Raw genomic sequence first — 47247 nt, forward strand, 5'->3', positions numbered from 1 at the left:
GCTGCCGCAGTCTGTCCTCTGCGTTTTGAACCTCCTCCGACAGCTCTCTTTGCCGCTGTTTTTTCTCCGTAAGTTCCAGTGGCTTGCGACCCTCGGTCTCCTGTAACAGCTGTTCTTTCTGCCCTTTGTAGACTGCTTCCTGCTCCTGTGTCTGCGATAACTCTTCCTGTGTCTTTTTTACGGAAGATTCTAACTGCTGCTTTAACTGCCTGTTCTTTTCTAAGATTGCCATGGCTTCTTCTTTTCCTGAATAGACCAGATTCTTAGAAGTAAGCTCTAGCTCTTTTGCCGCCTCCGCTAAGAGTACCCGGATCTCCGTCTCTTCCTGCTGCCTTTTCGTATCGTAGGCACTTTTTGCTTCCATATATTGTCTCTCGCTCTGCTCCCGGTGTTCTTCTGCCTCTGTCCGTTTCTTCCTTGCCTTTTTCACTTCTTCTTCGGATGGTGCATCCTCAGCCATTTTTGCCAGAGACGGATGATGTGTGGAGCCGCAGACCGGACATGGCATCCCTTCTTCTAAGTCCTTTGCTAAAATCCCTGCCTGCTCATGGAAAAATGCCTCATAAACACGCTCATACTCTGCTACGGCTTCTTTTGCCTTCGTAACCCAGATGTTCCACTCCTTTTGTGACGTTTCCATACGCTGCTTTAAGGTCCCAAGAACTCCCTGATCCTTTTCTAAATCCGCTAAACGTTTCTTTCCGCTTTTCTCTTTTTCCTTTGCCTGTTCTGCCTGTTCATAGAGCGGTAGGGAATGTTCAATGTCAGCGATCTCTTTTTGGATGCTCTCTCCTTTTTTTTCAAGTTCCTGCTTTGCAGCTTCATGTGCCTGTTTTGCAGTTTCTACTTTGTGTTGTAAATCTTTCAGTTGTTCCGTCACCATGTTTAAGTGTTCAAACTGACGGTTCACCTGCTCCTGCACGCTGATATCTTTTGTCAGTTGTTCTACGGCTTTTGCTTTTTCATCTTTTATTTTCTGTACGTCCGTGGTTTCTTTTTTACAGGCTACGATATTTTCCTGTAACAGGCTTTGTACCTCTTCGCATGGAAAGAAGTCATGTTGTAAGAGTTCCTGCATTTTGAGCTTTCCGGCTTCATCCAACCGGACACCGGAGGCTTCCTGCCGCAGTGCCTGCTCCTGTTTTTCTAACTCATCCTTTAAGACAGAAGCCTGCTGCCGGAAGTAGTCCTGGATCTTCGCACAGTAACCGGTCTGAAAGATCTTAGAAAAGATTGCCTTTCGATCATCGGATTTTGTATACAACAGCTTTAGAAAATCGCCCTGTGCCAGCATAGCGGTCTGGGTGAACTGGTTGACATCCAGCCCCACTAAATTCACGATTTCGCGGTCTGTCCCCTGCTTTTTCTCTGGGAACACCTGTCCGTCCGGCAGGATCAGCTCAACATTCTTTGGAATATTCCGCAGTGTGGTGTTACCGTTTTTCAATTCCTTTTGTATCTTATGCTTCGGATTTCTTCTCACCTGATAGATCTTTCCGTGGCTTAAAAACGTCAGTTTCACATAGGTTTCTGTCTTTGCATCTGCAAACTGACTGCGCATCATACTGCCGCTTCGTTCCCCGCCGCTGGTCTCATCATAGAGTGCATAGGCAATCCCATCAAAAATCGTCGTCTTTCCTGCTCCGGTATCTCCGGTGATCAGAAAGAGTCCGCTTCCCGCTTTTGTAAAATCCACCTCTACCAATCCGGCATACGAGCCAAAGGCAGACATCTCTAACTTTAACGGTTTCATTCTGCTCCCCCCTCTATGATCTCATTCCAGGCATCCTGTGCCGCCTCCTGCTCCGCTTCATTCATGCTTCTGCCCTGCACTGTTTCAAAAAATGAGGCAAACGATTCAAACAGGCTTTCGGTCTCCTCTTCTTCCTCATAAAGATCTAAAATCCTGCGTGTTCTTTCATTATCAATACGGATCTCTAAAATATGGTCAAACACCAGCTCTAACTGTTCCTTTGGCATATACGGTTCTTCTTCATCCGTTAAGGTAATGCTGACAAAATCTTTCGCATGCTCTCTCTGCTCTAATACCTCCTGCAGTGTTCCCCGCAGCACACAAAGTTCCCGCAGCGGCTTTAACTGCTTTTTTCGTACAACCGGCTCCTGTCCTTTTTCTCCTAATTCCACAATCTGAAAAGATTTCTCATGGGATGCTTCACTTACGGAATATTTAAGTGGTGTTCCTGAATAGTAACACTGTCCTTTTCCAATCCTCTGTGCCCTGTGGATATGACCAAGTGCCACATAGTCAAAATCCTCTAACAGTCTCGTATCGATCTCATCAATCCCGCCCGCCATGCGGATCTCCGAATCACAGGTGAGTGGCTCGCTGCCACCGGATAAATAGAACTGATGTGACAATAGAACGTTTCGTTTTGTTGTATCTATTTCTTCCTCTTCTAATAATTTTTTCACTGCATCTTCATAGCTGTCTATTTTTTCTTCTTCGTATTTTTTTCGCAGATGCGACGGTTTGGTAAATGGCAGCAGATAAAAGCATACTTCCCCGGCAGGATCCGTCATCGTCACTTTTCGGATCTTTTCGTCTGTTTCCCGCGGTGGCAGACCGGCAATGAATACACCCTCTTTTTCTAAGAGTTCCCGTGCAAATTCTAACCGCTCCCCACTGTCATGGTTTCCCGCAATGATAAGGATCAGTGCCTTTGGCAGTGTCTCCTTTAACTCTGTTAAAAACCAGTCAAACAGACTGACCGCCTCTGCAGACGGAATCGTTTTATCATAAATATCGCCACATAACAGAACGGCATCCGGCTGTTCCTCCTTTGCCGCTTCCAAAATCTGGTGAAAGACGTATTTTTGATCTTCTAAAAGTGAATAATAAAATAAATGTTTTCCAATATGCAGATCACTTAAATGAAAAAATTTCATAGCTCCTCCTTTTCTATCTGTACGAGTCCGCTTCGCTATGTTATACTAACATCATAAACAAAACATTTGTTCTTGTCCAGTGGATTTTTTATCCGACATTTTTATTTGACGGAACAGACCTATTTTATTAGGAAGAGATTCAGAACAAATTCAGAATGAGTTTTAGGACAAAATTTAGAACAAATTTTAGAAAGAGTTTTAGAAAGAAATCTGCAAAAAGGAGATTTGGAACTTGGAACCGGTTATTTTTCATATTGACGTAAATTCCGCTTTTTTAAGCTGGACTGCCATTGAACAACTGAAAAATGGAAGCACGGTCGATCTGCGCACAATCCCGTCCATTATCGGCGGAGACCGTGAGAGCCGCCATGGGATCGTACTGGCAAAATCTACTTCTGCGAAAACGTTCGGTATCAAAACCGGCGAACCGGTCGCACATGCTCTTCGAAAATGCGAATCCCTGGTTATCGCACGTCCGGATCATGCGATGTACCGTCAGTATTCCAAGCAGCTTATGACGCTTCTGCGTACGTTTACACCGGACATTGAACAGCTTTCCATTGATGAATGTTTTTTGGACTTTACACCGATCGCCTATCAATACAAATCTCCGATTGCCGGAGCCACCCTTATTTCTAAGACTGTCAAAGAGCAACTTGGCTTTACCGTTAACATCGGGATCGCACCGAATAAGCTGCTCGCTAAGATGGCAAGTGATTTTGAAAAACCAGACCGCATCCACACGCTCTGGAAAGAAGAGATCCCGAAAAAACTCTGGCCGCTTCCTATCGAGGATCTTTATATGGTAGGAAGATCCAGCTCTGCCAGACTGCGTTCTCTTGGGATCACAACGATCGGAGAACTCGCACATACCGACAAAGATTTTTTAATACGGGAATTCAAAAGCCATGGGCTGCTCATGTGGGAATATGCCAACGGGATTGCTCCCGCAGAAGTACACAGCACTGTTGAAAAATTAAAAGGTGTCGGCAATTCCACGACTTTGGCACAGGACGTTTCGAATGCCGACGATGCCAAAAAAGTGCTGCTTGCCTTAGCGGAACAGGTCTCTTCGAGGCTCCGAAAGTCCAATCAGCTTGCACAGTCCGTAACCGTGGAGATCAAATACAGCACGTTTCAACGTACCTCGCACCAGAAGGTGCTGCTCTTTCCCACGAATTCGACCCAGCCGATCTATGAGCTCTCCTGCCGTCTCTTTGATGAGCTTTGGAACCACACTCCGATACGGCTGCTCGGTATCCGCACCGGAAAACTCTTAGATGAGGATGCACCGGTCCAGATGACTCTGTTTGACTCCGGTTATTTAGAAGCAAAATCCGAAAAGCAGCAGAAATTAGATGCTGCCTTGGATCAGATCAAATCCCGCTATGGAGAAAATGCTGTCATACGCGGCAGTTTTTTCCCTGAAAAAGAAGAACCCTGACTATTGTATTTTCCCCGAAATTGGCTTAAAATGGAACTGTTTGAGTTAAAATCACAAAAAGAGGAGGATTGTATGTTAGGAATTATTGGAGCAATGGACGAAGAAGTTGCAAAGTTCAAAGAGCATATGACAGATGTGGAAGTCCACAGCAAGGCTTCCATGGATTTTTATAAAGGATTTTTAAATGGAAAGGAAGCTGTTGTTGTACGTTCCGGTATCGGTAAAGTCAATGCCGGTATCTGTACACAGATCCTTGTCGATGATTACGAAGTCGATGCTGTCATCAACACCGGAATCGCCGGCTCTTTAAATAAGGATATCGATATCGGGGATATTGTGTTGTCCACAGATACGTTAGAGCATGATATGGATGCCGTTTCTTTCGGTTATCCGCTGGGTCAGATCCCAAGAATGGACACGCTTTCTTTTACGGCAGATGAGCATCTTCGAAAAGTTGCCAAAGAATCCTGTGACAAGGTTCTTTCCGGTGTAAAGGTATTTGAGGGTCGTGTGGTAAGCGGTGACCAGTTTGTTTCCAGCCATGAGAAAAAGGACTGGCTGGTAGAGACCTTCGGCGGTTACTGTACCGAAATGGAAGGTGCTGCGATCGCACATGCCGCTTATCTGAACAACATCCCGTTTTTGATCATCCGTGCCATTTCCGATAAAGCAGATGACAGTGCTTCTATGGACTATCCTGCATTTGAAAAAATGGCAATCGCGAACTCTGTAACTTTGATCTTAGAAATGGCAGGTAATTTATAATGGAAAAAATCGCAAGTTTTACTGTAGATCATTTAAGACTTCTTCCGGGTGTCTATGTGTCCAGAAAAGACCATGCCGGAAGCGAAGTGCTTACCACTTTTGATATCCGCATGACACGCCCGAATTTTGAACCGGTCATGAATACTGCGGAAATACACGCTATCGAGCATCTGGGTGCAACTTTTTTACGCAATCATAAGGATTTTGCCTCAAAAACCATTTATTTTGGACCGATGGGCTGCCGCACCGGATTCTATCTGATCCTTGCCGGCGATTACGAATCTGAGGACATCGTTACACTTTTAACAGAAATGTTTACGTTTATCCGTGATTACGAGGGTACGATCCCGGGAGCTGCCGCTAAGGACTGTGGCAATTATTTAGACTTAAATCTGCCTATGGCAAAATATGTTGCAAAAAAATACTTAGAGGAAGTGTTAGAGCATATTTCGGATGACAGACTCCACTATCCGGCATAGCCGATGCACTTTTTGGCAATTTCTGTCAAACTACAGTTGAGAACAACATCCCGTCATAGTATAATGTAGCTTGATTGTTATATATTTATCAAAAATTTGGAGGAACTATGTTAGAATTAAAAAATATCAGTTATGAAGTCGATGACGACAATGACAATAAAGAGATTCTAAAAAATGTCAATCTGACGATTGATGAACATTTTGTGGCGATCACCGGTCCGAACGGTGGCGGTAAATCCACACTTGCCCGCATCATTGCCGGCATTCATACACCGACCAGCGGTCAGATCCTGTTTAACGGAGAAGACATTACAGATCTCAGCATTACTGAGCGTGCCAAACGCGGTATCAGCTTTGCTTTCCAGCAGCCGGTCCATTTCAAGGGACTGACGGTAAAAGATCTGGTAAATATTGCAGCAGGCAAACCGATGTCTGTCAGCGATATCTGTGATATTCTCTCTGAGGTTGGCCTTTGTGCCAGAGAATACATTGACCGTGAAGTGAACTCCAGCCTTTCCGGCGGTGAGTTAAAGCGAATCGAGATCGCTACTATTTTAGCAAGAGGAACCCAGCTTTCTATTTTTGACGAGCCGGAAGCAGGTATTGATCTTTGGAGCTTTAACAGCCTGATCAAGGTATTTGAAAAAATGAGAGATGAGATCAACGGCTCTATCCTGATCATCTCCCACCAGGAGCGTATTTTAAACATTGCAGATAAGATCATCGTCATTGCAAACGGCAGCGTGGATTCCATCGGTTCGAAAGAAGAGATCATGCCACGCCTGATGAACCAGCCAAGCACTTGCAAGACATTAACAGATAAAGCATAAAAAGGAGGTCTTAGCATGGATGCCATTCAGAAGAATTTATTAGAGCAGGTTGCGGGACTGCATGAGATCCCGGAGGGAGCTTATAACATCCGTTCGGACGGACAGCTTGCCGGACGCAACACTACTGCGAATATTGATATTATTTCCAAACAGGACAAGTCCGGTATCGATATTTATATCAAACCGGGAACTACAAATGAAAGTGTACACATTCCGGTTATTTTAAGCCAGAGCGGTTTACAGGAGTTAGTCTATAATGATTTCCACGTCGGAGAGAACTGCGATGTTACCATTATTGCAGGCTGCGGTATCCACAACTGTGGAACTGATACTTCAAAGCATGACGGTGTACACACCTTCTATGTTGGAAAAAATTCCAAAGTCCGCTATATCGAAAGACACTATGGGGAAGGCGATGGACGCGGTGAGAACATTATGAATCCTCAGACCGTTGTCCACTTAGAAGAGAACGCCTATATGGAAATGGAGACTACCCAGATCAAGGGAATCGATTCCACCAACCGTATCACCAGAGGCGACTTAAAAGACGGAGCGACTTTAGAGGTCCGCGAAAAGATCATGACACACGGAAAACAGTATGCAAAGACTGATTTCCATGTAGAACTCAACGGAAAGGATTCCAGCACCAATATCGTATCCCGTTCCGTTGCCAAGGGCGAATCCCATCAGGTCTTTTTAGCAAAGATCAGCGGTAACAATAAATGTGCCGGCCACAGCGAATGTGATGCCATCATTATGGAAAATGCCCATGTTGATGCTACGCCGGAGCTTTCCGCTAATAACATTGATGCCAGCCTGATCCACGAAGCTGCGATCGGTAAAATTGCAGGTGACCAGTTGATCAAACTGATGACACTTGGTCTGACCGAAGCAGAAGCCGAAGAACAGATCATCAACGGATTTTTAAAATAATATTTGAAAATAGAAAAATGCACGCGCAGATTTACGCGTGCATTTTTATTGCCTATTTCACAGGACTTCTACCTGCTTCTTATCTCTTCTGTGGCTCTCCACAATATTTACACTATGAGCCATATATTACCCAACCACGTCCGGTCCACTTCATACCACACGTTGTACACCATCCTTGTATTCCATCCTTAATCTTGTCGTAGTATACAGGGGTATGATTGTAGTGCCATGCACCACACTCTCCACATTTACCCTTACTCCATTTGTGAGTATCCGTGTTTTTACATTTTTTGAATATATTTTTTTTATTTTTACATTTGTGGTATTTATCATTAACTTCTTTAAATGAACAGTATTTGTATCCACTTATCGTACAACTGGTATGTAAAGTCTCGAACTCAAAGTTCACTGTCTTTACTTCCTCTTGTTTTTCTTCTTCCTTTTCTTCTTTCTTTTCCTCTACAGGCGGATCTACGAATCTGATGATGATGATACTCGGCTCCTCATCTTTTATTTTTTCAATCTTCTGTGTTGGCTCATCCTCCTCGATCATTTTGATCTGTGTGGAATCATCCTGTGACTTCTTTTCATCTTCCTCTTCATCTTTTGCCATTTCTTTTGTTGCAAAGATGATCTGGATCGGTTCCATTGGATCCTCGGACGCAGATTTATCTTCTGTTTTAGCGGTATCTTCTGTCTTGGACTTATCTTCCGCCTTGGACTCATTCTCTGCTTTGGATTTATCCTCTGTCTTTGAATCTTTCTCTGCTTTGGATTCGTCCTCTGTCTTTGAGTCTTTCTGTTCCTCCTCTACCTGCTGTAATGAAAACTCCACTGTGTCCTCGCTTCCCTCTACTCTCTTTGCTACAAGCTGGTTCAAAACAGAATCATCTTTCTTTTTCGGAACATCTGTCTTTCCCACCTCATAATTCATATGATCGCTGGAAATGGCCAGTTTGCTTCCATTGTCTGTTTCACAGATGATAGAGTTGCCATTTTTCTTAATATTTTTTATGGATGCATTCACAATGTCTTCTGAAACGTATATTAAGACTTCTCCGTTTTCATACGGCTTCATACGGATTCCAAGCTGATTGATACCATCCGCTGCATCCATCTGTATCGTACCTGCATTTTCATCTTTCCCAAACTGCAAAGTAAGATTATTCAGTTCTTTATGCTCTGACAGCATCGAAAACTCGCGTAACTGCTTTTCATCCTTTTCATTTACATATAACAGATTTCTTTTTCCATCCTCTGATTCACCGGAAAAAATTTTCAGATTGTCCGGGATCGAAGAGATTTCTTTTCCATCCATATCCTCGAACTTGGTATTTTGTTCATCCCCTATCAGTGATACTAAATTTGCCAGTCTCTTTGTTTGTTTAGCACAGCGTTTACATATATCTACCACTTGTGCTGTCTTTTTATCATAGATTGCACCCGCTATATACTCATGTCCAAGTGCCGCTATGGTTTCCTGTTTTTGGATTACTTCATTACAATCAGAACAGTGTGTTCCTTCTGTCAGACCGCTCTGCTCACAGGTTGCCTTTACCGCCTTGTCGGTTACGATCGTATGACCTTTCGCCGGGATTACTTTCTGCTCTGTGATCACTTCCTTGCATACGGAACAATGTTTTCCCTCTGTCAGACCGCTCTGTGTACAGGTTGCCTCCACTGCCGGATCCGTTACGATCTTGTGACCTTTTGCCGGAATCTCTTTTTGCCGGGTAATAACTTTCTTACATACGGAGCAATGCTTTCCTTCTGTCAGACCACTTTCCGTACAAGTCGCCTCTACTGCCGGATCCGTTACGATCGTATGTCCCAGTGGTGCTATCCTTACCCTTCTTTGCGTGACCGTATTGCAGACGGTGCAGAAAATTCTGTCTGTCCATCCGTATTCTGTACAGGTTGCCGGTGTCCCTTTTTTCTTTTGAAGCACATGGCGTTTTTTCCGTACTTTCTTCTGCTCCACAAGAACCTGATTGCAGACGGAACAGTGTTTTCCTTCTGTCAGTCCTTCTTTACTGCAGGTTGCCTCTACCGCCTTGTCCGTTACGGCATGGTGTTTTTTCGGTGCTAACTTTTTCTGCTTCTGAATCACTTCATTACAGACAGAGCAATGTTTTCCTTCTGTCAGACCGCTCTGTGTACAGGTCGGTGTCACTCCTTTGTCCGTTACGATCGTATGACCTTTTGCCGGTGTGGTCTCTGTTTTCACTTCGTTGCAATTCTGACAGGTATACTGCACCTCGCCGGTAGTCACACATCCTGCTTCCCTGATCTGTTTCTTATCTCCCCACTCATGACCTGTCGCCGGAATGATTTCTGTTGTATACTGTGTATTACAGTACAGACAGTAGATCAGCCACTCTCCGTCCTCTGTACAGGTTGCCATTTTCACTAATTCTTTCTTATCCTCATTCGGAACATGTTTGCCGTCTTTTGCCTCCTTGCATCCTGTCTCATCCGCAAAAACCGTCCCCGGTATGGATGTCAGACACACAACTGTTGCGGTTGCAACACACAACATCCTTTTCCATATTTCTTTTTTCATCCTAGCCCTCCTATTCTTTTTCCTATGCTATGCCTTCTTTCCTTCTTTCGTAGTCATCACTGCTTCAAATCCCCGATGCGCCTGCACGATGGTATCTTCTATCAGTTTTTGTGCGATAGATTGCAGATCCACCTCTAATACCGCATCGATCACTGCATCCTGCTTCTCCTTGGGCACCTGATAGAGTGTAAAACAGCACTGCAGATGCCGTCTGATCTTATCCTCTATCTTAAAGTACAGATGACAGTGCTTCGCCATAAATCCACGGGTGATTCCCCCGGAAGCAATATCCATTTCATAAAAATCCTTTTTTTCTGCTTCGGGAAGATAATCGGCAAAGATCACGCTCAGCCTTTCTGCCGTATTGTTATATATATATTCACAGGTTGTCGGCAGTGAGTACGCCATCACATATAATTCCCGTAACGGTTCCGACAACTCTGTAATATACATCTGCAACGCAGTCTCTATTCCATACAGCATCAGCGGATCTTTCTGCTCCCCTAAAAGCTGTTCTGCATTCTCAAACTGTCTATTGAACATCTGCTGTACCAATGTCAATAACAATGCCTCTTTATTCTCAAATGCAGCAAAAAACGATGATGGTGCCATTCCCGCTGCCCTTGCGATCGCCGCTGTCGTTGTCTTTTCATAGCCATTTTCTAAAAACAACTGGACGGCTGCTAAGAGCATTTTGTTTCTTCTCGCCACTCCTTTAGGCTGTAAACCTTTTGGCATTTTTCACGCTCCTTTGACTGTAGTTTAGTATTCATTATTGACTATAGTCAATTTTAACATGCAAATATCAAAAATGCAATGACATTTCGGTATTTTCTATAGAGATTCGGGAGCAAAAGACGGTTTCCGGTTTTTGGATCGGCAACGTGCACAAAGCCAGGTTGCCAGCCACTATGTTGTGAGCTGTCTTTTAACACCCTGACCTTGTCGCGAAAAAAGTCAGGTACAGATTCCCTAGAAACGGACTGTACCTGACTTTTTTGATTTCTCTATATATTTTGTACAAAAATTTTATATTATCTTACATCTGGTGTCTTACCACTGCATATTCATCATCCAGACGATAATACGGACAGTTGTCAAAACTTCCGGTCAGAAACTTTACCATATCATCCTCATCTAAATTCATATCACAGCAGTAGCACTCCATCTCATCGTCATAGACATAATTGACGCAGCTTTCACAATTACTTGCCATTGTATCTTCCCCTCCAATCCTTCGGACTATCCGGTTACCATTCTGCTCTCTTTCATTAACGATGTTTCCATACACGCGGTGCAAATAAGATCAACAGTGGGAAAATCTCCAGTCTTCCGATCAGCATATCAAAGATCATAACCAGCTTTGACAACACGGAAAATCCTCCATAACCGCCCATCGGTCCTACTACTTCCAGTCCCGGCCCGATATTATTTAATGTTGCTGCAATCGCGGTAAAATTCGTAACCATATCATGCTTATCCAGACTAAGCAGGAAAAGGGATGCCGCAAAAATAAACATGTATACGATCAGATACATATGTGTGGTGCGGATCGTTTCATCAGATACCGCCTTATCATCCATTTTTACAACCTTGACGCTTCGCGGATGGATCAGATGGCTGACTTCCCGGATCGAGGATTTGATATAAATGATCAAACGGCTGACCTTAATTCCGCCTCCGGTACTGCCCGCGCAGGCACCTACAAACATCAGCATGACTAAAATATTCTTTGAAAATGTCGGCCACAGATTGAAATCCGCAGTCGCATATCCGGTAGTTGTCATAACCGATGCCACTTGAAATGTTGCCAGATTCAGGTTATGCAACAGTTCACTTGCATTATGTGTTAAATCCAAAGTAATCAAAATAGATGCAATTCCAAAAATGGCAAAATACCAACGGACTTCTTCTATTTTAAAAGCATCACTGCTCTTTTTCATCAAAATCAGATAGAAGAAACTGAAATTGACACCAAACAGCACCATGAATATCGTAATGATCACCTGCTGCAGTGCCGTATAGCTTGCCGCACTGTCTACAACCAGACCAAAGCCTCCGGTTCCTGCCGTTCCAAGAGACATACACACGGCATCAAATGTCGGCAGCCCACTGATCAGCAAAGCAATGATCTCTAACATAGTCATTGTCAGGTAGATGAGATACAGTATTCCTGCTGTTTTTCGCATACGCGGCACCAGTTTGGATACGATCGGTCCCGGACTTTCTGCTCGCAGGATATGCATATTCTCTCCATCTGCTAACGGCAGGATCGCCATCATAAACACCAGTACACCCATACCGCCAATCCAATGGCTGAAACTTCGCCAGAAGAGTGCCGTATGAGAAAATGCTTCTACATTTTCCGCAATGCTTGCTCCGGTGGTTGTAAATCCGGATACGATCTCAAACAAGGCATCTACGAAATTTGGAATCTCACCACTGAGCCAGAGTGGGATTGCTCCGACCACACTGAGAACGATCCAGCTCAATGCCACACTGACAAATCCTTCTTTTGCAAAAAAACCGCCTTTTTCCGGCTTTTTCCATGTCATGATCCTTCCAAGGACAAAGCCTGCAATTGCTGTATACAAAAAATATTTTCCGGTTTCTTCGCTATAGATCAGGCTGACAAACCACGGTAACAGCATGAATGCTGACACAAATACCAAGACACAGCCCAAAATATATATCACAGTTTTTTTATTCATTTTCCTAACCTTCTAATATATCATCAATATCGTCCAGACCCAGATTTGTCGTTACGATGATGACACTGTCTCCACTCTGCAGCATATCATTTCCGCTTGGTGTGATCAGTTTCCCCTTTCTCTGTATTGAGCAGATCAGCAGATTTTTCTTAATCTTCAATTCACAGATTGGTTTGTTAGTGACTTTTGCTGTCTTGCTGACAATGAACTCTAATGCTTCTACCCGTCCATCGATCATACGATAAAGTGTCTGTACATTACTTCCCATGGTGTTTTGCATTGCACGCACATAACGGATAATGGACACACCGGTAATGACCTTTGGCACGATCAGGCTGTCAATCCCCAGATCATCGACGACTTCGGGGAATTCAATCTTATCTATCTTTGTCATGGTCTTTGCATGTGACACTTTTTTCGCATAAAGAGAAAGCATGATATTTTCCTCATCGATATCGGTCATTGCCGCAAATGCATCTGTCTCACGGATTTCTTCTTCTAATAAAAGCTCTTTATCAATTGCTTCCCCCTGAATGATCATAGCATGTGGCAATGCTTCACTCAGTTCTTCACAACGCTTTTTATTTTCTTCAATGATCTTTACTTCCACTCCGGTATCCTGAAGGATTTTTGCAAGATAGAAAGAAATCATTCCTCCTCCTGCTACCATGACGGATTTGATTGGGTTCGCCGGTACACCGATCTTTTTAAAAAACGGAGTTGCCTCGCGGATCGGAAGGCTGACGGAAATTGCATCACCAGCCATCAGTACAAAATTACCATCCGGAATCCGGATCTCTTTTCCACGTTTTACAATACAAACCAGGATCTGTCTGCTGATCTTAACGGCAAATTCTGCAACACTCATTCCGTTTAATACGGATTTTTCCGGAATGACTACACGAAGCAGGGTCATTCCACCACGGAATTTCTCTACTGCAAGGGCAGACGGATACTGTATCAGACGTGCCATCTCGTTTGCAGCCTCCCATTCCGGGTTAATGGACATAGACAGTCCAAGTTCTTCTCTTATATATCCAATTTCATCGTAATATTCCGGATTTCTCACTCTTGCGATCGTCTGGCAGTTACCTGCCTTTTTCGCGATCAGGCAGCTTAACAAATTGACTTCATCCTGGTTTGCAACGGAGATCAGAAGGTCTGCTTTTTCAATGCCTGCTTCTTTTTGGGTCCGGTAACTGGTACCATTTCCCAATACGCAATAGATGTCCATTTCCGAAGAAAGGTCTTTTATTTTTTCCTCATCCGAGTCAATGACCGTAATCTCGTGTCCCTCGGCATTCAAATGCTGGGCAAGCGTATATCCTACTTTTCCGCTTCCCACAATAATGATATTCACTCTCTTATCCTCCAACGATCCAAAACTCATTCCCGCTCGGAATATTATACTCCAAAGACTTTCTTTTGTCGATGTATATCGCGCTAAGAGATAGTATAATTTTCGCTATATGTCAAATAATATTCCCCTTTTTCCTGCATTTATAGATGTAAGATTCTGAAAAATCCATCAAAATATTATTATGTTCAGAAATCCGTTCTTTCTCTCAAAAGTAACCATAAAAACATTTCATATTTTAAAATCTCCCCATATCGAGGACTTTTTGCTATAATAGAATAAGCAGTTCCGATTTCATCTGGAACGGCAAAAGAAAAAAGACAGAATATTTCAAAGAAAGAAGGATCCTTTATGAGAAAAAAATTATTTGCCATACTACTCGTTGGCATTTTCGTACTGTCACTCTACGCCTGTGGAAGCAACAGTAAAACAGACCTGAGCGGCACCTGGAAAACAAAAGAAGAGGACGGAAGCTGGATGGAAGCTGAGATCAAAGATGATGTCATCACGATCAACTGGATCTCTGACGAAGGCGAATCCACCTCGGTATTCTGGGTTGGTTCCTACGATGCTCCAAAAGATTCCGGTAACGAATACTCCTGGGAATCCAAGCGTGACAAAGACAAGACGGATAAAGAACCGCTGGCTTCCTCAGATGATACTAAGAAGTTCACTTATAAAGATGGAAAACTCACTTATCAGATGACAGGTTTCGGGGTTACTACGACAATGTCTATGACGAGAGAGAAATAGGATACAGAATAAAGAAAACCCCTTGCAAAAACCACATTTGCAAGGGGTTAACCATAAATAAAAAGAGCGCGAGACGGGACTCGAACCCGCGGCCCCGACCTTGGCAAGGTCGTGCTCCACCAACTGAGCCACTCGCGCATACAAAATTACTTGCTGTTCTGTCAACAGCTAAGCGGGTGATGGGAATCGAACCCACGTATCCAGCTTGGAAGGCTGGTGTTCTACCATTGAACTACACCCGCACAATGCCCAGTTCCGGAATCGAACCAGAGACACGAGGATTTTCAGTCCTCTGCTCTACCAACTGAGCTAACTGGGCATTTCGCTTTCTTACGTCAACAAATAGAATTTTACATGAAAGATGCATAATTGTCAAGACATTTTCTACAATTTTTTATGATAATTTTGCCTGATATTTTGCTTATGATGTTATCCCTCTGTTTTACGGTGCTTTATTCAGGGATTCTCATTTGTTCAAATCCACATTCTTCACCTTACAACTCTGTATTTGCTTTACATCTTTTGCATTCGCTTCCACAAAATACTGATAATAATGCATATCGGTTGTCATGCTCACATTCTTTCCAGGAGATTTTACCTGTACTTCTAATTGCAAATAAATCTTTCCCTTTGCGTTCTGCTTTAATTTTACTTTCCCGGGTTTGACTTTTTTAGAACTGCTGCTCTGTGAATCCTCGATAATACAAAGTGTCTTGGATTTAAAATAAGACTTTTTGTACCGGTTCAGTTTTTTATTAAATGCAGATTTCTCGAACTTTGCTTTTGCCTGCTTGCCATTTGCTTTTACATATGCTTTCTGTGTTTTCTTTTGGAATTGTTTTAATTCATCATAACTTTTGATAATTCGGTATGTTTTCTTTTCGTTCAGATATTTTTCTGTTGAAGATGTGTATGATTTTTTAACTGTAATGGTTTTCGGTGTAAAATCCTGCTTTTTCCCCGCTGCGTCCACCCCCATGACCGCTATTCCAAAAAATAGGAGCATACTCATAAAAACACAACCAACTCTTTTCTTCATGTTCCTTCTCCTCTGTTCTTATGTTGATTTCATAATTAACCTGATATGCATGACCGTTAGCATAAATATTTACATGAATCTCAGACTCTGCACCAATTATCCAGTAGTTTACACATAATACTATGTTTACAAGAGACTCAACCCATTTACACGATCAACGAACATCAAATGTTAATTCTGTGCTACTTTAGCACATGATATCATATTAACAGTTAACCGCACAACCATTCAGGCACCAGGTGTCGTTTTCTGGCACGAATTATCGTTAAAGCCGCAAAAATCTATTCAGGTACAAATATCCTTCAGGACATACCATACATAAGCATTTTCATCGCTTATACAAAGCAACAGACGTGTGAACTCGTAGGGATTCGGTGATATATATCAGATGTAGATGCCCTTATACAAAAGCAACAGGCGTGAAAACCCGGAGAGGGCATACGCCTGTTACCACTAACTACACTATGAATATTTTATTTTCGCAGCGATCCTAGAGCATGCCCTCTTTGATCACATCGTGGTCCCTTAAGATTTTTTCTACGACCGTTCCTTTTACGACGCGAAGCAATGGTTTCTTTAACACATTGAGTGGTCCCGGCAGGGAAATCTCTAATGGGGATTTTCCATCCATCAGTTTTACACTGCTGTCTAAAAGTTCGCGGATGTCATAGACACTGCCCCATACCTCCGGCACACCACGGTCTACACCGAGAAGTCCATAGACTGCTTCCATTGCGGTTCTGACCGAATACTCTGTTGTAAATACCGTATCTCTCGGTGTCTCGGTAAACTGTCCTAAAAATGCGAAGTTGACACATCCATCCGGGATGACATCCGGGCGGTCGCCCTTGGTCCTTGGCATAAAGAATGCTGTAATGTATGGCATCATGGTCGGTACGGAAACGGCACTGTTTTCTGCAAGATCATCGATCTGGTCTGTCGGAACTCCGATATGATACAGCCACTCCTGTGTAATCTCTTTACCGGTACAGTCTTTCATCGGTTTCTTAATATAATCTCCCGGAACATCCGTAAAGAGTCCGTATACCCAGACGCATACTTTGTCTTTGTCCTGATCTTTGAACTGTCCCTGACGATTGATCGTCCAGCTTAACAGCCAGCTGGAATCCTGACAGCTTACAATACCACCGGTGACTACTTTTCCGCTTCTCGGATCACGTTTGCAGATGTTCGTAATATAAGGAATGATTTTATCATCCAATGTGGTGATCGTTGCAGACTCCCAGTTTGTCTTTGCTACATCTGAGCAGAATTTTTCCGGATGACCGAATGCCGGGTCCTGTTTTGCGATATTCTTCCAGAGGTTCCAGCAGCCGCTTGTTCTGACTTCTGCATCTCCGTTCGGTGCATGGTTCTGATCACCGTAGATCGTACCCTCTGTACAGCTTCCGTTGGTTACAAAGACTAAATCGTTTTCTGTCAGCATAATGCCGTTTTCTACGCCTTTGACTTTACACTCAATAGTTTTTGCAATTTTCTTATTGCCTTCAAATTCAAAAATAACATTGGTTACTTCCGTATTGAACTGGAAGTCTACGCCCGCATCCTCAAGATATTTCTGCATCGGAAGGATCAGGGAATCATATTGGTTGTACTTTGTAAATTTTAATGCACTGAAATCCGGAAGTCCTGCAATATGATGGATAAATCTCTGGAAGTAGAGCTTCATCTCTAAGGCACTGTGCCAGTTTTCAAACGCAAACATGGTTCTCCAATAGAGCCAGAACGTGGAGTTAAATACTTCTTCGTCAAATACATCTTCGATCGTTTTATCATACAGATCTTCATCCTTGGTCATGAACAGCTTCATGATCTCCATGCAGCCCTTCTGGCTTAAGTTAAATTTACCGTCTGTGTGCGCATCTTCGCCGCGGTTTACGGTTGCACGGCACAGCGAGTAATTCGGGTCTTCTTTATTCAACCAGTAATATTCATCTAACACGGATATGCCCGGTGTCTCAATGGAAGGAATACTGCGGAACAAATCCCACAGACATTCAAAATGATTTTCCATCTCACGTCCGCCACGCATCACATAACCTCTGGTCGGGTCAAAAATACCATCACAGGCACCGCCTGCAATATCCATTGCTTCTAAAATATGGATATGGGAACCCGGCATCTGTCCGTCTCTTACCAAGAAACATGCCGTTGCCAATGCTGCTAATCCGCTTCCTACGATGTAGGCATTCTTCTCATCTACACCCTCCGGCTTTTTCGGACGGGCAAATGCCTCGTAGTTACCATTGGTATAATAAATTCCCTTGCTGTTCTTTTCATGTTTTCCAAGTTCTGTATTACGATACTCTTCTTTTCCGGAATTACTTTTATTTTTCTTTGTCGTTTTAGTCTCCGGCTTCTTATGATTTTTTGCTGCTACGGCTGCAACACCTGCACCTGCTGCAAGTGCTGCCACACCAATTCTAATACCTGTTTTTTTACTCATAAAAAATTCCACCTTTCTTCTGTCGGCTTCTGATTTTTCTTTTCAACTTCATCCTATTCCTCTCCGCCTTTTTTTCCAACTTACAAAAAAGGCAGAATGATAAATTTTTTATCATTCTACCCTTTTTGATAAGATTCATCCTTTTTTATTCTGCTCAAAATTCTGAATTGAATTCGTGATATTGCCATGTAACATCACACTCATTCTTTCCACAATCTCATGATAGTCTTCTTTCATCCCCTGCTTGATCCAGTCCAGCATCAGACCGACAAAGCCGTATTTGTGAAAATCTGCAATAAAACTTTTATTTTCCTCCGATAAACCTGTTCCCTTGCTCTTTTCCTCTACTACGCCGATGATCAGTTCATAAGTCAGCTTGTACAGATAATTCTCTATTTTTTCTTTGCTGACAGAATGGTATACATTGGTAATAAACGGTTTATTTTTCAATACCACTTCAAAAATCTGCTCTAAGCCTTCCTGCCAGGTATCATAGGTGCGCTTGTCCTGTAAAGCACGTTTTCCATCCTCTACACACGCCCACTCCGCCAGATCGTAGATGTCCTGAAAATGATAATAAAAAGTCATCCGGCTGATCCCGCAATCCGTTGTCAGGTCATTGATCGTAATTTTGTCCAAAGGTTTGCTTAACAGCAATTTTTTCAGTGATTCCTCTAATGCCCGCTTGGTTGTATTTGACATAGCTCCTGTCCCTTCCCATGGCGTAACTTACCGCTTAGTACTATTCCTCTTCTTCCTCTTCCGGCAAATCCCAACCCGGATTCTCTTTGTCTGCGATCTGGGCGATCACGTCTGCTAACTCCACATCACTTCTCAACGTCTGTACTGCGGACAGATTGACCGGTATAACACCACTCATGTCATAATGCATCTGCTGGGAATCGGCACTTCCAAGATAGGTTGCTAATGCGATCGTCATTTCAAAATTCTCACAGTCCGGATTGACTCCGATACATTTTGCTTCTGTCACACACTTCATCTGCTTTGTCATTCCATCTATAGTAAAAACAGGAAGTGCTGCCACTCCGAGATTTTCTCCTAAGGCTTCTTTCATCTTGTCATAAGCTGACGCATCCTGTACTGCTGCCTGTACGGTTCCGTCTTTCAGTCCTGTGATCCCCGCATTTCCATCGGTATCGTTTAATACCTGCGGATTGGAACGGAATGTTGCAAGCCATGCATCTACTGTTTCCTTTGCTAATGGCTCGGATTCCTTCTGCTCGCCATTTTCTGACTGTGTGTTATCCTGTGTGGATTCTTCCGGCTGCGCTGCATCCGTTTGTGTGTTGTCCTGTGCTGCGTCATCTGTCTGAGTATTATCTTTTGTGCCGTCTTCTGTACCGTCTGTTCCGTTTTCATCCTGCTCCGGCACCTCTACGACATCCTGTGCCTGATAAAACGCGTTTCGATAGTTCTCATCGTCTAATGGATATGCCAGCACTCCTTTTGCAAGAATCGTATCTAAATTCTGCACATCCTCTTGGGATAATGTTCTCTTATCATAATATAAAACATATGGGTTTGCCTCTACCGGGATTCCATATACTTTCTGCGCATATTTCGACAGATCACCAATGCTCGTTGCATTCGAGGAAAGTACATAATCTTCGGTCTCTCCCCAAAGTCTTGTCAAAAGACGGCTCTCGACAAGTTCTGCGGTCTGTGCACTGTTAAAAATAAAAATATCCGGTGCTTTCTCGCGGTTTTCTTCCATCTTCTTTGCCGCTTTTTCTTCTGTATAGGCTGCATACTTAAATTCTAATTCTGCATCCTGATGTTTTGCCGCAAACATATCACATCTAGTCTTTAACCAGCTTCCCTTTTCATCTGACAGATCTGCTTTGCTTCCCCAAATCGTAAACTGATATACCGGTTTTGCTTCTTCGGTCTCTGTCTCTTCTCCGTTTTTATTTTTGGATGATTCTTTATTCCCTGATTTCCCACAGGCAGCCACTGCTACCGTCATCATAACGAGGACAAGGAACATTGCGAATAATCTTTTTTTCATGATCGATACCTCATTCTATGATTTCTTTTTTACCGAACTATCATACACCTTTTTCGCCTTTTTTGCTACTCCTATTTCCCTATCTTAAGAAAAAGACAAAAATTTCGCGCTTTTCTTTCCATTTGCATCATTTTAGTGCTATAATGAAATAAAGTATACTGTTACAGCACATTTGTTTTATTTTTTTCAAAGGAGGAGGACAATGACTACCATCAAAGACATTGCAGACCGCCTTGGCATCTCACTCAGCACGGTCTCCAAGGGTTTAAATGGTGCGAACGATATCAGCGAGGAGCTTCGCCAGCTTGTCTTAGATACAGCGGTTGAAATGGGTTATCAGACAAAGAAAATGAAAAAGGAGGAGTTCAAAAAACTCTGCCTTTTTATTAAAAATATGGATTACGAATCTCCGGAGGATTTCGGCTATGACATTATTCTGGGTTTTAAACAATCCGCTTTCCGGGACAATTGGAACGTCGATGTGATTCCGGTTACCCCTGATTTTCAGCTTTCTGAGAAATATGACACCTATATGCTTAAAAACGGATACAGCGGTGCATTTTTTGTCGGCTTTTCACTCCACGACACCTGGCTAGACCAGTTGCGGGATACGAAGATTCCTGCCGTCTTATTCGATAATTATATTCCGAACAATCCTCATGTTTCCTATATCGGAACGGATAATGATGAGGGTATTGATGCTGCGATCGAGCATCTCTATCAGCTTGGTCACAGAAAGATCGCCTTTTTGAACGGTCCGTCTTATTCAATGATCTCTAAGAGCCGTCATCAGGCGTTTATCGACAGTATGGAAAAACATGATCTGATCGTACATCCTGAACTGGCTGTCTATGGTGATTTCTCTTCGGAAACTGCCAGCGAGCATGTTCCGAATTTCTTAGCCAGTGGTGTCAGTGCGATCCTTTGCAGCAGCGATGTCATTGCAAGCGGAGTCTTCTCGGAATGTCAGTGCCGCGGATGCCGCATCCCAACCGATGTCAGCGTTATCGGTTTTGACGATCTGCCGATCTCTTCTACCTTACATCCGCTTCTGACTACGATCCGTCAGGACAGACTGGAGTTAGGAAGAACCGGTTATTTTTCTTTAAATTCCATGCTGCACGGTGTAGCACTCAGCAGGACACTTCTGCATCCTGAATTAGTAGTGCGTGCTTCTACGGCAAAACGGACAAAATAAAACACTTCACAAAGCACAATAAAGGCGGCCTGAGCAAATTCTCAAGCCGCCTTTTTTCTCTTATTTTTTCATATCAGCTTCCTGCTGCAATTCCTATTTCTTTGTTGTTACTTTCACACTCTTGCTCCAGTCGGAATAATATTTCTGTTTTCCAACTGTTTTATAGGTACGGATTCTTACATAGTATTTCTTCTTTGCTTTTAACTTGGAAATCGTCTTCTTTGTCGTACTGTTCTTGTTCACAGTCACGGTCTTATTTCCACTCTTGAACTTGCTGTCTGTGGAATACTGGATCTGATAACCTTTTGTCTGTGTGGACTGTTTTTTCCATTTTGCTTCAAATCCTTTTTTCTTAGCACTCACTTTAGAAAGTTTTGTGCTCTTCGGATTGATCGTATAGCTTAAGGTCTTACTTCCTGAATACTTGCTTCCCTTGAAAGTAATCTTCACTTCATAGGTTCCGACATTTTTTCTGCCACTTGGCAATTTTACCTTATAATCCGTGTTTACCTTCAGCTCTTTTCCTTTGCTGTCCTTAACGGTCACGGACGGTGTCTGCTTCTTGCCATTATAGGTATATTTTGTCTTTGATAATTTTATCTTTGATACCTTGGCAATCTTCACCGTTTTGGTCGTTGTCCCACACCGTGTACATGTGCTTGTAATCTTTCCATCCTTGCTTGCAGTTGCTTTCTGTGTCTTTGTTGTGGTGCTGTGACCTTTTGCTGCAATACTCTTTCCTGTGGAAAGTTTTTTATTACAGATCTTACAGTAAGTATCTCCCGTATAGCCTGCTGTTGTACAGGTTGCCGCTTTTTGATCGCGTACTTCTGCGCTGTGGCCTTTTGCTGCAATGCTCTTTCCTGTGGAAAGTTTCGTATTACAGATCTTACAGTAAGTATCTCCCGTATAGCCTGCTGTTTCACAGGTTGCCGCTTTCTGGTTTCGCACTTCTGTACTGGTATGTTTGCATGTCTGTCCCGGATCTGACGGATCCGTACTTCCACCGGAAGTAGATTTGGATGCCTCTGCCGTATTACCATAAGCTCCCATATTTGCCCTGTTTCCATTTGGAGACGGCTCATTCGCATAAGCCGCTGATGCTTCTCCTGCATCAATGCATGGACTTGTCACGGTATCTTTTACCCATGTCGTACCATTCCATCTTCCTGCTGCGGATTTCAGATGGAAATCTCCACTTGCTGCATCTGCAAAACATGGATCTTTTGTGATACAGCCTGTGCCATAATCACTTAAGCTGTCATCTTTTGCTGTTCCATACAGGCAGGAGTATGTGATATTTTTTCCTTTATCTTCCTGCGCATTCGTTCCCTGCAACTCCAGAGTGTTTGTATTCCCCGCGATAATACTGTTTTTAATAACCGGTAATACATGACATCCGTATAAGATACCTGTATTACATCCTACAATCGTCAGATGATCCAACTGCATCTGCTTTCCTGCATTTTCTATAGCACTCTCACTCTCATCAAGACTTGAGACATATGCCGTAATACCCACTCCCTTTGTAAAGTTATAAATCCGGCAGTTTGACACTTCTACTAATGTCGCTACATCCGGATAATAATTTGTCCAGAGATAAATACCACAATCGCTGCTTTCTCCGTCTCTCACTCTTCCTGCAATAGACACATTCTGAAGCTCTATCCGGCTCGCTATGGATCCATCCGATGATCCACCCCTGATATTGATATTAAGTCCCTTTTCAACGTCTTTCATCTGGCAATCTTTCATATACAGAGTTGCCGGTAGTTCCTTTATCGGCTTAGTATTTATTTCAACTAATTTCGGACTGATGGTAATCTTTTTTTCAAATGTACAATTTTCAAAGATAGTTTCCGCACTTGCATCTTCATAGTTTCCATCTGTCCATGCTCCATTCAGATAGATATAATTTGCATAATAGCCATTCTCTCCAATAAAATGGATCGGCCGTGCTTTCGTTCCCTTTGCAATGAGTTTTCCTGTAGACTCTACCGTCAGATCTTTCATATAACAGGTTACGCCCGGTGCAATGGTCACTGTTCGTGCATTATCAACAGTCGGACCCTGCAAACGGTATGCCAGTCCTTCAATTTTTCCAAGATAACCGGTCTGTCCGGTAATCGTTTCCGGCTGCTCCGGTGTCGATCTTACTACTTCCGCATATTTTCCTATGTCTGCACCGTAGTTACAAGTATTTGCCGCATAGGCCTTTGTTTGATCCGCATTAACATTTGCACCAATTCTGATCTTCAATGGTGCATACTGGTTTGCATTTTCTCCGGTTGCATCCGTATTCCCAATAAAGTGATTACCTTCCACTTCATAAGTTGCACATCCGCCTCTTAACCAACATGCCGGTCCTTTTAACTCATTGCCAGTTGTATTATGAAATGTATTATTTCTGACAACCGCGTTCGCAGACCATTCAATATAACTCATTCCCTCAGAAATCGTATTATTGTAATATCCGTCTGACTCAAAATTGTTGCCTTCAACCAGGCAGGATAAATTCTCCGGATAGACATACTCCGTTCCTGTAGATTCTAAAGCTCGCCCCATTCCACGAAATGTTGAATTGGTTACCTTAACCTCCACTTTCCTGTCCATGGCATGGAAATAGATTGCCGAACTTCCATCCACTAATGAAGTCCCTGCTGCCGTTTTTGCCGCAACCACCTCACTGCTGTCAAAGGTACACTGATTTACTGTAAGATTAAAATTCCTATCCGTCTCATCAGATGTACTGTCTACGGATAACATTCCTTCCACATCACTTGCTAAATATTCTCCACCGTTGATAAACTGACAATATTCAAAGGTTGCACCTTCACAGGTCCGCTCTGTATCTTCCTCTATCTGTGTATCAAATATAATCCCTGCCCAATTCTCATCATTTGTATCATTTTTAAAAATGATCGGTTCTTCTGCCGTTCCCTTTGCAGTAAGAGAACCATACAGAATCCTAAGACCTGATGCAGATTTTACATCTGTTTGGTCAATCTTACCATGAGAAGTATTCCCCTGTCCGAAACAGATCGTCGTTCCCGGATCGATCGTTAGATCTCCGATAATTACAGGGTTAATCAGGGTAGAATCCGTTATAATATAATAGATATTATCCTTTGTCCAGTGCTGTGAACCCTCAATCCTTCCATAAACCAGTACTGTATTTTTTTCATCCGCAGACTCTGCTTTAACCTCCGTAGTCTCTACTTCCGGTGCTTCTGCTCCCGTTGCTTTAACCTCCGTAGTCTCTGCTTTCGGTTCATCTGTCTCTGCTGTCTTTTCCTGTGCTTCCTGCGGTGTGTCCGCATATGCCAGAACCGGGCACATGGTGAATACCAGTGCAAACGCCAGACCTGCTGAAAGTATCTTTTTCATAAAGCCTTTCATATGCTCCCTCCTTTTCTTTGTTTCATATGATTATTCATAATATAGCTTTTGCCCTTCTATTTGTGCGTATTATAATATGAAGCTGTTAGATTTGCGAGAGAATTTCCGTTTTAGTCATTGACTGTTTTGGTAATTCAGGGAATTGCTATACAAGAAAAAGAATGCACAAAAAAAAGCACGCATAAAATGCATACTTTCTTATTGCTTTCAATTATCATGCCGGCGATCGGAATCGAACCGATACTGTGTTTCCACAACAGGATTTTAAGTCCTGCGCGTCTGCCAGTTCCGCCACGCCGGCAAAATGGATGGAGGTGGATTCGAACCACCGAAGCAATATGCAGCAGATTTACAGTCTGTCCCCTTTGGCCACTCGGGAATCCATCCATTTCATTGTCATTTCAAAATCTGCCCTGACAATGAGATATTATATCATATGAATTTTTCCGATGCAAGATATAATTTTTATTTTTTCAAATTTTTTTGTCCTTTAATCCGGGAGGGCTCCGCCGGAGGTCTCTTTCAGACGCAGTACCACTGCCGAAAATTCCGTCAGGGTGATGTTCAGTTTTCCGCCCTTTACCTCATAGGTCACCGGATTGGTGGAATATCCCCCCTCATGGGAATACATGATCTGCTCTAACTCACATTCTTTTGGCAGTCCCACCGGCCATACGACCATCTCTACGGTACGGCTGACCGCATCGTTGTTAAGTACCACTAAAAAATGTTCCCTGCGATTATAACGCGCATAACATAAGAAGTTGTACTCGCCCCATACGAACTGTATCGAACCGGTCTTAAATGCTTCATGCTCTTTGTGGATTCTGATCATTTCCCGATGGAAATTCAAAAGATCCATATCCTCATTTCCCCACGGATAAGTTCTGCGGTTATCCGGGTCTGTAAATCCTACCTGTCCTACTTCGTCTCCATAGTAAAGAGTCGGCGCGCCGGGCCATGTCATCTGAAAGACTACGGCTTCTTTCATCACGCCTTTGTTGATGCCTCTGCCTGCCGCATCCGTTCCTAATTGTTCTGCTCTTCCTACTTTTTTATTAGTACGCGTTAAAAAGCGGGAATGGTCATGGTTAGACAGCTCATTCATGGCACACTGCAAAGAAGATGTCATAAAACGGGTCATATGATGACGCATTGCTCCTTCAAAATCTCCCGGATTTCCGAAACACTCACCACGATATTCATCGCTGTGCTTTTCCATTCCGGTCAAAAACCAGGTAATCGGCTCCATAAATGCATCGTAATTCATGATCGTGTCCCACTCATCTCCTAAAAGCCACGATTTCGGATCACCATAGTGCTCTGCTAAGATCACCGCATTTGGGTTTGCCTCTTTGACTGCTTTTCTGAATTCTTTCCAGAAACGATGGTTGACCTCCGGGCTGTGTCCTAAGTCTGCTGCCACGTCCAGTCTCCAGCCGTCTACATTATATGGATGAGATACCCATTTTCTTCCGATATCCAGCACATAGTTCCACAATTCCTGTGAACCCTCATAATTCAGCTTCGGAAGTGTCTCGAAGCCCCACCAGCCCTCATAACTTCCGTTATCCGGCCATGCTTCCTGATTCTGGAATGCAAAAAAATCACGATACGGGCTTTCCCTGCTGACATAAGCTCCCGGTGCATATCCGCCCTGTTGCTCGTATAATTTCTCACGGTCTAACCATTTGTGGAAGGAACCGCAGTGATTAAAGACTCCGTCTAAAATAATCTTCATGCCATGTGCATGCACTTCTTCTACAAATTTTGCAAAATATGCATTGCTCGCCTCTAAGTTACGCTTATCGGTCACTCGCGTAATATAACGTGCCGCCTGTGTATTGTCTTTGCAGCCTTCCGGTAAAACTGCTCCTTCATCGACCACAATGTTACTCACATGCGGGTCGATATAATCATAGTCCTGACAGTCGTATTTATGATTAGACGGTGATACGAATAACGGATTAAAATAGAGTACTTCGATTCCAAGCTCCTGCAAATAGTCGAGCTTTTGTCTGACTCCCTCTAAATCTCCGCCATAAAATTCACGGACGCTGATCCCCTGCGGACAGTGTGCCCAGTTCTCTACATGCTTTGTAGGACCATCCACATAGTAATACTCGCCGTCTAACACATCTCCTGCCGGATTTCCATTATAGAAGCGGTCTACTAAGATCTGATACATGACCGCTCCCTTTGCCCATTCCGGAGTGGAAAATCCCGGCACGATGCAAAAATAATATTCTTCTCTCGGTTTATCGTTCACACCGTATCTGTCATAGTAACATTCCAAAATTCCGGTTACGACTTTGAAATAATAGAAAAACGGTTCGCTTCCAAGCTGGATCTCTACGGAATAATAGTCAAAATCCCACTTGGTCTCTGTCCTTTTCATCCGTTGCTTTTTCTCCCTGGAACAGAGCCAGACCATATCCACGTTGTCACGCTTTGTTCTGAAACGAATCGTTACTTTGTCATTTTCCCTTGGTTCGGCAGGACTGCGGTAATCCTTAGTTCCATCTGAAAACAATGCCTTTTTACTGAGCACCGGACGCATCTGCATCATATACCGCTCGATCCTGCTCAGATCATAAATGGACTTCTGATTCATACTTCAACCTCTTTACATATTTATGTGTCAATTATAACATATTCCTTTCTCCCGAAAAAGGGATATAAAACAAAAAAGACAGTCGTTAAACTGTCTTTTGGGAGAAGGTATTTTTACTATGGGGTGTAGCAAAAACTATATAATGTATTGGGGGGTTTTTACGGTTATTATTGTAGCATCTGTCTACAGATAAGTGTGCACAAAATTGATAATTTTTTCACGAACTTTCTGTACAGATTATACAGACCCTTTTTACATACCCTTCTTTTTTAGAATTCATTTTTCACAATTTTCGTGTATTTTCGCTGTTTTTCTTTGTAATCTGCCTTTTACAGTCCGGAACGGTTTTCAAACAGTGCTTCGAACTCTTCTCTGGTGATCTTCTCTTTTTCTAAAAGAAGCTCTACGCAGGCATCTAACACATCTTTGTGTGCACTGATGATCTTCTTTGCCTCTTCATGGCATTCGTCAATAATTCGTTTTATTTCGGCATCGATCTTGGATGCAACATCCTCGCCGTAACCACGGGTATGTGCAAGATCGCGTCCGATGAATACTTCATCGTCCTCGTTTGCATAGTTGATCAGTCCTATATCCTCGGACATACCGAACTTCGTTACCATTGCTCTTGCTAATGCCGTTGCCTGCTTGATATCCTGGGATGCACCTGTTGTAATGTCATCAAAGATCAGTTCCTCAGCCACACGTCCGCCTAAGTCTACTGTGATCTCCTGTAACATTCTGCCCCTGGTATTAAACATTTCGTCTTTTTCCGGTAATGGCATGGTATATCCTGCCGCTCCTGCTCCGGTCGGTATGATCGATACGGAATATACCGGTCCGACATCCGGAAGTACATGGAATAAAATTGCATGCCCAGATTCGTGATAAGCCGTGATCTTTTTCTCTTTATCACTGATAATACGGCTCTTCTTCTCCGCCCCGATCCCGACTTTTACGAAGGAACGGCGGATATCTGCCTGTACGATATAGGCACGGTCTTCTCTTGCCGCTACGATCGCCGCTTCGTTTAACAGGTTCTCTAAATCTGCACCTGTGAATCCTGCAGTTGTCTGTGCGATCTGCTGTAAGTCTACATCATCGCCTAACGGTTTATTTTTTGCATGAACTTTTAAGATCTCTTCACGGCCACCGATATCCGGTCTTCCCACATGCACTTTTCTGTCAAAACGTCCCGGACGCATGATTGCCGGATCTAAAATATCCACACGGTTCGTTGCTGCCATGACAATGATGCCTTCATTGACACCGAAACCGTCCATCTCTACTAAGAGCTGGTTCAACGTCTGCTCACGTTCATCGTGACCGCCACCCATTCCGGTTCCTCTGCGCCTTGCCACTGCATCAATCTCATCGATGAATACGATACACGGTGCATTTTTCTTGGCTTCTTCAAATAAATCCCTGACACGGGAAGCTCCGACTCCGACAAACATCTCTACGAAGTCTGAACCGGAAATGCTGAAAAACGGCACTCCTGCTTCTCCTGCGATGGCTTTTGCAAGTAAGGTCTTACCTGTTCCCGGAGGGCCTACTAATAAGACTCCTTTCGGGATTCTTGCACCTAACTTCGTATATTTTCTCGGGGAACGCAGGAAATCTACGATTTCCTCTAACTCTTCTTTTTCCTCACGCAGTCCCGCTACATTGTCAAAGGTAACCTTCTTATTCTCATCGGTGCTCATCTTTGCCCTGCTTTTTCCAAAATTCATCATTTTGGAGTTGCCGCCTGCTCCGGCATTCTGATTATTCATCAACATAAACAGGATGAACATTGCCGCAAATACTACTAGCAGCGGTAACAGGGATGTCAGCCAGTTCTCCGACGGCACATTCCGCATGACATAAGAATCAAAATCATATTTCTCCATCAACTGCTGTGCATCGTTTACATCGGAAACATTCAGTTTGACACTCTGTTCATTTTTTAATGTGATCCGCAATACTCCGGTCGGGATCTCGCGGTTCTGCTGTATCGTAACTGCTACCACTTCATCTTTGTCCAATGCTTTTTCAAATTCCGCATAGGTGTATGCGCCTGCCGTATCCTGGCTGTTACCCAACAGATACCAGACCAGGATCACGATCAGAACCAGCCCGATATAAAATCCGATTCCTCTATAATTTTTCTTCAATTAGAAACCTCCTTTTACTCATTAAATTCCAGCACTCCAATATAAGGCAGATTTCTATATCTCTGTGCATAATCCAGTCCAAAACCAACTACGAATTCGTCCGGAATCTCAAATCCGACATAATCCACACTGACATCTACCACCCGGCGATCCGGTTTATCCAAAAGCGTGCATAATCTCAAACTTTTCGGATTTCGTGCCTTTAAATTTTTCAATAGATAACTCAGGGTTCTTCCTGAATCAATAATGTCTTCCACAACTAATACATTTTTGCCCTCTAACGGGTCATCTAAATCTTTGATGATCTTCACTACTCCGCTTGACTTTGTATCATCTCCGTAGCTTGTTACGGACATAAAATCCAGCATGACCGACCCCTTGATATTTTTTGCCAGTTCACAGGAAAAAAATACAGAGCCTTTCAGGATACAGATCAGCGTAATTGTCTCATCTCCGATATCGGCACTGATCTTTTCTGCCATTTCCTTAATTCTTTTGTTGACTTCCTCTTCTGGAATCAACACCCGAACTGATTCAGTCATTTTCTTTTCCTCCATTAAATCGTACTTCTAATATTCTTTTTGTCTCCTGACTTATCTTATAATAGGTACTGATACGGTACCCGACAATCCAGAGTATGTGGGCTCCCTCTGCTAAAAGCGGAATTCTGCCCCGCTCCTTTGCCTCCACTTTTTCATTGACAAAGTATTTTTTCAGCTTCTGGGTCTTCCCCTCTTCATTACAGCAAATATAATCCCCCTCTTTTCGGGTTCTTGCTGACAAATCACTCTTTATCTTATCATAGTCGAACCATTTCGTATACGTTTTTTGCGGAATTTCTTGTGAAAAAGCTGTGTCCTCTAACAATCGCATCGTAAATGGTCCACAGGAGATTCCCTCTGTTCCTGCCTGTTCGATCTCACTTTTGGGGCACAGTACTTCTCCTATGCTATCCTGCACTGCTTCTGTTTCCCGGCACAGTCTGATCCCTTCATAGATACGGTATGCCTGCACTCCATAAGGCAGGGATATCCTTCTTCCGCACTGACTGGAAAAAAGCTGTTCGAGCAGCTCAAGATGCACGGTTGTGATGTCCTGCATCGCACCCGCTGCCTGTTCTAATGCCAGCTTTAGCACTTCTTTTTTTATCAGGGGATCTTGTGTTTCAAACGGTTCCTTTCTTATAAGAATGTCATCTCCATGAATGCTCACACAGGTTTCTGCCGCCTTTTTTGTTTGCCTTCCTATATAGGACTCCGCTTCTTTCATAATGTCTGCGGTCTTTTGGATATGGGCTTCTGCCTGCGGATTCATTTCGATCAGTCTTGGCATGATCTGCGCCCGGATGCAGTTTCTGGTGTAATGCTCATCACGGTTTGTTGCATCCACACAATAAGGCTGTTTTTTTTCTTCTAAATAAGACAGGATTTCTTCCCGTCCGGTATGCAGAAGCGGACGGATGACATTCCCTCGTACCGGAAGGATGCCCCGCATTCCCGACAATCCGCTTCCACGGATCAGATGAAACAGCACTGTCTCCGCATCATCTCCGCGGTTATGGGCAACTGCGATCTTTGCCCCGCCCCAGCTTTCGGCTTCTTTTTCAAAAATTTCATAGCGCATAAGCCGTGCCGTTTCTTCTAACGTCCGTCCACACTGTTTTGCCTCTTTTGGCACATCAATATAATGGCTTTTACATTCAACGCCAAGCCTGCCACACATTTTTTCTACAAATTCACAGTCTGCAAGGCTCTCCTGTCCGCGGATCCCATGCTCCACATGGACAACCCGCAGTTCAAACGTCATTTCTTTTTGCAGTTCTAACAGAAGGAGCAGCAGGCATACGGAATCGGCTCCTCCCGACACTCCCGCTATGACCCGGCTGCCCTCTTCTATCATATGATGTTCTTTTGTAAACTTCTTTGCTTCTTCTAACATTATTTCTCCCAGATGCCTGCCGTTAACACGGTCATGTCATCCATTACTTTTCCTCCTGTATAGAGCATTACCCGCTCTAAAATTCCCTTTGCAAGTCTGCCGGGATTGTTCGTATCTAAAGATTCTATGATCTCTCCCATCGTCTCTTCCGGCTCATCCACATGGAGATATTCTAGCACACCATCGGATACCATGACAAGAAAATCCCCGTCTTCCAGCTGTTTTTTTACTCCATCTATTTCCATTTTATAGGACACTCCGACCGGCAGGCTGGTGGATAACAGGCACTCTACTCCTTCTTTTCTCCTGATAAATGTTGCCGCCGCTCCCACTTTATAAAATTCTGCCTCTCCTTCATAGAGGTCTACTGCCGCCATATCGATCGTTGAAAAAATATCCTCCTCTCCGCGGATGACCATCGCCGAATTCATCATGCGGATCGCCGTTTCTTTGGAAAAACCTGCTTCTAAAAATTTTTCCATCAGCTCTATGACCGTCTCACTCTCTTTACACGCATCGATACCGGAACCCATACCGTCCGACAGACATAAAATATCCTGCCCGTTTTCTAATTCTAAGAATGAAAAATTATCACCGGAAACCACCGCCTCATCTTTCGTCAGACGTGCGACTCCGTGGATCGTATGATATTTGGTATCTTCCTCAAAGACAATTTTACACGGCTCGATACCGATCAGATTTCTGCTGTCTTTGTGCTGTATCATCGTCTTTCCCATTCCACGGCTGACTGCTTCCCTATATTCCTTGACCGGCTGACAGCCCGCTTTTGTCCGTACCGTTGTAACCAGTTGCAGTCTCCCATTTTGTTTTTGATACAGATGGATATTACTGATAAGAAAGCCCCGGTCTTTTGCTAAAAAACGCACCTGCGACAGCATATTTTTTTCCTGCAGGGTCAGATCTTCATAATCCTTTGCACAATCTTCCATGATAAATGCCATGGCGTCTAACTGCTGGGCTATCATTTCCCGGTTGCTCAACAACCTGTTGTACCATGCCGCATTGACTTTCATCCGTTCAAATATCCGGACCGCTTCTCTCGTGATATCGTCTGCATATGGGCAGCAGTCCCGAAGCCTGTCCTCATATTCTTTTTCTGCTCTTCCGAATTTTTCTATCGACTCCATCAGACTACCAAACAGACCGTAGATCGGACTGTCTTTTTCCCAACAGACCTGGCACATGTCACAGGACACACAGATTTTTCCGGTAATCTCGTTTTGTACCTGTCCGATTTCCTCCTCCGATGCTTTTTCCTGCCCGGCACTCATTTTCACAAATGCCTCAGACAGTCCGTTGAACGATTCTGCATAATTTAATAGACGTTGCTCTTTCCGATCTTCTTCTTTTGCGATCTCCATGATCTCTTTGCCATGCAGCAGCATATGTAGCACACGGCACCCTAAACTGACGACTGCAAATATAAAAATTCCTTCTAATATAGAAGTGGTGATGTATCCTCTTCCTTTTACGGACAGCAGATTACCGCCAAGCGATATCAGCGTTGTCACCGCTCCCGCCGTCACTGCTGCATATCTGGCTCTGCAATTTTTATCTACCCATTCGATCAGATGGATGATCAGGATAATTCCCGCCATTGCCACTCCGTATTTGGTAAGCTGTGTCACCGGCAGGAAACATGCCATTCCCACAAAACACGCCCCGAGCGTCAGCCAACGGCTTTCCATACTGATATAGAGTGCCGTAAAATATGCCGGTATCAACGGATAGCAGTCTGCGATCTCCACCTTGCAAAACAATATTCCCAATACATATAGAATAATCTCTTTTGTCCTGATTCTTTTCATAAAAAAACCTCCAATCCTGTTTTTTCCCTTTGCGGGCGACTGAAGGCTATTATAGTGATATTCTTTTGCGATGTTTGTCAAAGTGCGGAATCGTTCTAAAAAACTTTTCTCCAAAATTTTACTTCGTTTCCCGTATTTATGGGTTTTTAGGGAGTTGATGTTTTTGAAGGGGGTGATGTTTATATTTGCGTGAAGTACAAGTCAGCGTCTCTGCTGTTTCCGGTATCGGCAATCAGAAGTTCCGCTCACTCTGCTCTGGGTTATGGCTCCGTACGAAACCGGTGCTGATTCGTCATCCTGACTCAGGCAGCACCTTTCCCGGACGTCCTGTCCGGGAATTTCTGATACTGGGACAGAGTGTGGGAACTTCTATATTGCCGCTACAGTCACAGCAGGATTCCCTGACTTGTACTTGTGGCTTATTATAAACTAGAAACTAATACAATCATCTATTCCTGTTCACATTCTATTTGATTTTCAGTATTACTATACTCAATTGTCTTTATATCTTTAACTCTAAATCTATACTCCGTGTTTTCTTGGTTTTTAGCTGTAATCCAACTCTTGTTTTGTGATATGTTCTCAACCTTAATATTCTCCAAAACACTATTATCATAAAAAACAAACTTTACTTTATCATATAAGAACTCTCCTTCCCCTTTTAAAAATATTATGCATATAAAATCGTACACCACCCCACCAAGTGTTGTAACTATCGGTACATATCTCGCAATATTTGAAATAAACTGAGGTACAGCTTCTCCAATATGTCTTGTAATTGTGTAACCCCAGAGCAAACCAGAAAGTATAATTGGTATTTGACGTAACAATCTAACGTTCCTCGTTCTTTTACATTCTTCCATATCCTTCTTTATAAATATCTCTTTATCATCTTCATCTATATCTATTTTTCTCATTTTGATATATAGAAACACGAAAAGTCCAATATATATTACTACACCAATATATTCCCCTACACGCAAAGGAGTCCCTATGAATGAGCTGATAAAGCCTTCAATTAACATATTCAGAAAAAGAATCAAAGCTCCTATAACAATAATTCTTACAAAATATTCTATATATCTCTCTCCCGGAGATTTTTCCCGTTTTAGTCTCCACTGTTTTGTTCCAGTAATATTATTAAAAATATAGGTACATAAGAGACTTATTACCCAAGTTACTATCGGTACTACGATATAATAAACATCTTCTCTTTTTAGCATCTATAATATCTCCTATAAAACTGTATTTATCCCTATCGTAAAAACCTTCCCTTTCTTTTTTCCTTCTTCTGATCCCTTTCCGCATACAAATCCGAAAGTTTAGTTAAAAATTCTTCTCTTTCCTGATCCTCATATCCACGAAATACAATCTCTTCTACATCTACATGGTTAAAGCCATATAGAAATTCATCTCCAAGATAGCCTTCCGGATAAAGAACCCCTAAATAGTCGCATTCCTTTTTGCGTATTCCTGCCATTGTCTGCATTACACCGACAATCATTAAGTATTTCTCTCCATCTACTAAACGTACAACTGAACCTGTTGGTAATAATTCTTTAATATTTTCCATTTTTGTTTCCTCCATATTATTATGTAATTATTCATCATATCTTTATATTTCTTTCTAATGTGTTAATGCTGCAATTGCATTTCCCACGGAGTCTATGATATTTTCGCCTGTATCAAGTATCATATCCGATGCCCATTCAGTGGCTGTTTCGCCGGTTAGTGCTTTCACTCCTGTATTAAAACCTGCCACAACGGCACCACTGATAGCAATCACGACTACACCCGGAGCCGCTGCTGTACCCAAGGTAGCAGTTACTGCTGCACCTACAACAATCTCCGAACCATGACCCATCACTGCACCAATCGCTGTCTCTGTTATAGTTTCAGCTGCTACTCTCTCATCCGACATTGTACCATTAGAACGAGCCTGTTCTTCTTTATTGCTATACCAATTGGCAACTCCATCAATACAAACACCTCCCCAAAAAGCTCCCATTGCAGCTTTACTGTTTATTCCTTTTGCATCCCCTACTATTCCTTCCCATTGTGCATGAAATGGTGACGTTTGATTTGTCAGATTATTCTTAAAGCGTGTTGTCCATTTTTTTGCAGTGGATGCACGCCCAAGCGGTCGCAACCCTGTAATATTCTTAAACCACCATTCTTTTGCCTGCTTTTCTCCTACAATATTTCCGATTTTTTTATAATTCTTATATGTCTGTGCAGCACTAGAACAAAACTGACGAACATCTACGCCCATGTGAATAAAATCCATCCATGTTTTTCCTTCTCTTATATCACTAATAAAGTCATAGATAGTTCCCATATATCCTGCACCCGAAAGAAGCTCTGCCCATCCATATTCAGACCAAAAAGATTCCAGATATTTATATTTATCACTTGATTGTACATCTAATCTTTTCCCATTTTTTGTATGCTCAATTTGATAAGCAACCCTTTTAGCCTCTAATGCAAAATAACAATTATATGCGTAGGTCATCCCCTTTTGCAATTGTTTCAATGCTTCTATATGTTTTCCTAATGCTCTTGAAATCTGCTCTATAGCAACACTAACCTCGGTTTCATACAATAACTCGGCATCACATCCTTCAACAATTCTTTGATATTTGGACTTTAGTACACACATTTGGGAAATCGCTGTAGAAAAACCAGCATTAATATAGTTCATCCCTTCAAAATCAACATAAATCCATGACATATCTTCTCCCCTTTCACAATATATCAGTACCGTCAACTCATCTTTAGCCGTACACCATGATTCCTGCTACTCATTTTTTTGGTGAATTTTTTGTGCATGAGCACGCATTGTGGATGTTAAGTCAGCCATCTGGACTACAGTCTTATTCATAATGTCATACAATTCATGCATTTTCCCCACAAAAGCATTTGCCGCTATCCCCTGCCAGATGTTGCGACACTCTTCTTCAATTTGAGTCAGTGATTTTATTTGATTTGAAAGTTGAACTTCACATTCTGATATGGCATTCGCCTGAGAAATAACCCTTGAATAATCGAATTGCGTTTCCATTCCTCATACCTCCCCTCTTATGTAGATCAATTAATATATTAAAATATTAATTTCTATTTAGGTATAGCAGTTATTCCAAAATATGTCAATTATTTTTTCTTTGATTCTGACTACTAAAACCTGTCACCTTATATGACAACTTTATTTTCATGTTGCTAATTAAAAAAGAATCCTGCTTACAGGATTCTCCGCCTGCGGCGGGTCGCATCTGCGACACAATTCCTTTCCGCCGCAGTGCGATTCTGCCCGAAGGGTTTTTGCTATATAGGAAATTGAAAAATTTCCTATATACAAAAAAGAAGCCGACTCCCTGCCGACTTCTACTTTTTCTTAAATATCACTTCGTTATCATATACCAGACCCAGTCTGCTCTTTGCCATATCTTCAATGAACTTCTGTGTCTTGGTGTATTCCTCGTAATCTTTTATCTCCTGCGAACGATTTTTTTCATCTTCTAACTGTGTTTTTAAAGAGGACTCTTTTGCCATATAAGTCTCTTTCTTATTGTACAAACCTACGATCTGCACTGACATCACGATCAAAAGTGTTGCCACAATAATGGAAATCCATATCTTTCCATTTCCGTTCTGCTTTCTTTTTTTTCTCCGTCTGCCCGCCATACTATCTTCTCCCAACTTAAAGTTTCTTAAGATTCTTTAAAGTCTGTATAATACAATTTTAACTGCCTGCACTATTTTTTTCAATCCCTTTTTTAAAATAACCATAATTTTCCTGAAAAACAGGGAGAGATATTTTACAAAAAAAGGACTGACAAAATGATTGTAAAACAACATTCCCAAAAGAATCCCGCCAATGGAAAATCCCCGCACCAGTCCATCGTTGGTACGAAATACCATGCCAAAGACCAACAGGGCGCAGACCACCCAATAGCAGACATCTTCTATGGCTGTCCAAATGACTCCGTGTGGGATGATCTGTCGGAATATCCGAAAGATATCATAGAGTATGATCAGTCCTTCGCCTAAGGCAACCGAGATCAGTAAAAAGATCAGTTCCTGATGGATTCCTTCACTGACCGCGATCATCGGAACAGTTTTCCTAAGAAGTTTTCTGCTTTTTTACCATAGTTCTCTACCTCAGAATAGACCATGCTGGTCACGATCCCCTGAACGTCCACCTCGCCCTTGTCAAGTGTCAGGCGGCTGACGTGGAGGTCTTCGCCTTTGATCTGAAGCATTCCCATTTCTGTCTCTAAAAGAATTTCCTTTGGGTCAAAAGAGATCACATCCCGTACTCCGGTAAAATTTCCGGTTCTGCGATTGCCAAGAATGATTTTATGTGATTTTGCAGCACTGCGTTCTTCCATCATATTTCCTCCTAATCTGAGAACGGATGTCCTCTTTACATTATATTAGGAAGAACTGTGTTTATTCCTTTTTTACAGATAACGGAACATATCTTTTGCGTCTTCTTTTTTCGTACTTTCTGCAAGGCTTACCACTTCTACCTTGACGTTTTTTTGTCCAAACTGGATCTCTATGATGTCCCCCGGCTTTACATTGACCGATGCTTTCGCTGTTTTGCCGTTTACCGATACTCTTCCTGCATCACACGCCTCATTTGCAACGGTTCTTCGTTTTATCAGACGGGAAACTTTTAAAAATTTGTCTAATCTCATCTTTTCCTCCAAAAAAAGCTCAAAACCGAAACCGGTTTTGAGCCATTTTATATCAATCAGTAAAATTCCGATGATTAAGCATTGATCATGTCTTTTAATGCTTTACCAGCTTTGAATTTTGGTGCTTTAGAAGCAGGAATTACCATCTCTTTTCCGGTCTGAGGATTTCTTCCTGTTCTCTCTGCTCTCTCAGATACTTCAAATGTACCAAAGCCAACTAACTGGATCTTCTCACCTTTCTTTAATTCTTCTGCAACTACATCTGTGAATGCTTTTAAAGCTGCCTCTGCATCTTTTTTAGATAATTCTGTTTTGTCAGCCATTGCTGCAACTAATTCTGTCTTGTTCATTTTAATATGTCCTCCTCTAAATTCTATCTTCGAGATCTTTTCCCAAATTACCTACAAATATATTTATACTTGTTTTTGTGCAGGTTGTCAAGAAAATTTACCCATTTTATAGGGAATTAGAGCATTTTTTCTATCATTGCAAGGACTTCTTTTCCAAGACTTTCTGATTTCGCATCTGCCTCCTCTAAAGAGGTTCCTTTGATTCCGTAGTAGAACTTTACTTTTGGCTCTGTTCCGGAAGGACGAACGCATACCCATGCATCATCTTCTAACTCATAATAGAGTACATTGGATGCCGGCAGACCGGTCGGAGTCACCTTACCGTCTGCTAAATCCGTAATGGTATCTTTTTTATAATCTCTGACTTTTAATACCTTGTAACCACCGATTTCCTTTGGTGCATCTGCACGAAGTGTCTCTAAAATGGTCTGGATCTTTTCAAGTCCTTCGATACCTTTTAACGTAATGGCTTTTACATCGTCTTTGTAGTAGCCGTATTTCTCATACATATCGATCATGGCATCCCATAAGGTCTTACCCTGTGTCTTATAGTACGCTGCTGCCTCACACAGAGTCATGGAAGCTACTACTGCATCTTTATCTCTTGCATAAGTTCCGGTCAGGCAGCCGTAGCTTTCTTCCATACCGAATAAATAGGTTCCGGTGCCTTTTGTTTCAAATTCTAACATCTTCTGTCCGATGAATTTGAATCCTGTTAAAACTTCTACAAGCTGTATACCGTAATATTTTGCGATTGCATCTGCCATGTTAGTAGATACAATAGATTTGATAAATGCTCCGTCCTTTGGCAGTCCCTCTCTCTCTTTTCTCTGACCGATCACATAATCTCCGATCAGACATCCGGACATATTTCCTGTCAGTGAGTGGTATTCTCCGGTCTTAGAATCCTTTACATATACACCAAGACGGTCTGCATCCGGGTCTGTTGCAAGCACTAAGTCCGCATCTAACTTCTTTGCCATGGCAAGTCCTAATACAAACGCTTCTTCTGCCTCCGGATTCGGATAGCTTACGGTTGGGAATTCGCCATCCGGTTTTTCCTGCTCCGGTACTACATAGACATTCTGGAAGCCAAGCTCTTTTAAGACTCTTCTGACCGGGATATTACCGGTTCCGTGAAGCGGTGTGTATACAATCTTAAGTGTATCTTTTACCTGATCGATCGCATCCTGATGTACGACCAGTTTTTTCAGCTCTGCAATATACGCATCATCAATGGCTGCTCCGATCACTTCATAGAGTCCTGCTTTTTTTGCCTCCTCTTTTTCCATGGTCTTTACTGTTGCAAAATCGGTCACTGCCTTTACCTCATCCATGATCCCTTTATCATGTGGCGGGGTAATCTGTGCGCCATCTTCCCAATATACTTTATATCCGTTATACTCCGGCGGATTGTGGCTTGCCGTAATATTGATTCCTGCGGTACATCCGAGTTTTCTGACTGCATACGAAAGCTCCGGGGTCGGTCTTAAGGATTCAAATACATATGCCTTGATTCCATTTGCCGCAAGGCAAAGTGCTGCTTCGTCTGCAAACTCCGGTGACATTCTTCTTGAATCAAAAGCAATGGCAACGCCCTGTGCTTCTTTTCCGACTTTTTTAATGTAGTTTGCAAGTCCCTGCGTTGCTTTACGGACCGTATAAATGTTCATACGGTTCATTCCTGCTCCGATCACGCCTCTTAAACCTGCGGTACCAAACTCCAGCTCTGTATAGAACCGGTCTTCAATCTCTTTGTCATCTCCCGCAATACTCTTTAGTTCTGCTTTCGTATCCTCGTCAAAATAAGGATTGTCAAGCCAGCTTTGATACATTTCTTTATAACCCATGTTCATTCCTCCTGTGCATTTTTTATTTTAATCCAGTATTGTGGATATAAAATCGCTGATCTGTTTTAAACTGTTATTATCCGTAGATGTACTCGAAGTACCTGCTGTGCCTGTACTCTTTTTTGTCGTACTTCCGCTGTTTTCAGAAGTACTCTTCTTTGTCGAACTTCCGGTGTTTCCCGTACTGTTCTTCTTCGTGGAAGTCGTTCCTGTGGAACTGTTTGCAGAACTGCTCGACTTCTTATTATTCAATGAGTTCGTTGTGGAAGAATTCGTTCCTGTGGACGAGGAATTGGTTGTTGTCGATGATTTCTTCTCCTCTGCCTCTTTGTCCTTCTTCGCTTCCGTACCCATGTTAATGGTGATCTCAGATTCTGCGGAACCGACTACCAGCTTTCTGGTAAGTGTTCCATATTTCTCTGAAGTTACCGTCAGCTTGTGTGTTCCATACTTCAACTCTACCGGCTGTGAAACATCTGCTGCTTTTCCATCAATGGACAACTGCGTTCCCTCCGGCTGAAGAATGAATTTAACCTTACCCATCTTCGGTCCTTCACCCTTATATTCATCCAGATTCAGAACCGTTGTCTCATTCCTTTTGACAGTTACTTCTTTTGTATCTCCATATCCGTCATTTGCGGCGGTTACCTGATAGGTTCCCTCCGGGATCTCCACATTCATATCTTTTTCTATCTTATAGATGTGCTTCCCGCCAATGCTGATACTTCCGCCTTCAAATAGATCCGTATGTGTCAGCACAATGAAACCGTGACCACTGGTGACATTGACCGAGATGATCTTTTTATCCATTCCGGCAACCCGCAGCTTATCATTTCCGGTGATCGTGTCTAAAGATATCTGCTCACCATCTAAAAAAACCAACAGTGAATCATCATAATAATATTTGGTTTTTCCGATCACGATCATGTTCTTCTCTTCATCTATCGAGAATTTCCCGACGTTATCCTGCTCCCACACCTGATCTGACTGCTGTATATAGGAAAGTTTGCCTTCCTGATTGGCTGTTCCGATCTGGACCGGACTGCCTTCTGTAATATTTCCTTCACTGGTAAACTCTCCGTATTTGTCTCTGTATGCAGTCGCATCCGAAATCCCATACTCGGAAAATTTTCCGTTTTTTACTTTCTGAAGGCGTATGGTCTGTGTCTCATCATCTATCCGATAGACGATATAGACGTCTTTCTTTTCTTCTGTTTTTTCTTCTGATTCTTGTTTTTTATCCGATCCTTTTGTTTTTTTCTTGGATGTTTCTGTCGATGTATCCAGTTGCGGAACTTTATTTCCAACTGTGACATTGCTCTCTTTTGCCTTGCCGCAGCCTGCCGTCAGAAGCATTCCGATAAGAATCGTCACGAAAATGATTCCGTGTTTTCTCCTGTATTTCATAGGTCACCTCATCTAAATTTTATTATACATGATTCCCTAGGAAATGCCAATATTGTTTGTTACGGAATACACTTTTAGGAATAGGCAAAATGCTTCATATACGCCAAAAACTGTTCCCTGTTTTCTTCTTCCGCTTTGATCTTTTCTAACTTCTCTAAATAACGCCCAAATCCCCACGCTTTATTTGCATTATAGTAATGATTCGCGATCTTCCAGAACTTTTCCGGATAGGCAAGCCGCAAATAAAGCTGTTTTGTCTCATATGGAGACATTGCTTTTTTGTCGCTGTATGCCCGTATCATTTCCATACCCAGTCCCATATTCCAGTTGTTTTTTTCTAAAATCTTACGCATAAATCTTGCAAGATCCCCAATCTGCACATCATAGCAGATATTGTCAAAACTGATCACGGCTGCATATTCTGACCGGAACACGATATTGTGCTGGTTAAAGTCCCCATGGCAGATTCCCATGCCCTCTTTTTTCCCTTCCTGTTCTCTCAGACTTTCTAATATTTCAGATGCCTGCTCCTCAAATTTCGGGTAAAGTCCTAAGAACTCTTTTTCAAATTCGCTCTTGTTTTTCCGCCCTCTGGTATAATTTCTGACCGTCCGAAGCTCTCTGGTATGTTTCTCATAGGTACGCAACAGCCGTCCGGCATCCGTATCCAGCACCTCTGTTAACGGATGTTCCATCTGGTTCATCGCTTCATGAAGGGAGGCTAAAATATCTGCCGAACGCAGGATTTCATCCCAGCTTGCCGTATTACATTCCCTTCCTTCACACCATTTTCGCAACAGGTAGGACACTCCGTCCGGGTCTTTTGCAAGATATTCCCCCTCCGTGGTCTGTATGACTGTTTCCGTATGGATTCCCTGTTCATTCACGCACTCTAATAACTTTGCTAAAAACTCCGCTTTTACTGCGGAACCGGAATACTCTTTGAGATAAACTCTCCCGATATCTGTCATTGCAAAAACAGCTCCACGCCCTTTATATGTATCTGTCAGTTCCAGCGGGTACTGTTCAAACAATGTTTCTTCTTTATAATACACAAAAACCCCTCCACATGACAATTCACAGCAATTCTGTGTCTCTCTATCATATGAAAAAGGGGTTATTGATATGTCTGTTTTACCCGTTCGAGTAAATATTCTTTTTTGTTTTTATCCGGTTCTTCTAAGACTTCTTCTAATAGTTTCTGTAAGATCTGACCGATTTTTTTTCCCGGTTTGATCCCTAACTCCATCAGATCCCTGCCGTTGACAGCAAGTTTCTTTAAACTCAGACAATCCTTTTGCTCTATGATCTCTTCATAGAGCTTCTGATAACTCTGAATATATGCTAACTTTTCTTCTCTGCGGTAGCCGCTCTGTGATAATACATCCGCACGTTTTAATGCGAACAGATCCGGATATCGTTCTTCACCTACACGGTATATAGCTTTTCGTATCCCTGCCGGTGTCAGGTTCGGATTGTCGTCATGCCATTCCACCAGTCCGCAGACTTTTTGCATCGTATCCACATCAAATTTTAACCTTCGGAAAATGCGATGTGCCATCTTTGCACCTTCTTTCGGATGTCCGTAAAAATGATCGACTCCTGTCTCATCCGTTGTCTTGCATACCGGCTTTGCAATATCGTGAAACAGCGCCGCCAGACGCAGGACTTTTTGATTCTCTACCTGCTGTACCACATGGATCGTATGCTCTCCCACCGTATAACAGTGATGCGGATTGTTCTGCTCTGTCTGCATCAATACGGAAAACTCCGGCAGTATCACATCGGAGATCCCGCTTGTATAGACTTCCCGGATCAGTTCCGGATGATCTGAAGTCAGCAGTTTGACCAGTTCTGTCTGTATCCTCTCTGCACTGATCTTTTCAATCGTCTGTGCCAGTTCCCGGATCGCCGCAAAGGTCTGTTCTTCCACTTCAAAACCAAGCTGTGCCGCAAACCGCAATGCCCGAAGCATCCGCAATGCATCCTCCGTAAAACGCTCTTTTGGATTTCCCACGCAGCGGATCACTTTTTTTTGCAGATCACCCATTCCGTCAAAGGCATCCACCAGCCCACGGCTCTCATTGTACGCCATGGCATTAATCGTAAAATCCCGGCGTTTTAAATCCTCTAATAAATTCACCGTATAAGTAACTTCTTTCGGATGACGGGCATCTTCATATTCGCCGTCGATCCGATAAGTCGTTACTTCAAAGCCTTCATGCTCTAACATGACCGTTACGGTTCCATGTTGGATTCCGGTATCGATCGTATGTGAAAACAGCCGTTTTACATCCTGCGGCTTTGCCGAAGTGGTAATATCCCAGTCCTGCGGCGTTCTTCCAAGGACACTGTCCCGGATACAGCCGCCAACCGCAAATGCTTCATAGCCTGCCGCTTCAAGCGTCTTTATGATGTTGTCTACTTTAACGGGAAGCTGTATCCTCATACGATTCCTTTCTATTACATTGCGTCATTGCATAGCATTACAAATTTTAATATGCTTTTCCCCAGTATACCAGTTTGTGTGCCGGTTTTCCACAGCAGACACAGGTATCTGCGATATGCTCCTGATCTTCAAACGGCATACAACGGGAAGTTGCTGTTGTCTCTTCTTTGATCTTGTCCTCACATGCCTGATCGCCGCACCACATTCCGCGGATAAATCCCGGTTTATTTTCTACGGCTCTCTTAAATTCTGCATAGTCATGTGCATCGGAAATGTGGGAATCACGATGTGCTTTCGCACGTTCAAACATTTCTCTTTGGATCGTTTCTAATAATTCTTTTACAGTCTGTGCCACATCCTCAATCGCACACTCTGTCTTTTCTCTGGTGTCACGACGTACCAGTACACATTTTCCTGCCTCGATGTCTTTTGGTCCTAACTCTACACGAACCGGGATTCCACGCATTTCCTGTTCGGAGAATTTCCATCCCGGACTCTTGTCACTGTCATCTAATCCGGCTGCGATTCCTGCCTGCACTAAGCCTTCTTTTACTTCCTGTGCTTTTTCTAAAACACCCTCTTTGTGCTGCTGGATCGGAATTACCATGGTCTGTACCGGTGCAATTCTAGGTGGAAGCACCAGACCTGAGTCATCTCCATGTACCATGATGATCGCACCGATCAGACGGGTGGTCATTCCCCAGGATGTCTGATGTACATACTGTAATTTATTATTCTTATCGGTATACTGGATTCCAAATGCTTTTGCAAATCCATCGCCAAAGTTATGGCTGGTACCGGACTGCAGTGCTTTTCCGTCATGCATCAATGCTTCGATCGTATACGTTGCCTCTGCTCCTGCAAATTTTTCTTTTTCTGTCTTTCTACCACGGATGACCGGCATCGCTAAGACTTCCTCACAGAAATCCGCATAGACATTTAACATCTGAACGGTTCTCTCTTCTGCCTCTTCTGCTGTTGCATGTGCCGTATGGCCTTCCTGCCATAAAAATTCTCTGGAACGTAAAAACGGTCTTGTCTCTTTTTCCCATCTTACCACGGAACACCACTGGTTATACAGTTTTGGCAGGTCACGGTAGGACTGGATGTCGTCTTTATAGAAATCACAGAACAGGGTCTCGGAAGTCGGTCTGACACAGAGTCTTTCCTGTAACTCGCTCAATCCTCCATGTGTTACCCATGCAACTTCCGGTGCAAAGCCCTCTACATGGTCTTTTTCTTTCTGGAGCAGGCTCTCCGGTATGAACATTGGCATGTAGACATTTTCCACACCTGTTTCTTTGAATCTGCGGTCTAACTCTTTCTGGATATTTTCCCAGATCGCATAGCCTGCCGGTTTGATGATCATACATCCTTTTACGGATGAATAGGCGATCAGTTCTGCCTTTTTTACTACATCGGTATACCACTGTGCGAAGTCAGTGTCCATGGATGTGATCGCTTCTACTAATTTCTTATCCTTTGCCATTTTCTTTCTCCTTACATTTCTAACTTAAAACGCCGGGAGCTTTCCTCCCTGCCTACAGGGACCGAAAAGCTTCCGGCGGTACCACCCAGTTTAACGCATTGCGTTCACTCTTTCACCGTTAACGCCGGTTCTACGCCAGACTTTCATCTGAATGCTCCAAGGCAGGTTCCGGGGATAAAAAAGTGAGATCTCTCAGCGTTTGATCTCTTCTCTGTAACTTCGCACGTCCGTACTAGTCCTTTTCCACGCACATCCGTATTTTACAACTCCCTTTTGGACTTTGTCAAGGATTCGGTTGTGAAAACTATTATTTCACTAAATCATAATTACTATTCCAGTATTGGGCCGGAATAGAATCATGTGCTTTTAGATTGGTATCCAACCATATATCAGTGACGCTATCTATATCTGCTTTCTGTAATGCTCTGATCATAATAATTTTTTCTCCACAAATTGGAACTTGTATTATTCAATCCATTGAATAAACGCTGTTTTATCTGTACTGTTATATCTCGCATTCCCATAAAAGTTCAATATTTCTTTTTTCTTTGAACCTGTAAGCAGCATCATTTTATAACAATTTGTGTTCTCTGCTATTTGTTTTGCGTAATTTAAGCACTCCGTTGCATATCCTTTTCCACGATAATCTGAATGTGTGACAACATTTTCAATAAACGCATATGGTCTTATGTTTCTTGTCAAATTAGGAATAATCACACAAACACAAGAAGAAACTATTTTTCCATCTAGTTTTTTGACAATTATATGATGGTTTTTATCTTGCATAATTGCCCGCCAAGTCATTTTTAAATGTTCTGTCATCTCCATAAATTCCAATTTACCAGTTGCTTTTTATAATTTCAATGACTCTACGTTCAATAAAAAATCATATACATTCATGATTAAAATACCCTGATCATTATAAAAAGGTTTTGGTGTATTAGATGTAATTACAATCTTCTTAAATGAATCATTTATTTTCAAAAAAGGGCGGATTTCCTGTGCCATTTTTGCTTCCGTCTCCAGCATATATGCTGACTGGATATAATACTTTTTAGAACCCTTATTGCAAATAAAATCGACTTCCAGTTGCTTTTTTACCGGTTTTATAGTGGCTCAGTTGTCAAGACAAAAATCTGAGATTTTTATAATGAACTGATATGGTTGATAAGTTACAGAGAACATAGGGAAAGTAGTTGAACCTTCCCCAGTCCCATTTATGCTAAGCTACATATGGCAACAGCATTGCCGGATAGTAGCATTCAGCCGGTGTCTTATAATCAAGTGCAAACTCATCATTTCTTCCATGTCAATACATCCCGGCATACTCATATCAGTTTCTATGCCAGCACATCAAATGTCGAAACTCCGCTTTCCGTCACTCCTATAGGAATTGAAGTACCTACCAATTCCACCATTTTTCCTGTCAGGTCATCTACATCTTTTCCATCAATTTTCAGATCATATTGCCGTTCTTCCTGCTCCTGTTTTTCGGCACGCTGTTTTTCCAGTCTTTCCTCTGTCTCTTTCTTTTCTGCTTTCCTTTTCTCGAGTCTTTCTTCAAGTTCTTTCCTTGCTTTTTCTGTTCCCG

Annotated in this window: 41 protein-coding genes, 5 tRNA genes and 1 pseudogene (1 of these 47 cut by a window edge); 8 read left to right on the top strand and 39 right to left on the bottom strand. The window is 42.7% G+C overall.

All coding sequences use genetic code 11. From position 1 onward, the window contains the following. Positions 1 to 1753, bottom strand: the 5' portion of a protein-coding gene (locus tag WMO43_RS10400) for an AAA family ATPase (RefSeq protein WP_353531114.1). 632 nt of this gene lie to the left of the window's left edge; 1753 of the gene's 2385 nt are visible here — the first part of the coding sequence; it begins with the start codon at positions 1751 to 1753; its stop codon lies off the left edge, out of view. Further along, the gene (locus tag WMO43_RS10405) at positions 1750 to 2907 is read right to left on the bottom strand and encodes an exonuclease SbcCD subunit D (RefSeq protein ID WP_353531115.1); all 1158 of its coding nucleotides are present in this window, start codon (positions 2905 to 2907) and stop codon (positions 1750 to 1752) included. The genes WMO43_RS10400 and WMO43_RS10405 overlap by 4 nt, the downstream gene beginning before the upstream one ends. A 232-nt stretch (positions 2908 to 3139) precedes the next feature. Here WMO43_RS10405 and WMO43_RS10410 point away from each other — a divergent pair, with 232 nt between their 5' ends. The 5 genes from WMO43_RS10410 to WMO43_RS10430 all read left to right on the top strand — a co-directional run bounded on the left by WMO43_RS10410 (position 3140) and on the right by WMO43_RS10430 (position 7358). Next, the gene (locus WMO43_RS10410) at positions 3140 to 4351 is read left to right on the top strand and encodes a DNA polymerase Y family protein (RefSeq protein WP_353531116.1); all 1212 of its coding nucleotides are present in this window, start codon (positions 3140 to 3142) and stop codon (positions 4349 to 4351) included. Positions 4352 to 4423: 72 nt separating this feature from the next. Beyond that, positions 4424 to 5116 (top strand): 5'-methylthioadenosine/adenosylhomocysteine nucleosidase, encoded by a 693-nt coding sequence (locus tag WMO43_RS10415; RefSeq protein WP_353531117.1) that lies wholly within the window; start codon positions 4424 to 4426, stop codon positions 5114 to 5116. Continuing rightward, entirely contained in the window at positions 5116 to 5595 is a 480-nt protein-coding gene (locus WMO43_RS10420) for an S-ribosylhomocysteine lyase (RefSeq protein ID WP_177962349.1), read from the top strand. The genes WMO43_RS10415 and WMO43_RS10420 overlap by 1 nt, the downstream gene beginning before the upstream one ends. Positions 5596 to 5702: 107 nt before the next feature. Next, positions 5703 to 6425, top strand: coding sequence for an ABC transporter ATP-binding protein (locus tag WMO43_RS10425; protein WP_177962348.1), 723 nt, complete (start codon positions 5703 to 5705; stop codon positions 6423 to 6425). A 15-nt stretch (positions 6426 to 6440) separates the two neighbouring features. Next, complete coding sequence (locus WMO43_RS10430) at positions 6441 to 7358, top strand: SufB/SufD family protein (protein ID WP_353531118.1); 918 nt, start codon at positions 6441 to 6443, stop codon at positions 7356 to 7358. 112 nt (positions 7359 to 7470) lie between these two features. On the opposite strand, the gene WMO43_RS10435 is transcribed toward WMO43_RS10430, so the two are convergent. From WMO43_RS10435 to trkA, 5 genes are all read right to left on the bottom strand, one after another. After that, a complete protein-coding gene (locus tag WMO43_RS10435; RefSeq protein ID WP_353531119.1) occupies positions 7471 to 9921 on the bottom strand; it encodes a hypothetical protein in 2451 nt (816 codons plus the stop codon). Between the two features lie 27 nt (positions 9922 to 9948). Then, complete coding sequence (locus tag WMO43_RS10440) at positions 9949 to 10659, bottom strand: TetR/AcrR family transcriptional regulator (protein WP_353531120.1); 711 nt, start codon at positions 10657 to 10659, stop codon at positions 9949 to 9951. Positions 10660 to 10960: 301 nt separating this feature from the next. Next, positions 10961 to 11137, bottom strand: coding sequence for a DUF6472 family protein (locus tag WMO43_RS10445; protein WP_177962345.1), 177 nt, complete (start codon positions 11135 to 11137; stop codon positions 10961 to 10963). Between the two features lie 55 nt (positions 11138 to 11192). Further along, the gene (locus WMO43_RS10450) at positions 11193 to 12632 is read right to left on the bottom strand and encodes a TrkH family potassium uptake protein (RefSeq protein WP_353531121.1); all 1440 of its coding nucleotides are present in this window, start codon (positions 12630 to 12632) and stop codon (positions 11193 to 11195) included. 4 nt (positions 12633 to 12636) lie between these two features. Beyond that, complete coding sequence (gene trkA / locus WMO43_RS10455) at positions 12637 to 13992, bottom strand: Trk system potassium transporter TrkA (RefSeq protein WP_353531123.1); 1356 nt, start codon at positions 13990 to 13992, stop codon at positions 12637 to 12639. A 348-nt stretch (positions 13993 to 14340) separates the two neighbouring features. Between trkA and WMO43_RS10460 the strand changes: the two genes are divergently transcribed. Next, on the top strand, positions 14341 to 14742 hold the full coding sequence (locus tag WMO43_RS10460) for a hypothetical protein (RefSeq protein ID WP_177962342.1): 402 nt from the start codon (positions 14341 to 14343) through the stop codon (positions 14740 to 14742). Positions 14743 to 14807: 65 nt separating this feature from the next. Here WMO43_RS10460 and WMO43_RS10465 read toward each other — a convergent pair. The 7 genes from WMO43_RS10465 to WMO43_RS10495 form a co-directional block, all read right to left on the bottom strand. Next, positions 14808 to 14880, bottom strand: a tRNA-Gly gene (locus tag WMO43_RS10465). A 33-nt stretch (positions 14881 to 14913) separates the two neighbouring features. After that, positions 14914 to 14984, bottom strand: a tRNA-Gly gene (locus WMO43_RS10470). 4 nt (positions 14985 to 14988) lie between these two features. Then, positions 14989 to 15061: transfer RNA gene (locus tag WMO43_RS10475), tRNA-Phe, on the bottom strand. A 147-nt stretch (positions 15062 to 15208) separates the two neighbouring features. Next, positions 15209 to 15781, bottom strand: coding sequence for a hypothetical protein (locus WMO43_RS10480; RefSeq protein WP_353531124.1), 573 nt, complete (start codon positions 15779 to 15781; stop codon positions 15209 to 15211). Positions 15782 to 16271: 490 nt separating this feature from the next. Continuing rightward, positions 16272 to 18248, bottom strand: a complete 1977-nt coding sequence (locus WMO43_RS10485) for an oleate hydratase (RefSeq protein WP_353531125.1) — start codon at positions 18246 to 18248, stop codon at positions 16272 to 16274. A gap of 135 nt (positions 18249 to 18383) precedes the next feature. Beyond that, the gene (locus WMO43_RS10490) at positions 18384 to 18950 is read right to left on the bottom strand and encodes a TetR/AcrR family transcriptional regulator (RefSeq protein WP_177962339.1); all 567 of its coding nucleotides are present in this window, start codon (positions 18948 to 18950) and stop codon (positions 18384 to 18386) included. A 40-nt stretch (positions 18951 to 18990) separates the two neighbouring features. Continuing rightward, positions 18991 to 20277 carry an extracellular solute-binding protein gene (locus WMO43_RS10495; protein WP_177962338.1) on the bottom strand — a complete coding sequence of 429 codons (1287 nt, stop codon included), beginning with the start codon at positions 20275 to 20277 and terminating at the stop codon, positions 18991 to 18993. 202 nt (positions 20278 to 20479) lie between these two features. On the opposite strand from WMO43_RS10495, the gene WMO43_RS10500 reads away from it, so the two are divergent. Beyond that, positions 20480 to 21475: a LacI family DNA-binding transcriptional regulator gene (locus WMO43_RS10500; protein ID WP_353531126.1), complete on the top strand. Its 996-nt coding sequence runs from the start codon at positions 20480 to 20482 to the stop codon at positions 21473 to 21475. Between the two features lie 93 nt (positions 21476 to 21568). On the opposite strand, the gene WMO43_RS10505 is transcribed toward WMO43_RS10500, so the two are convergent. The 8 genes from WMO43_RS10505 to WMO43_RS10540 form a co-directional block, all read right to left on the bottom strand. Continuing rightward, positions 21569 to 24874, bottom strand: a complete 3306-nt coding sequence (locus WMO43_RS10505) for a fibronectin type III domain-containing protein (RefSeq protein ID WP_353531127.1) — start codon at positions 24872 to 24874, stop codon at positions 21569 to 21571. Between the two features lie 217 nt (positions 24875 to 25091). Further along, positions 25092 to 25175, bottom strand: a tRNA-Leu gene (locus tag WMO43_RS10510). Positions 25176 to 25179: 4 nt separating this feature from the next. Continuing rightward, positions 25180 to 25261, bottom strand: a tRNA-Tyr gene (locus WMO43_RS10515). A gap of 103 nt (positions 25262 to 25364) precedes the next feature. Further along, a complete protein-coding gene (locus WMO43_RS10520; protein WP_353531128.1) occupies positions 25365 to 27488 on the bottom strand; it encodes a glycoside hydrolase family 13 protein in 2124 nt (707 codons plus the stop codon). Positions 27489 to 27817: 329 nt separating this feature from the next. Next, positions 27818 to 29644 carry an ATP-dependent zinc metalloprotease FtsH gene (gene ftsH / locus WMO43_RS10525; RefSeq protein ID WP_353531129.1) on the bottom strand — a complete coding sequence of 609 codons (1827 nt, stop codon included), beginning with the start codon at positions 29642 to 29644 and terminating at the stop codon, positions 27818 to 27820. A gap of 14 nt (positions 29645 to 29658) precedes the next feature. Next, positions 29659 to 30186 (bottom strand): hypoxanthine phosphoribosyltransferase, encoded by a 528-nt coding sequence (gene hpt / locus WMO43_RS10530; protein ID WP_177962334.1) that lies wholly within the window; start codon positions 30184 to 30186, stop codon positions 29659 to 29661. Then, positions 30179 to 31582 carry a tRNA lysidine(34) synthetase TilS gene (tilS, locus tag WMO43_RS10535; RefSeq protein ID WP_353531130.1) on the bottom strand — a complete coding sequence of 468 codons (1404 nt, stop codon included), beginning with the start codon at positions 31580 to 31582 and terminating at the stop codon, positions 30179 to 30181. The genes hpt and tilS overlap by 8 nt, the downstream gene beginning before the upstream one ends. Beyond that, positions 31582 to 33411, bottom strand: coding sequence for a SpoIIE family protein phosphatase (locus WMO43_RS10540; protein ID WP_177962332.1), 1830 nt, complete (start codon positions 33409 to 33411; stop codon positions 31582 to 31584). Before WMO43_RS10540 ends, tilS begins: the two co-directional genes overlap by 1 nt. Positions 33412 to 33596: 185 nt before the next feature. On the opposite strand from WMO43_RS10540, the gene WMO43_RS10545 reads away from it, so the two are divergent. Beyond that, complete coding sequence (locus WMO43_RS10545; protein WP_353531131.1) at positions 33597 to 33839, top strand: hypothetical protein; 243 nt, start codon at positions 33597 to 33599, stop codon at positions 33837 to 33839. Between the two features lie 21 nt (positions 33840 to 33860). Here the strand turns inward: WMO43_RS10545 and WMO43_RS10550 are convergent, their stop codons facing one another. The 17 genes and pseudogenes from WMO43_RS10550 to WMO43_RS10630 all read right to left on the bottom strand — a co-directional run. Continuing rightward, entirely contained in the window at positions 33861 to 34634 is a 774-nt protein-coding gene (locus WMO43_RS10550; RefSeq protein WP_353531132.1) for a hypothetical protein, read from the bottom strand. A gap of 32 nt (positions 34635 to 34666) precedes the next feature. Further along, on the bottom strand, positions 34667 to 34984 hold the full coding sequence (locus tag WMO43_RS10555; protein ID WP_353531134.1) for a DUF4176 domain-containing protein: 318 nt from the start codon (positions 34982 to 34984) through the stop codon (positions 34667 to 34669). A gap of 54 nt (positions 34985 to 35038) precedes the next feature. Further along, on the bottom strand, positions 35039 to 36142 hold the full coding sequence (locus WMO43_RS10560; RefSeq protein WP_353531135.1) for a hypothetical protein: 1104 nt from the start codon (positions 36140 to 36142) through the stop codon (positions 35039 to 35041). Between the two features lie 66 nt (positions 36143 to 36208). After that, entirely contained in the window at positions 36209 to 36472 is a 264-nt protein-coding gene (locus WMO43_RS10565; protein WP_353531136.1) for a WXG100 family type VII secretion target, read from the bottom strand. 320 nt (positions 36473 to 36792) lie between these two features. Further along, on the bottom strand, positions 36793 to 37092 hold the full coding sequence (locus WMO43_RS10570) for a septum formation initiator family protein (RefSeq protein WP_177962996.1): 300 nt from the start codon (positions 37090 to 37092) through the stop codon (positions 36793 to 36795). Positions 37093 to 37128: 36 nt separating this feature from the next. Beyond that, entirely contained in the window at positions 37129 to 37518 is a 390-nt protein-coding gene (gene yabQ, locus WMO43_RS10575) for a spore cortex biosynthesis protein YabQ (protein ID WP_353531137.1), read from the bottom strand. Then, positions 37515 to 37799 carry a sporulation protein YabP gene (gene yabP / locus WMO43_RS10580; RefSeq protein WP_177962994.1) on the bottom strand — a complete coding sequence of 95 codons (285 nt, stop codon included), beginning with the start codon at positions 37797 to 37799 and terminating at the stop codon, positions 37515 to 37517. Before yabP ends, yabQ begins: the two co-directional genes overlap by 4 nt. Before the next feature lie 72 nt (positions 37800 to 37871). Next, positions 37872 to 38111 carry an RNA-binding S4 domain-containing protein gene (locus WMO43_RS10585; RefSeq protein ID WP_178051139.1) on the bottom strand — a complete coding sequence of 80 codons (240 nt, stop codon included), beginning with the start codon at positions 38109 to 38111 and terminating at the stop codon, positions 37872 to 37874. A gap of 74 nt (positions 38112 to 38185) precedes the next feature. Then, complete coding sequence (locus WMO43_RS10590) at positions 38186 to 38461, bottom strand: HU family DNA-binding protein (protein ID WP_177962992.1); 276 nt, start codon at positions 38459 to 38461, stop codon at positions 38186 to 38188. A gap of 116 nt (positions 38462 to 38577) precedes the next feature. Then, entirely contained in the window at positions 38578 to 40311 is a 1734-nt protein-coding gene (locus WMO43_RS10595) for a phospho-sugar mutase (RefSeq protein ID WP_353531138.1), read from the bottom strand. 27 nt (positions 40312 to 40338) lie between these two features. After that, complete coding sequence (locus tag WMO43_RS10600) at positions 40339 to 41718, bottom strand: peptidase associated/transthyretin-like domain-containing protein (protein ID WP_353531139.1); 1380 nt, start codon at positions 41716 to 41718, stop codon at positions 40339 to 40341. Positions 41719 to 41792: 74 nt separating this feature from the next. Then, positions 41793 to 42773 carry a CotS family spore coat protein gene (locus WMO43_RS10605; protein WP_353531140.1) on the bottom strand — a complete coding sequence of 327 codons (981 nt, stop codon included), beginning with the start codon at positions 42771 to 42773 and terminating at the stop codon, positions 41793 to 41795. A gap of 62 nt (positions 42774 to 42835) precedes the next feature. Beyond that, a complete protein-coding gene (locus WMO43_RS10610) occupies positions 42836 to 44167 on the bottom strand; it encodes a CCA tRNA nucleotidyltransferase (protein WP_177962988.1) in 1332 nt (443 codons plus the stop codon). A 46-nt stretch (positions 44168 to 44213) separates the two neighbouring features. Next, positions 44214 to 45656 carry a proline--tRNA ligase gene (gene proS, locus WMO43_RS10615; protein ID WP_177962987.1) on the bottom strand — a complete coding sequence of 481 codons (1443 nt, stop codon included), beginning with the start codon at positions 45654 to 45656 and terminating at the stop codon, positions 44214 to 44216. A gap of 307 nt (positions 45657 to 45963) precedes the next feature. After that, a complete protein-coding gene (locus tag WMO43_RS10620) occupies positions 45964 to 46089 on the bottom strand; it encodes a GNAT family protein (protein ID WP_353531141.1) in 126 nt (41 codons plus the stop codon). 32 nt (positions 46090 to 46121) lie between these two features. After that, complete coding sequence (locus tag WMO43_RS10625) at positions 46122 to 46478, bottom strand: GNAT family N-acetyltransferase (protein WP_353531142.1); 357 nt, start codon at positions 46476 to 46478, stop codon at positions 46122 to 46124. Positions 46479 to 46996: 518 nt separating this feature from the next. Next, positions 46997 to 47247 (bottom strand): annotated as a pseudogene (locus WMO43_RS10630) (DUF6033 family protein); the annotation flags it as partial.

It is taken from the genome of Maccoyibacter intestinihominis, assembly GCF_040096355.1.
Lineage (GTDB): Bacteria > Bacillota > Clostridia > Lachnospirales > Lachnospiraceae > Maccoyibacter > Maccoyibacter intestinihominis.

Coding starts and splice junctions, on each gene's coding strand:
- WMO43_RS10555 (WP_353531134.1), bottom strand. CDS start 34,984: ATGGAAAATATTAAAGAATTATTACCAACAGGTTCAGTTGTACGTTTA.
- WMO43_RS10420 (WP_177962349.1), top strand. CDS start 5,116: ATGGAAAAAATCGCAAGTTTTACTGTAGATCATTTAAGACTTCTTCCG.
- hpt (WP_177962334.1), bottom strand. CDS start 30,186: ATGACTGAATCAGTTCGGGTGTTGATTCCAGAAGAGGAAGTCAACAAA.
- WMO43_RS10495 (WP_177962338.1), bottom strand. CDS start 20,277: ATGAAAAAAAGATTATTCGCAATGTTCCTTGTCCTCGTTATGATGACG.
- WMO43_RS10480 (WP_353531124.1), bottom strand. CDS start 15,781: ATGAAGAAAAGAGTTGGTTGTGTTTTTATGAGTATGCTCCTATTTTTT.
- WMO43_RS10485 (WP_353531125.1), bottom strand. CDS start 18,248: ATGAGTAAAAAAACAGGTATTAGAATTGGTGTGGCAGCACTTGCAGCA.
- WMO43_RS10565 (WP_353531136.1), bottom strand. CDS start 36,472: ATGGAAACGCAATTCGATTATTCAAGGGTTATTTCTCAGGCGAATGCC.
- WMO43_RS10450 (WP_353531121.1), bottom strand. CDS start 12,632: ATGAATAAAAAAACTGTGATATATATTTTGGGCTGTGTCTTGGTATTT.
- WMO43_RS10540 (WP_177962332.1), bottom strand. CDS start 33,411: ATGAAAAGAATCAGGACAAAAGAGATTATTCTATATGTATTGGGAATA.
- WMO43_RS10550 (WP_353531132.1), bottom strand. CDS start 34,634: ATGCTAAAAAGAGAAGATGTTTATTATATCGTAGTACCGATAGTAACT.
- WMO43_RS10405 (WP_353531115.1), bottom strand. CDS start 2,907: ATGAAATTTTTTCATTTAAGTGATCTGCATATTGGAAAACATTTATTT.
- WMO43_RS10625 (WP_353531142.1), bottom strand. CDS start 46,478: ATGACAGAACATTTAAAAATGACTTGGCGGGCAATTATGCAAGATAAA.
- tilS (WP_353531130.1), bottom strand. CDS start 31,582: ATGTTAGAAGAAGCAAAGAAGTTTACAAAAGAACATCATATGATAGAA.
- WMO43_RS10610 (WP_177962988.1), bottom strand. CDS start 44,167: ATGAGGATACAGCTTCCCGTTAAAGTAGACAACATCATAAAGACGCTT.
- WMO43_RS10435 (WP_353531119.1), bottom strand. CDS start 9,921: ATGAAAAAAGAAATATGGAAAAGGATGTTGTGTGTTGCAACCGCAACA.
- WMO43_RS10440 (WP_353531120.1), bottom strand. CDS start 10,659: ATGCCAAAAGGTTTACAGCCTAAAGGAGTGGCGAGAAGAAACAAAATG.
- WMO43_RS10430 (WP_353531118.1), top strand. CDS start 6,441: ATGGATGCCATTCAGAAGAATTTATTAGAGCAGGTTGCGGGACTGCAT.
- WMO43_RS10460 (WP_177962342.1), top strand. CDS start 14,341: ATGAGAAAAAAATTATTTGCCATACTACTCGTTGGCATTTTCGTACTG.
- WMO43_RS10415 (WP_353531117.1), top strand. CDS start 4,424: ATGTTAGGAATTATTGGAGCAATGGACGAAGAAGTTGCAAAGTTCAAA.
- WMO43_RS10505 (WP_353531127.1), bottom strand. CDS start 24,874: ATGAAAGGCTTTATGAAAAAGATACTTTCAGCAGGTCTGGCGTTTGCA.
- WMO43_RS10425 (WP_177962348.1), top strand. CDS start 5,703: ATGTTAGAATTAAAAAATATCAGTTATGAAGTCGATGACGACAATGAC.
- WMO43_RS10600 (WP_353531139.1), bottom strand. CDS start 41,718: ATGAAATACAGGAGAAAACACGGAATCATTTTCGTGACGATTCTTATC.
- WMO43_RS10570 (WP_177962996.1), bottom strand. CDS start 37,092: ATGGCGGGCAGACGGAGAAAAAAAAGAAAGCAGAACGGAAATGGAAAG.
- WMO43_RS10445 (WP_177962345.1), bottom strand. CDS start 11,137: ATGGCAAGTAATTGTGAAAGCTGCGTCAATTATGTCTATGACGATGAG.
- WMO43_RS10500 (WP_353531126.1), top strand. CDS start 20,480: ATGACTACCATCAAAGACATTGCAGACCGCCTTGGCATCTCACTCAGC.
- WMO43_RS10595 (WP_353531138.1), bottom strand. CDS start 40,311: ATGGGTTATAAAGAAATGTATCAAAGCTGGCTTGACAATCCTTATTTT.
- WMO43_RS10560 (WP_353531135.1), bottom strand. CDS start 36,142: ATGTCATGGATTTATGTTGATTTTGAAGGGATGAACTATATTAATGCT.
- WMO43_RS10585 (WP_178051139.1), bottom strand. CDS start 38,111: ATGAGATTAGACAAATTTTTAAAAGTTTCCCGTCTGATAAAACGAAGA.
- WMO43_RS10620 (WP_353531141.1), bottom strand. CDS start 46,089: ATGATCAGAGCATTACAGAAAGCAGATATAGATAGCGTCACTGATATA.
- yabP (WP_177962994.1), bottom strand. CDS start 37,799: ATGGAAGAACGCAGTGCTGCAAAATCACATAAAATCATTCTTGGCAAT.
- WMO43_RS10590 (WP_177962992.1), bottom strand. CDS start 38,461: ATGAACAAGACAGAATTAGTTGCAGCAATGGCTGACAAAACAGAATTA.
- WMO43_RS10490 (WP_177962339.1), bottom strand. CDS start 18,950: ATGTCAAATACAACCAAGCGGGCATTAGAGGAATCACTGAAAAAATTG.
- WMO43_RS10520 (WP_353531128.1), bottom strand. CDS start 27,488: ATGAATCAGAAGTCCATTTATGATCTGAGCAGGATCGAGCGGTATATG.
- yabQ (WP_353531137.1), bottom strand. CDS start 37,518: ATGATCGCGGTCAGTGAAGGAATCCATCAGGAACTGATCTTTTTACTG.
- proS (WP_177962987.1), bottom strand. CDS start 45,656: ATGGCAAAGGATAAGAAATTAGTAGAAGCGATCACATCCATGGACACT.